Genomic DNA, 57,671 nt, shown 5'->3' with positions numbered 1-57,671 from the left:
CGCTCGATTCTGCATCAACAGGGAAGTTGGAGCAATGAGGTTGAATCGGCGAAAGGTGATGGCAGCAGTTTTTTGATGGAGCTAACCGTCGATGCAATCTATGACGATCTAGGTCAGTTGTCCCATTATGTCGGTGTCTTCTCCGATATCTCGAGGCGTAAACAACAAGAGGAGGAGCTGAGAAAGCTTACCAATAACGACTTACTGACTAACTTACCTAACCGCTCCAGCCTTATGGTGACCTTAGGTAACCTGGTCAAGCGTGACTCTCACCATACTTTGATGGTGTTGGACTTGGATAACTTCAAAAAGATCAATGACTCATTAGGCCATCAGGTCGGTGATGAGCTGTTAATTAAAGTCGCTAAACGTATCGAAGACACCGTGCCCTACCATACGAGTATCTATCGTCTAGGGGGAGATGAGTTTGCCATATTAGTCGATAACAATCCGGATATAGGCTCCAGCGCCGTTATCGCCAACAAGGTCATCGATGCTTTCGTGAGCCCGTTTGAACTGAGCTCGGATAAGGTGGTTGTAGGAATGAGTATAGGCATCGTGCTCTACCCTGAAGACGATCAAAACGAGCAAGCCTTACTGCGTAAGGCCGATATTGCCATGTACCACGCAAAATCTGGCGGCGGTAATCGCTATCAATTCTATTCCGAGTCGCTGAACCGCAACGCGATTCGACAGCTCGAAGTTGAAAACCTGATCCGCGAAGGCTTACGTGATGACCTGTTTGAAGTGTATTACCAGCCTAAAATTGACCTCAAGTCCGGAAAGATGGCGGGCATGGAAGCGTTAGTGCGCCTTAACCATCCGGAGCAAGGACTGATCCCCCCGAGTGACTTCATTCCTCTTGCGGAAGAGAACGGCTTAATCGTTGAAATTGGTGACTTAGTGATGAAGAAAGCTTGCTTCGCGGCACAAAAATGGCGGAGTCAAGGAATTTTCGATGGACGCGTTGCCGTCAATTTATCTTCACATCAATTCGCTCTTCCCGATCTTCAACAGCGAATAGAGTCAATTTTACGTCTAACACAGCTGCCTGCAGCCAATTTAGAGCTTGAAATTACCGAAGGGACCGTCATAAAACAGCCGGAGAAAGCCATCAAGGTGATGCAGCAACTCGCTAAGATGGGCGTAAGCCTGGCTTTAGATGATTTTGGTACCGGTTACTCTTCACTTTCTTACCTGAAACGCTTCCCTATCCATACGCTAAAGATAGATAAAGCTTTTGTCGATGATATCGATAAATCAGACAGAGATCTAAAGATGGTCGACTCGATCATCACTATCGCACACAACATGGGCCTGTCAGTTGTCGGTGAAGGAGTCGAAGACGCTTCGCAGTTGAGCATTTTAAAAGCATTGAAATGTGAGGAAATACAGGGCTTTATATTCAGCAAGGCTGTGACAGAGTCAAAGTTCACCGAGCTATTACATAAAGAATTTATCGAGCCAGAGTCAGTACAAAAAGAATCGAAAGCAATATAAGCCAAACATTCATTCAACAAAAACACCCAAGGAAACAAAAGCTGGCATAACAACTGCAACAACTCTCTCAAGTGTCAAGAAAAATGACATATCGACTAACTCGGAGCATCCAAGTGGATGTCCCAGAACTTGAGAGAAGAATAAAATGATTAAAGTATTAGCGACGACTATTGCACTTGTATTATCGACATCTACAGTTGCATCAGACCAACACGCAACGGACTCTAATTCACTACTTCTTTCAGCAGCACCACATATCAAGTTCAAACCTGTTGAGCTCGCTGCGGCACCACATATCAAATTTAAGCCTGTTGAACTCGCTGCTGCACCACATATCAAGTTCAAGCCTATTGAACTCGCTGCTGCACCACATATCAAGTTCAAGCCTGTTGAACTCGCTGCTGCACCACATATCAAGTTCAAACCTATTGAACTCGCTGCTGCACCACATATCAAGTTCAAACCTATTGAACTCGCTGCTGCACCACATATCAAGTTCAAGCCTATTGAACTCGCTGCTGCACCACATATCAAGTTCAAACCTGTTGAACTCGCTGCTGCACCACATATCAAGTTCAAACCTGTTGAACTAGCCGCTGCACCACATATTAAATTCATCAACTCTGAAATTGCTTAAGGTCTAAGGAGAATTATTATGTTTGATTCAATCAAGAAAGCACTAGGCCTAACTCAAAAGCCAGAGCGTAAGAAAGTTCAGTTACCTGAAGGGTTAGATCACCTGGAAGTCATTTCTGCGAAGGTTTGGTGGAACTAAGTTAGACCAAAAATATGCAGATCAAAAAGGAGCCCATTGGCTCCTTTTTAGTTTCTATCTGTTTTTATACGAGTATAAGCAAACAAGAACAGATGGCCTTATAGCCTAATCGTACTCGCTCTACTGCCAACGGCACGCTTCATAGCGAACCGCTTATGGGTATTAAATAATGGGTAGCCCACTGGGCCCAAGATAAGTCCTATCATAGTCCAGCGCTTCACTCCCAGGCCTGCCCGAAAAGCTAAGTTACCCATCACAATTCCAGAGGTAATCAATACACTTGCAACGACAAGAACGGCCACATTGACACTGAAAAATATCACTTATCTACAACCTCTTCTAAAACAGCAACTACAACATACAAATCACACGCAGCCAATAAACCATCGTAATACCGAGAGCCATTATCTAGAAAGGACCAGTCACAGGGATAGTATGCGAACCGCATTGTACAGAATCGTCAAATGAATGCGAACAAAAAACAGGCAGAGCATCTCCTTCCGGACAAAAAAATGCGGCATTATGTTGCCGCATTGTTGATGAGAGCGCTATCTATTCGAGCCTATCCTTTACTCGAAAAAGGACAGTCCTTTTTCAGCCATCTCCTTTAAACGATCGCAAGGTGTAAACCTATCGCCATATTTAGCTTGATAGGTTTCTAATACTGCCACCAGCTCAGCGGCTCCCATCGAATCGATATAATGGAACGGGCCTCCAAGAAACGGCGGGAAACCGATACCGAAGATGGCACCAATATCACCATCACGTGGCGAGGCGATAATCCCCTCTTCCAGACAACGAACCGCTTCATTAAGCATCTGCACGACACAACGCTGAGCAACATCTTGAGAGTCGTTATTGCTATCCGTTGATGAAGGCGTTAAACCAAGCACGGCATAGACAGACTCATCGACCAGCTTCGCCTTCTTCTTAAATCTCTGTTTAGCCTTGCTGCCATAAAGATAAAAACCTTTACCATTCTTACGACCTTTTCGGTCGTCTGCGAGCAGCTTATCGAAGGCGGCAGGAGCTTTAAAGCGTTCGCCGAGCTCTGACTCTAAGATGGGAGAAATTTTAGCCCCGACATCGATTCCAACTTCGTCGAGTAGCGTCATAGGCCCGACAGGGAAACCAAATTTAACCAGCGCCTTATCTAAGTGTTCAACACTCTGCCCTTCCAGCAGCAGTTGAGCAGCTTCATTCATATACAGGGCCAAGATACGGTTGACATAGAAACCAGCCCCATCTTGAACCACGATAGGCGTTTTCCCCTGCTTGCGGGCAAAGGCGACGGTTGTGGCTATCGTTTCGGCAGAGGTCTTCTCATGGGCGATGACCTCTACCAAAGGCATCTTCTCTACCGGAGAAAAATAGTGTAAGCCGATCACATTTTCAGGACGGCTGGCGGCCTCGGCTATCTGCGAAATAGGCAGTGATGAGGTGTTAGAGGCAAAAATGGTATTCTCACCACATTCACGTTCAACATCTTTAACCATCTGATGCTTTAATTTCAAATCTTCAAATACGGCTTCAACGACGATATCGGCATCTTTAATGCCTTTATATTCTGTCGTTGTCGTCATCAAAGACATTAAGTTATCTCTTACTGCAGGTGTCATATGGCGGCGCTTAACGCCTTTATCTAATAGCTTATAAGCATAAGAAAGCGCATTACTCAGCCCCTGTTCACTAATATCCTTTACCCGGGCTGGGATTTTCGCTTTGGTCGTCGTCACAGACGCGATACCGCCGCCCATAAGGCCGCCACCTAGCACCATAGCCTTATGCACTTCCCGTGGCTCAACATCACCGGCGCCAGTCTCTTTCTTCATCTCTGTGGTGCCAAAGAAGATGCTTCGCAGCGCTTCAGATTCTTTAGAGACGACCAGATCGGCAAAGTGGTTAGCCTCAACCTCCAAACCTTTGGTCAGCCCTCTGGCCATGCCTTGACGTACACAATCGATAATTTTTGCCGGGGCCGGATAGTTACCGTGAGTTTTCTTCTCAACTTGCTTACTGGCTTGGTCGAAGATAATGTTGCGACCGGGCGGGGTCCCCTCAAGCAGGCGAGTCACTAATGACTTTTTCACTTTTTTAGGGGCACGCTTCCCCTTCAGAGCCATCTCTACCGCTGTCTCAAGCAAAATAGACTCGGGAACAACATCGTCAACTAAGCCCATTTTAAGCGCTTGCTTGGGACGCAGTTGCTTACCCGTTAACATCATATCCAGAGCGGTGGTGATCCCCAGTAATCGTGGTAATCTCTGCGTTCCTCCACCACCGGGTAACAGTCCGAGTTGTACCTCAGGCACGCCCATCATGGTCTTACTGTTTAAGCTACATACCCGTTGGTGACACGCTAATGCCAATTCGAGTCCACCTCCGAGACACGCGCCATTGATGGCGGCAATGACCGGGATTTTCAAAGACTCCAGTTCATTAAATACCAGATGTCCCTGTTGAGATAACAGCTTCGCATCGGCAGCCGTTTTACAGGCATCCAGCATAGAGATATCGGCGCCGGCGACGAAAGAGTCTCTCTTTCCCGAAATAAGTATCAACCCTTTGATACTGTTATCGGCTTTTATCTCGGCTAATACTTGGTTAATTTCAGGGCCAAACTCGGCCCGCAAGGTGTTCATTGTCTCGCCGGGCACATCCATTGTCAGTATGGCGATACCATCTTCACGACGCGCTAAATTAAAGGTCTTTTCCATGACTATTACTCCACTTCAACTATCATTGCTGCGCCTAAACCGCCTGCTGCACAGGCCGTCGTTAGTCCAGTACCACCACCGCGGCGTTTAAGCTCACGACACACCTGGGTGATTAATCGGGTTCCTGTTGCCGCGAATGGATGTCCATAAGCGAGTGAGCCGCCCAGCACATTAAACTTGCTCATATCGATTTCACCAATCGCGCGATTACGACCTAACTTTTCGGCAGCAAATTTCTTCGAGCCAAACATCTGCATATTAGCCAGTGTTTGGGCAGCAAAGGCTTCATGCATTTCGATCAGAGTCAGATCCTCAAGTTCCATTCCGGCGCGCTTGAGTGCCAATGGCGTCGCATAAGATGGACCCATTAACATATCTTCCCAGACATCGATGGCGCTAAATGCGTAGCTTTTAATGTAACCGATAGGATCGTAACCTAATGCCTTAGCGCGGCTTTCACTCATCAATAATACTGCCGATGCACCATCGGTAAGTGGCGTACTCGTCGCCGCGGTCACAGTGCCGTGCTTACGGTCGAACGCGGGTCTCAATTTGGCGTAAGATTCTATCGTTGAATTTTCACGAATATTGTTATCGCGATCGATAAAGCTTTTATAAGGGGGAACATGTGCCGCCATCACCTCATCAGTCAGGTGACCGGCATTCCATGTCTCAGTGGCCAACGAGTGTGAGCGATGAGCCAACGCATCTTGGTCGGCGCGGCTGATGTTGTAGGTTTTTGCCATCTGCTCTGCGGTTTGTCCCATAGAGAGACCCGTGGAAAATTCGGCAACTGCCGGGGGCACGGGTAACAGATCTTTTAAGCCTAAACGGCGGATAATAGCCAGCTTTTGACCAAATGAGCGGGCTTTATTGAGATCGATCAAGGCATGAGCCAATTTCTTTGAAACGCCAATAGGGACAACTGAAGATGAATCGGCACCACCGGCAATACCAATTTCGATATTCCCCGTCATAATAGATTCTGCAACATTCACCGTCGATTGAAAACTGGTGGCACAGGCTCGGGTAACACTATAGGCGTCAGTCGCGACATCCATCCCGGTACCAAGTACAATCTCACGAGCAATATTAGGGGCGGCAGGCATCAGCACCACTTGACCATAAACTAATTGTTCAATCTGTTTTGGGTCCAGTTCAGAACGAGATAGCATTTCATTAACGACCATCTTGCCCATATCTAACGCCGATACACCATGAAATGCCGTAGCTTGTTTTGCAAAGGGGGTTCTTAATCCCGTTACAATGGCAATACGATCGCCTCTAGCATTCGTTACCTGTTGTCTATCACTCATTTGTCACCCTCTTATTATACGTCCCGCTTACTTTAGCGAGAGGCGATATTATTTCCTTACCGCATTGCTTATGTAGACACCTACTATTAATCAGTCCGACTGTACCTCTAATAACAGGTCTGACCATCAAAGTGTGATCTGATTCTAACTTCTTATAGTCAAGTTTTAAACAGTTGTTTGGTTTTTAGTCAAAATAAATCGGGAAAACCCTTTGTGAACAATGTTTCATGAAGAAAATTTTGATTTTATTATTGATAACTATGCATATTACCAGTCACAAATTAGCTATAACATTCAATAGAGAGCAGGATTAAGCATAATGAAAGGGCAATATTCTCACCAAAGATGAGAATTGGCACTAGCCAAACCCTATTGGAATTTTTTACCATATCTATGGTCTATACCCAAACGACCCTAAACTAACCCAAATTAACCGAGTAGCATCATGCCTTTGAGTCGATTTCACGCGTTACGCGAATACCTGAATAAGGTCATTTTAGGACAACCCGTCCTGACCGAAAACCTGCTAATAGCCTTGATTGCAGATGGACATCTGCTCGTAGAGGGACCACCAGGTCTAGCTAAAACTCGTGCAGTCAAAGCCCTGTGTGACGGTGTCGAAGGGGATTTTCACCGTATTCAATTTACTCCCGACCTATTGCCAGCCGATCTCACCGGTACCGATATCTATCGCGCACAAACTGGAACATTTGAATTTGAAGCGGGCCCGATTTTTCATAACCTGATCCTGGCGGATGAGATCAACCGAGCACCGGCAAAAGTACAATCGGCGCTGCTGGAAGCCATGGGCGAAGGCCAAGTTACCGTTGGCAAGAACAGTTATCCATTACCTGAGATGTTTCTCGTTATGGCAACCCAGAACCCATTAGAGAATGAGGGAACCTACCCCTTACCGGAAGCACAACTCGACAGATTCTTAATGCACTTAAATCTGGATTACCCTAGTGCTGAAACCGAGTTCGAAATCATGCGGATGTCACGCAAAGAAGCATTGAAACAAGCAGCACCTTCTGTCGAACCCATTATTCAAAAAGATATATTCGAAGCCCGCGAAGAGTCACTCGAGATCTACCTTGCTGAGCCTCTGGAAAAATATATCGTCGATATCGTGATGGCAACTCGTCAACCCGAACGATACAGCGATGACCTGGCAAAATGGCTCGAATATGGCGTGAGCCCGCGAGCAACATTGTCACTGGAACGTTGTGCCCGAGCACGCGCTTGGCTCAATGAGCGAGACTTTGTCTCACCCGAAGACATTCAGGCAGTGGCGCCTAACGTATTAAGACACAGATTACTGCTGAGCTATCAAGCCCAAGCCGAAGGCGTGAGTCGCGATCAGGTCATTAGTCATATCCTTTCTCAAGTAGCGGTACCATAAATGGCAGAAAAAGCGTTGCCTCTTTTTGCCGATGGGGTAAATCTCACTCAAAAAGAACTTTTAGCGTGCCAGAACCTAGCCAGAGCACTTCCCGAGAAGCGCTCCAAGGCGCGTGCAAGTCTCTCCGGTGACAGAGCTAGCCTGATAAAAGGTCGCGGAATGGAGTTTGCCGAGGTGCGTCACTATCAAGCCGGTGATGATGTCCGTACCATCGACTGGCGAGTGACCGCCAGAACGGGGAAGGCGCACACTAAGTTATTTGTAGAGGAGAGAGAGCGGCCGATTTTAATCCTGCTCGATCTCAGTCACAGCCTCTATTTTGGCTCAAGCTTACTGCTCCAGTCCGTTCAGGCGGCGCATTTAGCCACCACCTTAGGTTGGAGTGCCATTTTTCACGGTGACAGATTAGGTGCATTAATAGCGACAGAGCAAGAGCATCTTGAGTTAAAACCAAGAAGTCGTCAGCAAGGGATCTTACAGCTGATCTCTGGCATAGAATCCCTGCATAAAAAACAACTCAGTCAGATATCTGAGCACCAAAGTGAACCCGAACATATATTCAAGGCCTGTCAGCGGTTAAGGCGGATAGCGAAACCCGGCTCTCTGATCTGGATAATCAGTGATGGCAGTAATTTTAATGATGCTTGCCTCGCGCCATTATCGGATCTTAAACGTCATTGCGATATGGGGGCATTCTTAATCACAGACCCCCTCAGACAAGGTACACTGGCATTGCCAAAGCAATTCCAATTACCGGTCAAGGAAGGCAATAAAGAGCTAACACTCAATCGCGGCGGCTATGATGCCTGGCTAAAGAAACAACTCGATTCTCAACAGCAATTTACACAAATGATGCAAAAGCTGAATGTTCAAACCCGAGTCATAGAGGCGGGAGAGACACTAAATAATCAAATAGGGGCATTAAGGTGATGGAAGCAACAACAAACCCAGCCTTAGCGTCTCTGAAAGATATTCAGACACCTGAAGTCATCGCCTCATGGCCTATCGCTTATGGCTATTGGGTCACACTGGGTCTGATAATAATGGCGATTACTGTCATTTTCTATCTAGCCAAACGCCGACGTTTATACGCTGCACCCAAGCGTATCGTGATAGCTGAGCTCAAAGAGCTGGATCCAAACCATCGAGAGCTATCTTCACACGTTAATACCTTGATTAAACGGGCTGCTATGAGCTACCTCCCCCGTGAACAAGTTGCAGGACTCGAGGGAGAGACTTGGCATCGCTGGATGAATACTCAAGTTAAACAGCCTGATCCACAACTGCAGGTATTACTCGATAAACGTTATCAAAGAGAAGGTTTAGCCAGTGGAGAGGGCCCGGTTCTGAAGACCTTAGCTCACCAATGGCTTAAAGAAGCGTTACCCATCAAGATGAATCCGGTAAATAGCCCCCAAACAAATACCGAGGAGCACAAATGCTGACTCTCGCATGGGCATGGCTTTTACTACTTCTGCCACTACCGCTTATTTTTCGTAAAAAACAGCAAGAGGTGGAGGTCAGCGGACACCTGCATCTGCCGGGTATTGCTCAAAATGGCACCCAGCAGATAGAGCAACAAGCCAGATCACGTAAAATGCATTGGCTTATTTGGGTATTGCTAGTCATCGCCGTCGCCCGTCCTTTATGGATGGGGGAACCAATAGAGCTTCCAAGTAAAGGGCGCGATTTGATGATGGCGGTCGATCTCTCCGGCAGTATGCAAATTGAAGACATGGTGCTCGATGGAAAAACGGTCGATCGTTTCACTATGATCCAAGCCGTTGTCAGCGACTTTATTGAACGTCGTAAGGGTGACAAATTAGGCTTAATTCTTTTTGCCGATCACGCCTATCTGCAAGCGCCTCTCACTCAAGACCGGCGCTCCGTGGCCCAATTTTTAAAAGAGGCACAAATAGGGCTGGTCGGTAAACAGACCGCCATAGGTGAGGCTATCGCCTTAGCCGTAAAGCGATTCGATAGGGTCGATGAGAGTAACCGCATATTAGTATTACTGACCGATGGTTCAAACAACTCTGGCTCCATCTCGCCGGAACAGGCGGCGGCCATCGCAGCCAAGAGAGGGGTCAAAATATACTCCATCGGTGTCGGCGCTGAAGTGATGGAGAGACGCACCCTATTTGGCAAGGAGCGAGTCAATCCCTCGATGGATCTCGACGAAACCCAGCTCACCGCACTGGCACAAACCACCGGCGGTCTTTATTTTCGAGCCCGAAATGCACAAGAGCTGGAGTCGATATATCAAGAGATAGATAAGCTTGAACCTATCAGTCGGGATCAACTCAGTTACCGACCTCAATCGGAGCTTTTTTACCTCCCACTTGCTACGGCTCTACTTATCAGTTTTTTGATGGCCTTATCGCAACTCTCACTCTTTAAACGACTCAGCATCAGATGGGGTAAACGCTAAACATGTTACATTTCTTACGCCCGGAATGGTTCCTTGCCCTGCTTCCACTCGTGATAATCATGTGGCTTTTATGGCGAACCGAACAGGAAAACTCGACCTGGAATCGATATATATCTCCGCATTTGGCGGCATTACTGGTAACAAAAACAAAAGATGTTAAGCGTCCCTCACTCTCGTATCTGGCGGTTAGCTGGTTGATCGCGGTTTTTGCCCTTTCCGGACCCGCCTTTACTCAACAATCACTCCCTGTGTTTGAAGCCACTCAGGGGCGAGTGATCGTCATGGATATGTCACTGTCGATGTACGCGACGGATCAAGCGCCTAACCGACTGTCTCAAGCTAAGTTTAAGGCAACCGATCTTATCGGTGAGCTAACCGAGGGTGAAACCGGACTCCTCGCTTATGCGGGCGATGCCTACACCATCAGTCCGCTAACCCGTGACAGATCAACCTTGCTCAATCTCTTACCGACCCTCTCGCCGGATATTATGCCGTCGAGGGGCTCAAACCTCGTCGCTGCATTAGAGCAAAGCAAAAATCTGCTGGCTCAAGGTGGCCACATTGGCGGTGATATTCTACTGCTATCGGACGGTATACCTCCACGGCAGCTCAATGAAGCCAAGAAAGTCCTTAAAGGCACCCAATATCGACTCGGGATCTTAGCGTTTGGAAGCGAGCAAGGCTCTCCTATCCGGTTACCCGATGGCCAGTTACTTCGGGATAATGCTAATCAGGTGGTTGTCGCGAAAACAAACTATCTGCAGCTCAATGAACTCGCTCAAGAGACCGATGGCATACTGATCCCCTTTCGTACCGATGGTCAAGATCTACAGCAACTGCTTACCTGGCTTTCCACCACTGGCGAGACGAAAGCAACAGAGCTCGATGGTGAGATCTGGCAAGATGCCGGCCCCTTCATTGCGCTATTACTGCTTATTCCTGTTCTGCTAAGTTTCAGGCACGGATTAGTTGGCGTCGCACTCGTCTGCATTATCTATCAACCAACCCCAGCCATGGCATCAAGCTGGGACGATGTATGGCAAACTAAGAATCAACAGGGTATGGAGGCCTATCAGGCTCAGGAATATCAAGGTGCGTCAGAGAAGTTCAGTGACCCTCAATGGCAAGCCAGTGCGCGCTACAAGGCGGGCGATTATGATGAAGCCTTAGCCCTATTTGAACAAGATGAGAGTGCAACAGGCCTTTATAATCAAGGAAATAGCTTGATGCAACAGGGTAAATATGACGAAGCCATCAAACGATACGAGCGTGCCCTCAAAAAAAATCCTGAGCTTAAAGATGCACATGAGAACTTAGAGTTAGCTAAAAAGTTAGAAGAACAGAAGCAGAAGTCATCGGAACAGGATGAAGACTCCGGTCAGGGAGATCCCTCTGACAAAGATGAGAACTCAGACAAAGAGAAAGAGTCGAAACAGGAGAAAGGTTCTGATAAGGGGGATGGCTCTGAGCAGGAGAACGAATCCGGGCAAGATGAAAACTCAGAGCAAAGTAACGACGCTAATCAAGACGAGCAATCGGCTCAAGAGAAACAAGCTTCAGACCCCGCTTCGCAGGAAAAGAGTAATGAATCTGAAATGCAGGCCGATCCCGACAAGAAAGAGGCTGAAAAGCCCGAAGGTGAAGATGCTCAGCAATCATCTGACTCGGTAGAACAAAACGGTGAAAGTGCCGAAAAGGAACAATCTAAAGCTGCCCAAGCTGAAATGAACGAAGAAGCCCAAGAACCATCTACCGGTAAAACAACGGCAGCTCAACAGGCGCAAACTCAGGATGAACTTCCACCTGAGATGGAGCGTGCATTAAGAGCGTTAGCCGACGACCCCCAAGTTTTGCTTCGCAATAAAATGCAGCTTGAATATCAGAAACGTCGCAGACAAGGCATGGCTTCGCAGGAACAAGAACAATGGTAAAGATCTTCAACCAGCCATGTTTTGTAAAATTGGCAAATCAAAACGACTTTAAGCAAAATTATTCTTTAAAGGATCTCGAATCGTGTTAATACGACAACTCTTTATTGCGGCACTATTAACGCTGTCGTTCTCATTCCCAAGCTTTGCCATCAGCAAAATTGAAACCTCTGTGGATAGAAATCCTGCCGTAGAGGGGGAATATCTGGTTCTAACGATAAATGCCGATGACGACATCAGCACAGGAAAGCTCGATACCTCTGCACTACTCCATGATTTTATCGTGGGCAGAACCAGTGTGAGCCGCAGTACACAGATCGTCAATTTTGATACTCAGAGACTCACTCGCTGGCAAGTACTATTGGCCCCAAAGCGTTCCGGCAACATTCTCATTCCGCCCTTCACTATCGATGGGGTGAGCTCTGCGCCGATTAGTTTAACCGTAGTGCCCGTCGGCAGCCAAACACAACAGATGCAAAGCCTCTTTATTCGTACCAGTTTATCGACCGAGGAAGCCTATGTCGGCCAACTGATCACCTACAAGGTTAAGCTCTTTCTGGCGGTTGACCTTCAGCGCGGAGTACTGAGCGCACCGGCGATAGATGGCGCACAGATTAAGCAACTTGGCGAAGATACCGATACCACTGAAATCGTCAATGGACGGCGCTACAGAGTCATAGAGAGAACCTATGGCATTATCGCCGACCTGCCTGGTGAGTTAACCATTGAGGGAGCAAATTTCTCAGGTGACGTTGTCGTTCAATCATCGAGACGAGGCGGTATGTTTTCTTTCAATGAAAGTAAACCGATGCAAGCCAAAGCCACTAAATCAATCATCTTGATCAACCCGATCCCAATTGAATTTAATGGTAACTGGTTAGTCTCAGATCTTGTCGCATTAAACGAAGACTGGACACAAGAAGACAGCTACGAGCTCGGCTCTCCAATCACGCGTACCATTTCGCTTTTAGCGGTGAATACCGACGAAACAAGTCTGCCAGAACTCGATATAAAGGTACCAAGCGAACTTAAAACCTATCCGGAAAAGGCTCAAAGACAGTCTTTTGTTCGTGATAAAAAAATAGTCTCTCAACTGACACAGACCTTAGCAATAGTTCCGACGAAAGCCGGTAGTTACACACTGCCAGAGATTAGTGTGCCATGGTGGAACCCGCATACGAAAAAACAAGAGGTCGCTAAACTTCCTGCGAGGACCATCCTTATCACGGGAAGTGCTAATGTCGAAAATGAGTTACCGAGCCTCTCTGCCGAAACCCGTGGTTCGACAACCTCAGGTATATGGCCCTGGTTAACACTGTTTTTTGCGCTACTTTGGTTAGTAACACTCATACTTTGGCGCCGGGCCCTTTCCCACAATTCTCGTGCTGGTAATGAGCGTGTACAAGTTGCAGCAGTGCAACCTAAGCAATCGAGTAGCTATGAACGTATCAAACAGGCCTGTGAAGAGGAGAAAGCGGGTAAAGTACTCTCCGCTCTTCAAGCCTATTTTACCGAGCAATATGCCCAAACCATGACCTTAAATGAGATATCTCACTTATCCCCTGCGCTTCATACCGTGATTGCAGAGCTGCAAGCCAGCGCATTTAGCCGGGAAAACCCTAAAATAGATTATCGAACTGTCTTAGCCTCGGTAAAGTTGGCCCCCGCGGTATCGGCTAAACAGGAAAAATCGGCTTTGGTCGAACTCAATCCCCGATAATTTTTCTTTATCCAAGCATGGCAAGACGTTAACTAGTTATTAACTTCTTGCCATTCATCTCCAGCACGTTAAGCTAACGAGTATTGTTGGATCACAGATTTAAGAAATGTTTAGTCGCTCGCGAAATAAAAAGTCTAGTTCCACGGTCAATTCAGACATGCTTAGTAAACAAAGACGATACGATAGCCTTGTCAGGGCACTTCACGCCGACATATTCCGTTACGCCTACTGGCTTTGCGGCGATAAACATGTCGCTGAAGATATCACTCAAGAAACCTTCCTAAGGGCCTGGCGCTCGCTTGAATCTTTAAAAGATGATAAAGCGGCTAAAGCTTGGTTAATTACTATTCTGAGAAGAGAAAATGCACGTCGATTTGAGCGTAAACAGTTCAACTACTCAGATGTAGAGCAGGAGCACCTTGAAGATGTATTTTCCAGCAGTTCTGAAGATCAAGCTGAACAACACCTAATTCGTCGACAGATCGCCAAGTTAGAACTCGAGTATCGCGAACCTTTACTGCTGCAAGTTATTGGTGGTTTTAGTGGCGAGGAGATCGCAGGTATTTTAGACCTTAATCGAAATACCGTAATGACCAGACTCTTTCGCGCAAGAAATCAACTTAAAGATGTTATCGAACAACCCAAAGCAAGAGGTCAATCCAATGGATGAGCTTAAATTTAGACGACAGGCCTATGGAGAGCCAAACTGTCAAGATGAGGATTTTCTCACAGCGATGCACGATTCCCCGGAGCGTGAGTCCTTTCTCAATGACCTGAAAAAGCTCGATAGTAAACTTGAGCGGGCTTTAAAGGTCGATGTGCCTGAAGACCTGGCAGCAAAGTTACTATTAAATCAACAACTTCACCAGCATCAGGTTCAACGTCGTAAATCTGGTTTTACGCTTGCACTCGTCGCCTCTGTCGCATTTATTGCCGGGATCAGTTTCACTCTCTTAAGAATGGGTCCGGTTGATTTGGGCGAACATGCCCTTGCCCATGTCTATCATGAAGCGATGGCCCTTAAGGTAGATGATAATGTTGGCTTCGATGAAGTTAACTTCCAACTGGCTTCGATGGGGACGTTAGGTAACGCAAAATTCACCAAGCAGCCAGGTAAAGTTTATTACAGCACTGATTGTGATTTCCAGGGTGTGAAAAGCTTACATCTGGTGATGCAAGGCGAACATGGAAAAGTCACCCTGTTTATTGTTCCGCTGGAAGACCGCATGGTTTTAGATGAAGCATTTGCAGACAATAAATATATCGGCAAAGGCTTTGCCACCGATAAGGCCTATATGTTACTGGTTGGTGAAGATACCGCAGACCTGGGCTACGTAAAGGAAGAGATTAAGCAAACCTTCATTTAACTTACTACCCGTCGACATAAATATGTGATCATTTTCTTGTGCCGATTTGTTTTACACTCTGTGGCGATACCTGTCGCCGCAGAGTCAAACATCAGTCACACTCTCGAACAATATTGAGCTTCTTATCAAACATCTGCTAGCATAGACCCTCACAATTTTAGAAAAACCAAGAATGGCACAAGCATGAGCATTGAATTACCGATTTTAATTACTTTCATCGGCTACCTCACCCTAATGATGGGAATAGGACTCTGGGCCTATAAAGCAACCGACTCTGTAGACGACTACATCCTTGGTGGCAGAGGCATGGGGCCGGCAGTGACAGCCCTGAGTGTTGGCGCCTCTGACATGTCAGGCTGGTTGCTGCTAGGATTACCCGGTGCCGTTTATCTTGGTGGACTGGGTGAGGCCTGGATTGGCATAGGTTTGGTATTTGGAGCATGGTTAAACTGGCTCTTTGTCGCTAAACGCCTGCGAATTTATACAGAATTCACCGATAATGCCCTCACACTCCCTGACTTTTTCGAAAAGCGCTTCGAAGATAAAAAGGGGCTGTTAAAATTCGTATCGGCGGTGACTATCTTAGTCTTCTTCACCTTTTATGCCTCGTCAGGCATGGTTGGCGGCGCTATCTTGTTCGAGAAAGTATTCGGTTTAGATTACACTCTGGCCTTAGTGGTAGGTTCGACTATCATTGTTGCTTACACCTTTGTCGGTGGCTTCTTTGCCGTAAGTTGGACAGATTTTTTTCAAGGCTGTTTGATGTTAGTCGCACTACTTATCGTGCCGGTGGCTATCTTTAGTCAGCCTGAGACACACAATGGTATCGACACATTAGATCCTGCCATGCTCTCATTATTTCATGAAAACACGACTGTAATAGGTCTGGTGTCATTATTGGCCTGGGGACTTGGTTATTTCGGCCAGCCACATATTCTATCTCGTTTTATGGCTATCGGCAGTGCTGATGATATTCCGGTATCTCGTCGTATCGCGATGAGTTGGATGGTGGTAGCGCTGATAGGAGCCTTGGCAACGGGACTCGCCGGAACCCTGTATTTTGCCAATGAGCCATTAGCCAATCCTGAAACGGTATTTATTCACCTGGCCCACGCCGCTTTTAACCCTTGGATTGGTGGTCTGCTTATTGCGGCTATTCTTTCGGCCATCATGAGCACCATCGACTCACAACTTCTGGTCTGTTCCAGCGTTATCACAGAAGACTTTTATAAGAAATGGTTACGACCCGAGGCGACAAGCAAAGAGTTGATGCTAGTCGGCCGTATAGGCGTATTAGCCATTGCTGTTATCGCAGGTATTGTTGCCCTTAACCCTGAAAGTAGTGTACTTGGACTTGTCAGCTATGCCTGGGCCGGCTTTGGTGCCGCATTTGGTCCCGTAGTCTTATTATCCCTCTTCTGGAAAGCATATAGCCGTGACGGCGCCGTCGCAACGATTGTCGTTGGCGCATTAACCGTTGTCATTTGGAAGCAGTTATCCGGCGGAATTTTCGATCTGTATGAGATCTTACCTGGATTCGTTTTTGCGACACTTTCCGGTGTTATTGTTAGTAAATTATCGACACCATCTGAAGCGGTCAGAGAACAGTTTAGAGTATTTACTTCAAAACTATAAACAGTAAAAATAGGGGTTTCAGAGCGATGAAAACATAAATAGCGTACACGTGTACGCTATTTATTTGCCTCTTTTTATTTTTTATTTCGCGGGTGATTTTACATTACATTAACCTCACTCCTAATACCCTTAATCCCTTAATCTTCCTGTAGATAGGGGCTTGAGCCGCGCATTCAAATGCAGGCGCTCAATCCTAAATCCCCCTTCGCCTCCCATTAACATTTTCGCAACCAAAAACACCGTCTGGTCGGAGTTGTTGGCAGACAATTGCATCCCTAAGATGCACTGGTCTAATAAGTGGATCCTGCAGCTAACTCATTTCAGTTGGTCATAAAAAGCGGGACCGTAAAATAAAGAGAAGATAAAGATGAAGTACTTCAACAAGACAATTTTAGCCGTTGCTGTGACACTTGCGAGTTCACAAGCTATGGCAGCAGGATTCCAACTTAACAGTCAATCAGCAACTGGACTCGGCCGCGCGTTTGCCGGTGACGCCGTTATCGCAGATAACGCCTCTGTGCTGTCGCGTAACCCAGCAGCAATGGCACTTTTTGACGAAAAATCATTGTCCGTTGGTGTAGCATATGCCGATTTAGACGTGAACATCACTGACGTATCGACTCCAATGGGGAATTACGGTAGCGTAGAAGGCGCAGCTGAAAGCAAACTTATTCCTAACTTTTACTATATCCAACCGATTAACGACAAATGGGCATTTGGTGTCGCAGGATTTAGTAATTTTGGTACTGGTACAGATTTAACTAGCCTCGCCAACAGCAACCCAAAAGCAGCTGATGGTTCAATCGTGCCAGCACCAGCACCGGTTGATCTATTAGGTAATACTGAAATTATTACTATGAATTTCAACGCTAGCTTATCTTACCGTTTCAATGAGCATTTCAGTGTTGGTGCTGGAGTAGACATCATTTACGGTGAAGGTAACTTAAGCCGTGAAGGAAACCTTCCGCTCGGAGAAAATGGGAGCATGGTGCCAGTTTCTTTAGTTGATGTAGAAGCTGATGGTATTGCATTTGGCGGTATTCTTGGTGCCGTTTACGAATTTAATGCCGACCATCGTTTAGGCATGAGCTACCGCTTCAGTCCTGAATTTAAAGCCACAGGTGATGTCAACATGACTCAACCAGGTGTAGGAGCTATAGCATTTGATGAAATTAACATCCCAATGCCAGATATATTTCAAGTTGCCGGTTTTCACCAGCTCACTGAAAAATTTGCCCTACATTACACCGCTCAGCTAACGACATGGGGCGACTTCCATGAAATTACTGTTACTGATGGTCAGCTAGCAAATGGAACACCTGTCGGCGATGCAGTACTAAAGCAATACGCATGGGATGACTCTTGGCTATTCAGTGTCGGTGGTACATACACTATCAATGAAAAGTGGAAGGTGCGCGCAGGTTACATGCATGATCAGGGCGTTGTGGGCGATCTCAGTTCACTGTCTATTCCTGACTCAGACCGTAACTGGTACACAGCTGGTGTGAGTTATGATCTTAGCACGCAATCGACCATCGATATGGGCATCGCCTTTGTCCGTGGCGAAGATGTTCATGTTACCGAAGTTAGTTCAATTCTTGGTGATGTAACCGCATATACTCGTTCTGATGCCGTGTACTATTCAGTACAATATAGCTATCAGTTCTAAGTAATTGTAGCCAAAGATACCGAACCTAAAGCCGCACTTATGTGCGGCTTTTTTGTACTTTCCCAAAATGTTTCCTACAGTTAGAGTTACAACACATTAACTCTGAACCTTCATGGCAAAAGTCGTCGGATTGGGTGGCATCTTCTTTAAGAGTGATGATCCCAAAGCATTAGCAGATTGGTATAAAGAGCACCTTCAACTTCCGGTTGAACCCTGGGGCGGTGCTGCATTTTACTTAGATGACCTCTCATCCTTTTCCCGTAGCGGTTACAGTGTGTGGTCGCCGATCGAAAATGGTAACGATTACCTGTCCCCTTCTGATAAGAATTTCATGTTCAACCTCATTGTCGATGATCTCGATGGTGCCCTCAATCAAGTCCAACGAGGCGGCGCAGAGGTGATCAGTGTCACCGAAGACTCTGAGTTTGGCAGATTTGGATGGTTTATCGATCCGGACGGCAATAAAGTGGAGCTTTGGCAACCCCAAATAGCCTGATTGTACAGTTCGAAATAATCATAGATTCCAATGATAAAAAGCGTAATATATCGAGACTGTTCTGTTATCTCGGTGAATAACCATGCAAAAAAATTCTCAGGTCTCGGCTTTTATATTAGGTGGATTTCTCTGCCTGGGTCTCATTCTCCTTGGTAATAGCATAGGTCAAAGTCTGATCCAGATGAAATCCATGGAGCGTACCGTCACCGTAAAGGGGTTGGCAGAGCAGGAAGTTAAAGCCAACATCGCCATCTGGCCCATACGGTTTACCGAAGTCGATAATGATCTCAACTCTCTCTATAAGACGGTTCAAGATAAGACAGATAAAGTGGTACTCTTCCTGACCAAACAAGGGTTTACACCCGATGAAATTTCCACTTCCCTCCCCTCTATCGAAGACAGACAAGCTCAGGGCTATGTCAATCCAAATGTAAAATTTCGCTACGCCGCCAAGGTCACAATCTCTCTCTACACCAAGCGAGTGGATCTGTTCTTAACCAGCCGTAAGCATCTGCTTGATTTGGCCAAAGATGGAATTGCCATATCAAATCAAGACTACAACAGCCGAACCGAGTTTCTGTTTACCGAACTCAACCGGGTGAAACCTGAGATGGTACAAGCCGCGACTCAAAATGCCCGCAAAGTGGCTGACAAATTTGCCAAAGATTCCAATTCAACATTAGGCAAAATTAAGCGCGCTTCACAGGGTCAATTTAGTATCAGCGACCGAGACAGCAATACCCCGCACATAAAGAAAGTACGTGTGGTCTCGACATTAACCTACTACTTAGGCGACTAAACCCAGTAGCTCAAATAAGGAGTCATTGACTCCTTATCTATTTCTTAAACCTATCAATCGTATTTTCCTAATTTAACTGTTGCATCATAAAACACCATCCATTAGAATAATCTTATGGACTTTCATTGGTGAGCTTAATATGCGTATTCAACAGACTAATTTTTTTTTCCCTGCCCTTTTCCCTATCCTTTTCATTGCCCTCTCATTGATGAGTACTCACCTTTGTGCAGCGTCAATTGAAACCACCACCTTGATTGAGAGTAAGAAAACGAGATGGATAGAGTTGGATTCAAAACTCGAAGCAGTGAAAGCCGCAACGGTATCGGCACAAACTTCCGGCCGCATAATAAAGCTCAATTACGATGTTAATGATATTGTCACCGAGGGGGCCCCTTTACTGGAAATAACCAGTAAAGAACAGGGAGCAGAACTGGCTGCCGCCGAAGCCGATTATGCCAAAGCGATAGCCCAAAATAATGAGGCACAACAGCAAAGACGCCGATATGAAACCCTATTTCCTAAGGGAGCCATATCACAAGGCGCGATGGATGAGGCCATTGCCAATGCCAAGTCCACTCAAGAGGCAGTAAGAGCTTCAAAGGCCCGTATAATCCAAGCCACAGAATCACTTAAATATACGGTAGTTAATGCGCCATTTTCAGGCATTGTCACTAAAAGGCACGTGGAGCAAGGTGAAACAGTGAGTCCGGGACAGCCGCTCTTCTCCGGTTTTTCCACGTCACAGATGCGCGCCATCACCCACGTACCAGAGCGTTATATAGACGCTTTGAAACAGCTGCCGGAGTTTAAAGTTACCCTCAATGATGGTCGTCAATTTACGTCCAGTTCGCTCACTATTTTCTCATTTGCCGATCCCCAGAGTCACAGCTACAAAGTAAGAATTAACCTTCCCGAGAATGAACCCAATTTGATGCCGGGTATGTGGGCAAAAGCCAAATTCAGTGCAGGCACCCGTTCGACTATTCTAATCCCGACTTCAGCCTTGCTAAAACAGAACGAGCTCAGTGCCGTCTACCTCAAACAGGGGGATGACTTTGTACTCAATCAAGTCCGCTTAGGCCATTACCAAGATAAAGAGGTCGAAGTCTTGGCGGGATTGAGTCCCGGAGATGTGATCGCCAGCGACGCATACCAAGCACTTCAAAACCGTCAGGCAAAATAGAGAGGTCAAGATGAACGAACCCCAAAACACGACTCTGCCTGAACCCAACACACCCAACTCAAAATTAGGGATATCGGGTAGGATTGCGGCGGCTTTTCAGCTCAGTGCCATCACACCACTGCTGGCACTACTTGGTTTACTACTGGGTTTATTTGCCGTCATAGTGACGCCAAAAGAGGAAGAGCCTCAGATAGATGTGACGTTTGCTGATATATTTATCCCCTTCCCCGGTGCGACCCCGGCTCAGGTTGAAAGCTTAGTCACACTCCCGGCTGAACAGGTGATCTCCGAGATAAAGGGCATCGATACGCTCTACTCTTTCTCGCAACCTGACGGTGCACTTATCATCGCAATTTTTGAAGTTGGGATCCCACGTAACGAAGCGATTGTTAAGCTATATAATCAGATCTACTCGAACCTTGATAAACTCCCATCGGGTGCAGGGGTGGGTGAGCCACTCATCAAACCTCGTGGAATCGATGATGTCCCCATTGTTAGCTTAACCCTATGGTCCAAACAAGCGTCTGTTTCGGCAGAACAGCTGACCCATGTCGCTCACGGACTGGAAACTGAGCTCAAACGTATTCCCGGCACGCGTGAAGTCTCTAGCTTAGGCTCGCACGAACTCGTGCTTAATGTTCGAATCGATCCGATGAAAATGAACTATTACGGACTCACCTTTGATGCAATAGACCGGAGTCTGAGGTCAAACAATCATATCTCCATGCCTGCTTCTCTTGTGCAGGGCAATCAGGAGATAAAAGTTCAAGCCGGTCAATTTCTGCAGTCGGCTGATGATGTCAAACAACTCGTCATCTCGGTTTATCAAGACATCGACGGACAAAGCGCCCCCGTCTACCTCAGTGATGTTGCCCGGATAACATTAAAAGCCGATATTCCGGTAAAAAGTGTCTGGCATGGAGATAAAAATGATATCTATCCAGCAGTAACGCTGGCGATAGGAAAGCAACCTGGTGAAAATGCCGTTGATATCGCCGATCAGATCTTACAACGTATAGAACAGGTTCAAAATGTTCTGGTTCCCGACAATGTCGAGGTTACGGTATCGAGAAACTACGGTGAAACGGCTGGGAATAAAGCCAACACACTTATCTTCAAGTTGATATTTGCAACATCGGCTGTCGTGCTCTTAGTCTTTTTCACTATGGGTGGCAGAGAAGCGCTTGTAGTGGGTATAGCGATTATCATTACATTAGCATCGACACTGTTTGCATCTTGGGCCTGGGGCTTCACATTAAACAGAATATCCCTGTTTGCCCTCATCTTCTCTATCGGTATTTTGGTCGATGATGCCATTGTAGTGGTCGAAAACATTCACCGCCATATGGCGATGGGCAAACAATCTTTTAATGAGCTCATCCCCGTTGCCGTCGACGAAGTCGGAAGTCCTACTATTTTGGCGACCTTTACTGTTATCGCGGCACTATTACCTATGGCCTTTGTCTCTGGGTTAATGGGGCCTTATATGGCGCCGATCCCAATCAATGCAAGTATGGGAATGCTGATCTCCTTAGCCGTTGCATTCATCGTCACCCCCTGGCTCAGTCGGAAATTACTTAAACATCATAAACAAGGGAGCTCACCTTCTGGCACGATTGAAGACGCAGCTCTTAATGCCACAACTCATGCCTCAACAAAAGAGGAGACAAACGGTCAGCCAGAAAAAGACAACATGATGTTAAGGCTATTTACCAAACTTATTGGCCCCTTCGTTCTGGGCAAGCAGGCACGCAGGGCTCGAATTGGGCTCGCAGGCGCCATATTTGTCTTGATCGGCGTAGCCACGGCATTGCCACTAGGCCAACTCGTCATACTTAAAATGCTCCCTCTGGACAATAAATCTGAATTTCAGGTAATGGTGGATATGCCTGAAGGGACGCCGGTTGAACAGACACAACGTGTACTTCAAGCACTCGGGCGTTATTTGAGTACGATCGAAGAAGTTGAAAACTATCAGCTCTATGCGGGGACCAACGCCCCGATGAATTTCAATGGGTTAGTCAGACATTACTTCTTGAGAGAGACTCAAGAGCTTGGTGATATTCAAGTCAACCTTCTCGACAAGAAGCACAGAGACAGAGATAGCCATACCATTGCACAGTCAGTCCGAGCACCACTGCAAGCGATAGGTAAGCCGTTTAATGCCAACATCAAAGTGGTTGAAGTGCCGCCGGGACCACCGGTCTGGTCACCGATCCTTGCCGAAGTCTACGGCCCGAGCGAAGCCATACGTGAAAAAGCGGCTTACCAGTTACAGGCACTGTTTCATGAGACTGATGATGTCGTAGACATCGATATATTTCTGCCTGCGGCGCAGCAGAAATGGCAAGTGTTCATCGACAGAAGTAAAGCGAGTCTTTTGGGGGTTCCCTATCAAAATATTGTCAGCCTCATTTCCACCTCCGTCGGCGGACAGGATATGAGCTACCTGATTAAGGATAAACAGAAACGCCCCACACCAATCCGATTGCAGTTAAAGGAGTCAGCCAAACTCGATCTTGAGCAGGTATTAAACCTCAAATTACTGGGACAAGATGGTAATTCAGTCCCGGTATCTGAACTTGTGAATATCAAAAAGGGCAAGATAGATTCCCCCATTATCCATAAAAACATGATCCCTATGGTGATGGTGGTTGCTGATATGGCTGGAAAGTTCGACAGCCCCTTGTATGGCATGTTTGAAATGGCGGCCAAGATAGATGCTGAAGATGGGCTGGGTTTCGAGCAACACTTTATCAATCAACCTTCGGGCCTCGACGCTATCGCGGTGCTGTGGGATGGCGAATGGAAAATCACCTACGAAACATTCCGTGATATGGGGATAGCCTATGGCGTTGGTATGATAGCCATCTATCTGCTTGTCGTCGGACAGTTCCGCTCCTATACCGTCCCCCTCATCATCATGGCACCGATCCCCTTAACGGTCATAGGGGTGATGCCAGGACACGCACTACTTGGGGCACATTTTACCGCACCCTCCATGATAGGCATGATTGCGCTGGCCGGGATCATCGTCAGGAACTCTATCTTGTTGGTGGACTTCATCAACAAGGAAACCGCCGCGGGGGTTCCGTTCGAACAAGCCGTGATCCATTCAGGTGCCGTCAGAGCCAAGCCGATTATGCTGACTGCACTAGCGGCCATGATTGGTGCCCTGTTTATTATCGATGACCCTATCTTTAACGGGCTCGCCATCAGTTTAATCTTCGGCATCATGATCTCGACCCTACTGACCCTGGTCGTGATACCGGTTCTCTATTACGCAGTGATGAAAAAACATCACGCCTGATAACTAACACATTAGATAACGAACAATGTAGCAATTAACAAAACACGCGGAAATTGGTTCCGCTAAAGGAGATAACAATGTCTATAGAACGTGCAATCATGGCTTTTGCCGGAATGATGGTTTTAATCTCATTAGTATTAACGACCCTGGTTCATGCTAATTTTATCTGGCTGACGGTTTTCATTGGCGTAAATCTATTTCAAAGTGCATTTACCGGATTCTGTCCTGTCGCTATACTGATGAAAAAGCTAGGGGTAAAAACCGAGGCTGAACAGGCTCTAATCAAGGCCAATTGATCTTTCAAATTTGTAAACTCTTGCCCCTTAAAACATCCTGATAGGGCGCTCTGAGAGGAAAGGTAGACTGGCTCAAACTAAAACATAATAATAACGAAAGGAAATAGTGTGTTTAAACAAATACTAATATCAAAGCAGCACCTTCAACTGCGATACTTTATGATCTTTGCCGCTTTTCTATCTCTCACTGCCAGTCAACTATCCTGGGCCGCCGATAAAGATGCTCAAGTTGCTTGGGATATGATCGATGCGGGCGCTCTGGTTGTCGATGTACGAACGGCAGAGGAGTTTGAAGCGGGTCATCTTCCCAATGCAATTAACATCCCCTTTGAGACGATCGCGTCAGCTTTCAAAGAGAGAAAAATAGCCAAAGATAAATCAGTCGTACTCTACTGCAGAAGTGGGCGCAGAAGTGGAATCGCTTTCGATACCTTAGTATCTCAAGGTTATAGCAATAGCTACAATGGCGGTGGATATGAAATACTAAAAAGCGCTCACACAAAATAGCATATAGCCAAGCCACTTCTCGACATGCTGAAGCCTGCATTTCGAGGTCGTTTGCATACTCTTCTGGCTGGACATCAGTCCTGATGTCTAGCCCAGCTTTATAACTCCGTTGTCTAACTTAGATATCTAGAAAAGTGTTATAGGTCAGTTTTCTAGCTTAGTTGCTGAGTTTAGCTCGTCCAACTCATTCACTTAAATAATATTAGCAATACATTTTGCGATCGATCCCTTTGAAAAATGATCTCTACAAATCAATATTCAATTTCAGCTCCACTCATTTCCCCACGCCTTATTACTTTTAAATCTAAGTTATTCCCAAGTTCAAATTCTAACTATTTACCAATATATTCATTGCCTTAATTAGATTCCACTACAAACAGATTCGCCTATAAATATACAACACAAATAATATACAAAACATTTATCAATGAGTTAACTCGCATAATGATGCGATATAAATCCCGATTCATGCGCGTGAAATGCGTTTTAAACGACATATTTATTCAGTAAAGGATTTATTACTCAGAGACACACCTTTTCAACCCAATTAAATAACAAACTGTTTACAAGTGTTTCGCGCCCAGATACATTCGCTGTCGAGTAACCGGTTTTTTATATGTTCATCTGAAAAGCCACCTAATAATAATGATTAATTCTAATTAACATGGAAGACAATTATGACAGTAAGACAATTTACAACTTCAGCATTGAGCCTGTCAGTTTTAGCTATCGCTATTTCTGCCACTGTTCAAGCCGCTCCCACATTCACTCAAGGTTTCCAATCACTGAAATCTGAAAGAAAGCAATCATCGCCTTTGCCAAAGCGCTATATTGTTAAGTTTAAAAACAGTGAATTAAGCAGCATTCAATCTCAAGCAGATGAAATCAGTGGTCTCTCTTACCAACCCGCTCAAAATGAGGTGCTTTCTCAACATAAGGCGCTGAACAACGTTTTGGCTAAAGAGATGAAACGCATTGGTCGCAGTAACAGCTACACGGTGAAATTAGATAAAGCAGGCATCGACGCACTCAAAAAACGTGGAGACGTTGACTATGTCGAAGAGGATATGCAGCGACATTTTCTCAGCGAAACCACGCCCTGGGGACAAACCTACGTAGGTACGACGGTCCTCAGTGACTCTCAAGCCGGTAATCGAACAATCTGTATTATCGATTCAGGTTATGATCGTAGTCATAATGATTTAAGCGGAAATAACGTCACAGGAACAAATAACTCAGGTACGGGTAACTGGTTTGAGCCGGGCAACCATAATGCTCACGGTACTCATGTTGCCGGTACAATTGCGGCGATCGCCAACAACGAAGGTGTTGTCGGTGTCATGCCGAACCAGAATGCCAATATTCATGTGATCAAGGTATTTAATGAAGCGGGTTGGGGCTACTCTTCCTCGCTGGTTTCTGCTGTCGATACCTGTGTCAACAACGGCGCCAATGTTGTGACCATGAGTTTAGGTGGTAGCGCCTCAAGTACCACAGAAAAAAATGCCTTAACCGCTCATCAGAATAATGGCGTCTTACTTATCGCCGCAGCAGGTAATGACGGCAATAATACTCACAGTTATCCAGCCTCTTATGATGCTGTAATGTCAGTTGCGGCGGTCGATAACAACAAAGATCATGCGGCATTTTCTCAATACACTAACCAAGTTGAGATTGCAGGCCCGGGTGAGGCTATTCTTTCAACCGTCACCTTGGGTGAAGGTCGTCTTGCCGATATCACCATTGGCGGACAATCTTATTTTGATAACGGCGTTGTCCCCCATAACCGTTACGTAAAATCGGGTACCGATCATGTGGCAACACCGGTTAATGGCAGTGTTACGGGCGAGCTTGCCGAGTGTTCTGTGTCAGGCAGCACTTTTAACTGCACAGACATGAGCAACAAAGTTTGTCTGGTTGAACGTGTCGGTAACCAGGGCGCCAGTTATCCTGAGATCGACGCCGTCAGAGCCTGTAATAACGCTGGCGCAAGTGCCGTCATTGTCTATGGTAATACCGCACTGCCCGGTCTTCAGAACCCTTTTCTGGTCGATACCAACAACGAAGCAGCTATCGTATCTGTATCGATAGGCAGAGCAACGGGTCAGGCACTTCAAGCCCAAGTTGGTTCAATGGTGACTGTTGCTAATACCGCCAACGAAGATTATGAATATTATAACGGTACCTCTATGGCGACGCCTCATGTTTCAGGTGTGGCAACATTAGTTTGGAGTCATCACACAGAGTGTAGTGCAGCCCAAATACGTGCGGCACTAAACGCGACTGCAGAAGATCTTGAAACGGCGGGCCGTGATGATAAAACCGGTTACGGCTTAATCAACGCCGTGGCAGCCGACACCTATCTCGATGCCTCTTGTGACGGACCGGTCGATCCGGGTACAGGAACTGGAACCGGTGGAACTGAGTTACTAAATGGCGTTGTTAAAACTGACTTAGCCGGAGCGAAGAATGATGAACTTCACTTCTCTTTGGATGTGCCTGCTGGTGCCACCGATCTGAGTTTCACTATGAGTGGTGGAAGCGGAGATGCCGATCTGTATGTTCAATATGGTGCAGCCCCAAGCTCAAACAGCTATGACTGCCGTCCATGGAAAACAGGTAACGGTGAATCTTGCCCGATCACCACGGCTGAACCCGGAACTTACTATGTCATGGTTCAAGGTTATAGCGCATTTAGCGAAGTAAACCTGGTCGCTAACTATACGGAAGCAACGGGGGGTAACACTGGCGGAGCGGCGAGCTATACCAACACTAACAGCTACTCCATCCCGGACAATAAGGCTGCCGGGATCAGCAGTCCAATATCTGTGAGCCGAAGTGGTGATGCAGGCACGGTATCTGTGACAGTTAACATCACCCATACCTATATCGGTGATCTACAGGTTGAACTTCATACTCCAACGGGTGAAGTGGCCATTTTGCACGATAACACGGGGAGCAGCACAGATAACATAAACCAGACCTACACCGTCGATACTACAGGCATAGAGTCTGCCGGTGAGTGGAAATTAAAAGCGGTAGACAGCGGTCGACGCGATACAGGTAGCATAGAATCTTGGGAGCTAAGCTTCCAATAATCACTGGTTAACCTGGTTAACAAATAGAGAGAGGGCTCACGCCCTCTTTTTTCTTCATGGTTAACCATAGCGACCTCCTGTTAATTGCACCTCAATAGCTGATATAATCAACTTAATATCAATTGACACAATGAACTCATGACACAAGCAAACAATCCGCTTCACGGTATCAAGCTAAAAGATTTACTCACTGATCTGGTCGAGCATTATGGCTGGGAAGAGCTTGGGGACCGCATCGATGTGCGCTGCTTTAAACATGATCCTAGTATCAAGTCGAGTCTAAGATTTCTACGTAAAACCCTCTGGGCCAGAGAAAAAGTTGAATATCTTTACCTTAAGATGAATAAATTACCTTTGCCCGCAAGAAAACCAAGGGATGACGGCTATCAAGCCAGTGATAAAACGCTTCGCACTGCGAATAACAGAGCGACAGATAAACCGGGCAAAGACTCGAATGATGACACTCAGTTAAATGCCAACATCTGGGGCAAATAAACAGAAGTCACAGGAAAAAGGCTGAAAGTGAACACTTTCAGCCTTTTTTAATCTAATCTTGTTTAGCATTGGGCCTATCTGGCTAGACTCTTATGCCGCTTTCAACATGTAGTCAGATCCATCTTTTGCTGTAAACATCTGATCTTGCAGTGACCCATCGATCATACGCTTGGCATCGACATTGAGCAGGCTTATCCAATATCTGTGGCCTTCAATCTGAATGTCTTCCACATTGGCTCTGTCATAAGCGCCAACCTCACCACAACGATCGAATGTCAGCTCTACATGAGTGCCCTTATCTCTCAGCAAGATGGCCGAAGGCTCACTCTTATGACCATTTAAGGCGACAAACTGCTTCGGGTCTTTCAAACCGGTATGAGTACCGTCGGTGAAGAAGATCAGCAACTGCTGGTAGTAAACAACATAACTACTGACATCCTGATGCGACCCCTTAGCTAATGGAAATGTGCTGTCAAGAAACTGCTTAGCGTTGGTCACTGCAGTTTCACTTTGTGAAGTTTTGACAAGCTCCACATTCACAACTTCAGCATTGATAAGGTCATTAAAGTTCTGCTCACTTTGAATACTATTGCTTGTTGAAATGTCCATAGCCTTATCCTCTTCACTCGATCTTAAGTTAGATTTTCCATTACTTACAAAAGCATAGAAAAATATTTTTACATTTGTTGAATATCAAATTCTTATCCCGGCCTCGACATTCAACATAAATACTCTTCCCTGATTGCTTAATTTGTAGTCTAGCGAATTTTTGACTACAATTTCACAATTAAAATTTTACACTGTGAATTTTACAAAATGCGCAATAACCAAAGCTTGATGAGAAAATCACATTTTCTGGGAACTAAGATAAGAAACCTAAGAAAGCGTAATCATTTGACGATGGAGGATCTCTCTGCTCGATGTGTTCGAGTGGATGCCAATTCGGCTCCATCGGTCTCCTACCTTTCTATGATAGAAAGAGGAAAGCGGGTACCCAGCGCAGGCATGATGGCGGTCATCGCCGCCGTGTTTCAAAAAGAGGTCGATTGGTTCTTAGATGATGTCCCCGAAGAGCAAGCCATTACGCCTGAAAAAGGCAGGCGAGGCGGAATAAGTGGCATGGCATTAGAACCAAGCTTTCTCTTTTCAAAGGATATTTTGCAGATAGCCATACCTGAGATGTTATCTCAGACCGGTATTACAGGCCGTCAATTTGCCCATCTGCTTATCCGTGCTCATCAGGAGCACCATCAGAATCACTTTCCGGATCTCGAACGTGCAGCCGAAGAGATAGGCCTTAAGCGTATGCCGCTCGCCGTCGAAGATCTAATGGATATCGCGAAAGGTTTGGGGCTCTCAATAAAATGGATCAATGATACCCCTCACGATGTTGTTGATGAGATGGGCGTCACCTCCAGTCAACTCGTCACCTCATTCTTCGAGCCACCATCGACTATTTACGTCAATGAACAACTTAAGACGACACCCATCAGGCTTAAATACGATCTCGCCGTACACATAGGCCATTGCGTACTGCACAACAAAGATGGACTCAAATCTGTGTTAACCACAGGCCGAAGCCAGATCAGCGCAGAAGTGGATTCGGGAGTGCCACAATCTTCGACCGTTAATGCGCAAGATATTCTCCATGCCTGGCGTGACTTTGAATCGAGCTTTTTTGCCGGTGCCCTACTCTGTCCTAAGGTGCCATTCAGGCAGTTACTCGATCGCCACGGTTACGAGATAGACGTTCATAAACAGTTGGGGGTATCGGCCTCGGTCGCCATGCGCAGAATGACCGTGGTATCTCCCTACCCTCACTGGCACTACTTTGATGCTTATGCCCCGGGCAAATTGAAAGCGGTATATCGCGGTAACGGCATTCCACTGCCTTGGGGGAATATGAGACAGGTACAGGACCCCTGTCAGCATTGGGCGGTATTTAGGATGATCAACGAACCTACGGAGGGCACATCGGCGCAGATCTCGATACTCAATGTTGAAAATGAACCCAGGATCTATTGCTGTGAGTCGATAAAAGTCGAAGACCTTGCCGGTAATAATCATGTCCTTTGCGCAGGTATAGATCTTAACCCAGCCATCGAAGCACAAGGTGGTGATGCCCTGTCGATAGCATCGGAGCTGAAACAGGCATGTGTGGCTCACGGTGGCTCGGCATCGATACCTAAGGTTATCAAGAAGGAGCTGATGAGCGTGGCGAAAATTCTCAATATCAACTGGGTAGAGCGAGGCATTGAGACGGAGGCAAGAGTGATCTGCTCCAGAGGCGCTGTATGTCCACGAGATCCCAGCTGCTATCAATCGGGAAAGAGCCAATGTGATGGATAAGGTTATTTTTATAACCCATTGATAGATTTAGAAGAGTTAGGGCACACCTAACTCTTCTTTATCCGTTTTATATCATCTTGCCCTGAACCGGGAGCAAGGCACCGGACACATTAGCGCGTGATGCCCGGCTAAGATCGATCATCACTCCGGCTAACTGCTCCGGACTCTTGGTTAGAGATAGCCAATTAAGTGGGTTTTCTTCCGGCATCGCCTCTCGGTTAACCTTAATCACACTTGAGGATTAAGCCGTTAATGCAATTTTACCTACAGCTGCACCGGATTCTAATCGGGCATGGGCATCAGAAACCTGCCAGATGGTGAAATCGGAGTCATCCAGCAGAGGCTTAACCAAGCCAAGATCGACCAGCTCGGCGACTTTAGTTAAGATCTCACCATGAGCGCTGCGGTTAATCCCCTCAACCATAGGAATAAGCATCAGGACGCTGTGAAAACTCAGGCTTTTTAATGCCACTTGCAACACATTCTCAATAGGCAGGGTCGTCGCAACGCCGCCGTATAATCGAGCCGCCTCGAAACTGCGTTGAATATTCTCACCAGCCACAGTATCGAAAATGGCATCGAAGCCGGCGCCATCGGTATACTGCTCCACATACTCCTGCACGCTTTGCTGTGCCACATTCACTAAGTTATCAGCACCTATTGTCGCTGCAATTTCCATATTTTTAGGCATAGAGGTCGCTGTCACATTTGCGCCAAAGTATTTAGCTAACTGAATAGCGATGTGACCCACGCCCCCCGTCGCACCATGAATAAGCACCTTATCTCCCTTCTTTACAGCCAGCTTGTTTCGCAGTGCTTCCCAGGCGGTAATAGACACCAGAGGCATAGCCGCCGCCTCTTTCATGGTCAGGCTTTTTGGTTTATGTGCCATCAAATCCACATCAACCAACATAAATTCGGCCAGCGCACCATCGATACCCGCGATCCCACCGGCGCAGCCATAAACCTCATCGCCGACCCTGAAGCGGCTCACATCATCGGCAACCTCAGTCACTATGCCTGCCACATCCCCATGTAAAACCTCAGGTAAATTGGCAGACCAGGGGGTATCACTCGAACGCAGCATGGTATCTAATGGATTGACACTACTGGCTTTTACTTCCACCAGCATATGCCCGGCTTTCACAATAGGTGTCGCTTTATCTGCAAGCTCGAAAACGTCGCTCGAACCCAGTTGTTTAATTATCATTGCTTTCATGTTTGTGCCCTCAAATAGTTAGTGGGGCTATTCTATTGATTGCACTAAGAACCAACAACAACCCTAAAAACAAACCAGCTTTGCTTTTTAAGCAAAAGCGTTCTAGGCTATCTGCTGCGATTAACCAGCAGAAGAAAGTCAACATGAGTATGATCACAAGGCTACATTACTTTAATTGTGTCGTGGAAACGGGAAGCATCTCTGAGGCGAGCCGGGTATTCGATGTTCAGCCCTCGTCGATATCCCGTCAACTTATCGCGTTAGAGAAAGAGTTAGGAATAAGTCTGCTCAACCGTACGACCCGTAATATCGGGCTCACGGAGGCGGGGCTCACCTATTACCGATATTCTCAACGAATCGTCTCGGAGCTTGATGAAGCCCACAGAGCGGTAAACGACCTACAGCAAAACCCAAAAGGTTCCCTGAAAATCAGTATGACCGTCGGCTTCGGCGAGAGCTGTGTCCTTCCCTTGATCCCTGCTTTTATGAGCCAATTCCCTGACATTACAATAGAACTCGAGCTAACCGAACGTGTCATCGATCTGGTTGAAGACAATGTGGATATTGCTATTCGAAGTGGCCGCTTGCCAGACTCAAACCTTATCGCCCGAAAACTTGCCGACAACAATTTTATGCTTTGCTCTAGTCCCCAGTATCTGGCCCAACACGGCAGCCCTGAAACCCCCCAGGCATTAACGGATTTTGATTGTATTCGATACGGATACGCGGGATGGCGTGAGTGGTTTTTGATGGATGATAAACCTAAGAAATTATCGATTAGAGATGGGATCACGGTAAATTCAGTCAATGGCCAGAAACAGTTACTGCTGAGCCATGCAGGCCTGGCCCTGATACCGTTATGGGCGGTCCATGAAGAGCTTAAAAATGGCACTCTGACCCATGTTCTCAACCAGCATACATTCAGTCCTTATGAAAGTATGAGCTCAACCTATGCCATCTATTTAAGAAGAGAGCTAATCTCTCCAAAAATCAGGGTGTTTCTGGATTACCTGAAAGAACATTTAGATTAACTACCTCAACTAGGGTTAATGAATATCAGGTTAAATAGGAAACTCGAATATCAAACGCCAGGCCTGAATTCCATCGCCGGCCCTGACACTTAAACCCAGTCTATCTATGCCCATCCACTCCCAGAGAATGGGTTTCGAGAAAGCCAGGGTCGCACCAACCTCCAAACTATTGGAAACCAGAACATCATCACCAAACGGCGTGGCGATTCTAAGCTTATCGAAGTACCAGTAGCCCACGGCAAACACACGAGGCTCAACATCGACGCCCAACCAGTTCCATTGCCAGTGAATGTCGGTTCCAATATCAATCCCCGACTGAAGGGCGGAATAGGTCTCCTTTTGCTCACCATCGAAGCTTCTGTATCCGGCAAAATAGAGACGATTGACCCATCTGGGCCTGCTCTGTTTAAATTCCAGATCGAGCAGGCTGGAAACACCGGCCGACATGATCGCCACATCGGTGCCCGAAGTGAAATTCTTACCATAACCAAGATCGAAATAGCTTTGAAACTCATACCTTTCGGAGGTGCGGACCCGATACTCGATCCCCGGCGTAAAGGTCGCGGTCCCGACGCTCGAAGGCAAGTCCCCTTCAGGCACATCGCTCCACTTAAAGTTGAAGAAGCCCAGTGACACAGGTGCTCGTAGCATTAGTGTCTCTGTATCATTTTTTTGAAGTTCGAAACTGACAGGAAGGTTAACAACGGTCGCATTTTGCCCTGAGGTTCTATACAGGCCACTGCCTAAGTAGTTAGCAAACGCGTAATGGGTAAAGTCATCCTCGGCATAAACAGCAGAGGAGAAAAAGAGGATAGAGATAAAAATGGAACAGGTTTTGTTCAGAACCATAATATAAGATGCGATTTTTATAATTATGGTTCTGAATATAGCGAGAGGCAGACTGAAAATCTACAGTGAAGTTTACTCTTTCTCTTCACCGGTAAAATGATATTCGGACATCATATGCCCAAGCTCGGTAGACTTAGTCTTCAGATACGCTTCGTTATAGCGGTTTTTTCCCACTTGAAGTGGTATACGCTCAACGACCTCGATACCCAACTCTTTCATCGCCTTAACTTTGCGAGGATTATTGGTCATCAGCTTCACTTGCTTAATACCGATCTTCTCCATCATAGGTAAGATCATATCGTATTTTCGCATATCGGCCGGAAAACCTAATCTTTCATTAGCCTCGACGGTATTGGCACCGTGATCTTGTAACTCATAGGCACGGATCTTATTCAGCAGACCAATTCCACGCCCTTCCTGACGAAGATAAAGAATAAAACCTTGACCCGCTTCGGCAATATTCTGCATTGCGGTTTGAAGTTGGAATCCACAATCACAACGTAAACTGAACAGGGCATCACCGGTTAAACACTCGGAGTGAATGCGACCTAAAATCGGGGTATTTGCATCCAGCGTACCTAGCGTCAGCGCCACATGCTCTTTTCCTGTATCGGAATCTTCGAAACCATGCATGGTAAATACGCCCCATGGTGTGGGCAGCTTTGAAGAAGCGACATACTTAATCGACATGAAATAACCTTAACGACTCTCTTTCCCTGAGACGACGACAATCCAGAAAAACCAACGAGACCTATAGCCACAGACAAATGTCTTCAACAACTATTAATTCTGTCTCGTACTCAGGCGGAGTATTTTATGTGTTTTTATCTTTAAGTGAAATACCCTAGCGATTTAATCGGCTATTGATTCACCTGAAATGATAGTTGACTCACAACGCCAGCGTACGAAGGATACGCGTGGCGACAACAAAATAATTTGAAGTCGCTCACTAATGAATAATCGCGGTGGAGTAATTATTCAGTAATTAGAATTCTTTGGCCGCGAAGCCCGTCACTTGGGTGATCCCCATTTCACGGCCAAGTGCCGTCATAGGATGAACAACCACTAAGCCTTTGACTGACTTTTTAAGCTTACCCATATCGGCCTGCTCAGCTTTGGTCAGAACGCGCTTAAACTTCAAGCCAGCAACACTGCCACCTTGCTTACTCAGTTCACGAGTCTGCTGCGCCTTAACACTGGCAATACGCTTAGTTACCGTGTTTATCTCTTGTCTAAATTGCAACATGATCCCTTTGTCACCACGCTTTTCAGCGGCGGCGAATTTGCGGCGAAACTGCTCTAGCTTGTCGCTAAGTCCATGAAGCTCTTCTTTTAAATTCATGCTCGTGCCTTAAATAATTCTATAAAATGCAAAAACAGCCGGTTTATTACGGCTGTTTTTTTAAATTCTTGTTTGCTTGATTGGCTATTATAACGTATCTGTGCGAATACAGTTATCGCTTTTATGTCAGATAGTGAATAACCTGATTACTGCTGCCATGGAACACTAAACTGGGATCGGCCAGTTCCTGCTCAAATTTACCATCAACCACAACATCGATATACTCCATCACGGCTCGCTGGGCATCACCTAACTCCTTTAAAAGGTACCCGGTCCACAACCAAATATCTTTATCTGGACATTCAGATTTGACCCTTTTGACCAAAGCTAGTATCGATGCAACATTAGCAGGGTGAAGCGGATCCCCCCCCGACAGAGACAAACCTTTGCGTTTGATGCGGGTATCTTTTAGATCGCTCAGTACTCGCTCTTGCATCTCGATATCAAACTCATGTCCGCTGCAAGGCTTCCACGTCGACTGGTTATAACAGCCTCGACATTGATGCTCACAGCCAGAGACAAACAGGCTAGCCCGAGTACCCGGGCCATTGATGACATCTACGGGGAAGTATTGATGGTAATTCATTGCGACACCTTGCGAGTTAATTCTTTATTTTGTCTACAATTTCAAAGAAATTTTTAGGCTGGAAGCACTGCTCAAATAGCGAAAGTAAAATGACCAAAATAAAACGACAAAAGTAAAATGACGCAACTCACTCAAGTCAGTTGCGTCTATAAGTTGACATCTGTCGTTAAACTTGTGTCATTAAGCTGAAAACGAGTTAAAGATGTTTCACTCGTCGTTTAACTTCTTCCTGCTTACCATAGTTAAATGGTCGAGCATCGGGGCTTCCCAGATAGCCACAAACACGACGTGTCACAGAAACTCGGCTAGGCTCATGGTTACCACACTTAGGGCAGGTAAAGCCTTTACTGGTACACTCAAATTCACCGGTAAAGCCGCAATCGTAACACTCATCAATGGGCGTATTGGTTCCGTAGTAAGGAACACGACTGTAGCTGTAATCCCAAACATCCTCTAATGCTTCTAAATTGTTCTGCATGTTAGGGTATTCGCCGTAACAGATAAATCCACCGTTAGCGATAGCTGGGTAAGGTACCTCGAAGTCGAGTTTATCGTACGGGTTAACCGCTTTTTCAACATCGAGATGGAAGCTGTTAGTGTAATAGCCCTTCTGTGTCACTCCTTCTACCACACCAAATATTTTAGTGTCGAGCTTACAGAAACGACTACACAAGTTTTCACTCGGTGTGCTGTATAGGCTGAAACCATAACCGGTCTCATCTTTCCACTTAACCGTCGCCGCTTTCATATATTCAACGAGCGCGATCGCTTTTTCCCGCAATATTTCGCAGTCATAGACGTGCTTATCGGTGCCATGCAACGCATTAATCGTTTCATGCAGGCCGATATAACCTAAGGAGATTGATGCACGACCATTTTTGAAAATCGTAGAGATATCATCATCGGCGCGTAAACGTACACCACATGCGCCTTCCATATAAAGGATCGGAGCCACTCTGGCTTTTACACCTTCTAAACGTTCGATACGGGTATCTAAGGCTTTGCGGGCGATAAGCAGACGTTCATCCAGTATGCGGTAAAACTCAGCCTCATCACCCTTAGCTTCAAGCGCTACGCGAGGCAAGTTAAGACTCACCACACCTAAGTTGTTACGCCCTTCATGGACCAACTCACCATCTTCTTCGTAGGTACCAAGGAAGCTACGACAACCCATAGGTGTCTTGAATGAACCGGTCACCTTCTCTACCTGCTCGTAGTTAAGAATATCCGGGTACATGCGGGTACTGGCGCACTTAAGTGCCTGACGCTTGATATCATAGTTACAATCGCCTGCTTTATGGTTGATACCATCGCGAATGGCAAAAACAAGCTTAGGGAATACCGCGGTCTTACGATTCTTACCCAAGCCTGCAATACGGACCTTCAGCATAGAAGATTGAATTAAACGAGACTCCCAAGATGTCCCGAGTCCGAAGCCAAAGGTGACAAAAGGAGTTTGGCCGTTTGCAGTGTGCAGGGTGTTCACTTCATATTCCAGAGACTGGAACGCATCGTGACACTCTTTTTCGGTCTGAGTCGTCGCAAACGCTTTTGCATCTGTGATCCCCCAGGTCAGAGCAACCTGATAATGCTTGTCGTAACTCTTGGCTACAAATGGCGATAATACTTCATCGATGCGGTTGATCGTGGTTCCACCATAAATATGGCTGGCCACCTGAGCGATGATCTGTGCAGTTACTGCGGTCGCTGTCGAGATAGACTTAGGCGTCTCAATCTCGGCGTTGCCCATCTTAAAGCCGTTGGTCAACATACCGGCAAGATCGATCAACATACAGTTGAACATAGGGAAAAATGGCGCGTAATCCAGATCATGATAATGGATCTCACCAGACTCATGAGCTGCAACCACATCTTTAGGTAATATATGGCGAGTTGCATAATGCTTAGCAACAATACCGGCCAACAGATCACGTTGAGTCGGGATGACTTTCGAATCTTTATTGGCATTTTCATTCAGCAGTGCAGCATTACTCTGCTCAACCAAACCTTTAATCTCCAGATTCAATCGGCTGCTGGTCTCGCGATGAAGGTCTCTGTCGTGACGATACTCAATATAAACCCGGGCAAGAGATTTATAGGGTCCTTCCATCAATTGGTTTTCAACTATATCTTGCAGATCATGAATATCAATTTCTGGCATATCGGTGACACTCGCCGCCACTTTTTTGGCCACGAGAGTTGCATAGTCATTATCATCAATACCTGCCGAGTTTGCTGCAGCCGATACAGCATCTCTAATCCTTGTTTCGTCAAAAGGCGTGCGGTAACCATCCCGCTTAATAACCACTGGCATTGTTTAATATCTCCTCAAGTGACGCTGAATTTAACACCACATATAGTGTATTTAAAACTATTCAGCACAATATGTTGCGTATTAAGCTACAAACATCACCAGAGAACATTGATCTCGATCAACTAATTTTGGATGTGAGAAAAGAACAAAAGATAAGTGCCTATGAGGCCACTTATCTCTGATTTGACCCTTGACCCTGACTCAAAAGAGGGCTAGATAAAGGATAAGAATGGTAAAAATTGTGGATAAAAATTACTTATTCTTTTCAAAGAGGAAGATAGCTGCTGAGTTATGCTTTCCCAAGAGCAAGATAGCTGTTGAGTTGACCACTGGCTTGTTGATTATCACCCATAGAAGCAGCTAACTGCATGACAGATTTTAACCCCTGCCACTGCTCCCGGGAACTCTGGGTTAATTCAACATCCCCCCTGAGATAAACATTTAGTTGGGCGGAAACTCTCGAAGCTTTCTGGCTGGTTTCTGCACTTTGTGCATTCCCCATCCCATCGATAACACTCTCGGCATCATCGAGTAACTTAATGAGTACACTTTCTGCACCAGACTCGGCTCCTTTCCCCTTTTCGGCCAGAGCCGTTTCCAACTCACTTCGCTGCTCTTTAATAAAGGACTTAAGATCTTCAGGCTTAGTTGTGGGCTGAGGGATATCGAAGCCGCCGTCCGACAATCGGGTCAGTTGCGAGTCAGACAAAATGCCATCCTGATACAGGCGTTGCACCAGCTTTGGAATATCTGTGGTTGAGAAGTTACCCGAGCTAAAGAAATCTTTGGCCATACTTTCGATTTTTTGTGCTCTTTGCGCTCGGGGAGAGAGAGAGACGGACTCATCTTTAACTTGCTCTTTCGATGACGGGGCACGCGTCGATTGAGATTGACTTAACGTCACCTTGTCACTGCTTTTCCCCGCCTCAGTCTGCTGACTGTTAACGCCATAGGCATCGGCAACATTGGTGGCAGTGGAGAGCTGGGTTGCAGCACTGGTAGCATTAGTAATTGGATTCATTGTCAAAATATCGGCGTAAAGAGAACTGATGCAGTCAACAAGCAGGAATCATGCCGAAACTAATTCCGAAATTATAGCAAATCAAGACTTTATCTATTAATTTGAATTTAACCAGGGCAGAGGGGGATAGATTCAATATATGAGTTGAATCTGTGACAGATAAATCTGCTATCGCTGAATTCGCCACATTGAGAAAAAACAGCGATAGCTATGACCTACTATATGATTGGACTAACTAACCATGCTGACCAGAAGAGCGTTTAGAACCTTCCTGAATACAGGCTTTAAAGTTACCCATAGAGATCTCTTTCGCATGTAACTCTAACCCACCGGCATTTTTGTAAGTTGTATAATCTTTATTCGGCATCTCATTGGAAACATACCAGTCATTTAAATCGACATGATCGGCACATGAACCTTTAAATGTTAGTGTCCAGGTATTTCTCAGGAAACATTTCTTAGCTGTTTGTATATAGGTATCTTCAATCTTTACCGTGTCACCCTTTGAACCATAGATCTGAGTAACGGTAACCTCAGTTGAGGTTCCGTCGATCCCCCCCTTATGCTTATTAATAAAAAGATTCCAATTCCCTTGAAGCTGGCTATTTTCAAGAATAAAGCTGTCACACTTAGTTATTCCGTAGTCATGAAATGCCCCGACCAAAATTTGATCATCATCAGCAATTGCAAAATTGCTTAACAACACAGTACTCATTAGCGTACTTTTTAGAATTGTTTTAATTTTCATCAGTTTTTCCTTAAATGATGTGATGAGTAAAGCTTAATGTTCACAGCGGGAAAATTAACGTTGGCGATAGCTTGGACCATTTTCCGTTAATTTTGCTTCCCCCTTCCTCACCCAGCTCTCGGCATAACCCTAATTAACTGAGTAAAAAAAGAAAACACGAGTTTAAATGATTAACGAGACGGGAGAGGGATATAGGCTAACGGCGAAAATTCGTGCTCCCTTTAACGACTAAAAAACCAGTTATGTTAATCGGTAGTGGAGCCTACGCCATTTACATTTCATTAACAATAGGCAGTCAAATTGCCTGACTGTATTTTAAACTAAAGTGCCCCCCTATTTTCGGGGGAAGGGGGATGGAATGGTGTTTTGAAAGATACAACCGCCTCGTCAACAAGTCAGTAATCACAGAGAGGTCACCGCAGGGAAAGAGTTACCTTTATGGCTGCGAAGGTAATGTTGATATCTCAAAAATATAGCGATGCTGAGCTAAAAGTCAGCTCAAGGAAACTCTACAGCACGATTATTTTCTATTTAGATCTTCCGTCAGAGTTAAACACATGTCCCTCAAGGAGGTTATATCTGTCTCACCCAAGGTTACCTTATTAAGCAACTGCTCTTTTAGTACCAGCGCGTGCTGTTTGAGTTCCAGCCCGGCGTCAGTGGTTTCGATCACTTTTTTGCGCTCATCTTTTACATCGACACTACGACTCAATAATCCTTTCGCCTCCAGTCTTTTGACTATGGGGGTTAAGGTTCCTAAATCGAGACGCGTCGCTTGAGATAACCCAGTCAAACTTGCGCCATTGTCTAACCACAAAGCCTGCATAACCAAATACTGAGGATAGGTTAGACCGCACTCTTCGAGTAAGGGCCTGTATGCCCGGACCAACGCATTTGCCGCGGTATACAGCGCAAAACAAACATTATCAGACAGGCACTTTCCTTGCTCTTCAACCGGCAAGCCATTTTTATTTTCAACTTGGAACTCTTTCGTTTCACTCACTCTGTAGCACCTTACTCAGTTATCTCTTAATTGTCGCCATCATCTTGCCTGACTCCTCTAGCGAAGCAGTATTGTACTTCAAACCGATCCATACTTAAGTCAGCAATTCAGATTTCTACTCAAATAGCTGAAAAGGGAGATAGCGGTGGAGAACAACCAATAAATATACTTTGCGCGCAAAGTATTTGCCATCTCATCTATTTAAGAGTAAAGTTTAGCACAATTAATTAGCGCACAAAGTAAAAGGTTTTTTATGCAGGCTCAACAGATACTCTTAGATTCACGTCCCGAAGGGTTGCCAACAACAGCTAACTTCAAACTGGCTTCAACACTATTGGCAGGCATTAACGATGGTGAGTTTTTAGTAAAGAACTTATGGATGTCAGTCGACCCTTACATGCGCGGTCGTATGATAGACAGAAAGAGTTACATCGCCCCATTTGCCATTGGAGAAGTCCTGGAAGGTGGTGCGATAGGTGAAGTGATCGAGTCCCGTCATCCTGAGTTTCCTGTCGGTAGTAAAGTCAGCAGCATGTTGGGTTGGCGCAGCCACTATGTGACCGATGGTAGTGAGCATACTCGTCTACCGGACACCCCACTGAATGAATCACATTTCCTTGGCGTACTGGGTATGCCGGGAATGACAGCCTGGACGGGTCTCAATCGAATAGCCGAATTGAAAGAGGGAGAGACGATTTTTGTTTCAGCCGCTTCCGGTGCTGTCGGTAGTGTAGCCTGCCAATTGGGTAAGTTAATGGGAGCTAAGGTTGTCGCCTCTGTAGGCTCAGATGAAAAAGCGCAGCATCTATTATCTATTGGTGTCGATGCTGTGATTAATTACAAAACAACCCAAAATTTAAGTGCATCACTCAAAGCGGCGGCTCCTGAAGGAATCGATGTCTATTTTGAAAATGTCGGCGGCGAGCACCTGTCAGCTGCACTCGACAACATGAATGACCACGGCAGAATTGCTGTGTGTGGCATGATATCTCAATACAATGATACGGCGCCGACACCGGGTCCAAGCAATCTTGCGATGATCATCATAAAAAAACTAAAAATTGAAGGCTTTATCGTATTCGAGCACTGGGCTCATTACCCTGAGTTTGCCAAACAGATGGGACAGTGGCTAGCCACTGGCGCGGTAAAAGCGGAGCAAACAGTCTACGAAGGACTTGAACAGGCACCGGATGCATTTATCGGATTATTCGAAGGTAAAAACCGCGGCAAAATGGTGGTAAAACTCGCTTAAATTATTTTACATAAGCCAAAGCATATTTAGAAAACGAAAGGGCCTACGGGCCCTTTTGCTTACTATTAGATCACGACAAGGGGCCCAATACGGCTTCTATCTGATGTTTTGCCTGCCTCACCGCCTCCTCTCCGGCCGCAATAGCTTCCTCGGCACGATGAAATTCCATTGTACCAATTTCGCCAACATCCGGGACTAAGCAAATATCGGGCGGATCGCCCATCAAACGTGCACGTTTATGGCGCTGCTCCAGAATATCCATCGATTGGGACATCACGGCCAACATGCTTGGATCGGAGCGATTACCCATGGTGAACTTATCCGATAAGCTGGTCACATAATCCCGTCCACGAGCTAACAGATCCATAAAGCCGGTATCTTGATGTGCTTGCGCTATCTCCTTGTCCTCTAGCGAAGGTGTATTACTGGTCATGTCCACTGGCAAGACCTGTAACCGCTCCCTTCCCTGACCATTGAGATCGACGGCAATCACCACATCGACCCCCATAGCCCGACTCACAGATACGGGGACAGGGTTTACTACGGCACCATCGACAAGCCAGCGCTCTCCGACTTTCACTGGTGGTAAAATTCCAGGCATAGAACACGATGCGCGAATAGCATGACGAAGATCGCCCTCCTTAAACCAGATCTCTTGCCCGGAATAGAGATCCGTCGCGACGGCGATTAATGGCCGCCGTAAGCCCTCGAACTGTAGGTCGCCAATTCTATTTTGAATGACATCGAAGACTTTATCTCCCCCAATTAAGCCCCCCTTTCGCCAGCTCACATCCATTAACCCCAACACATCCCAACTGGAGAAGCCTCTCACCCAATCTTCAAGCTCCTCGAGTTGATCGTTTGCATAGGCAGCCCCCACGAGAGCCCCTATCGAGCAACCCGAGATTTTGTCGGGCTTTATTCCCATGTCTGCGAGCCCTTTGAGTACACCTATGTGTGCCCAGCCTTTTGCGGCGCCACTACCTAATGCAATGCCAATTGTAGCCATAATACAAATCCTATTAAATATGTGATCGTTCAGCGGGAATTCAAAGCGCTGTAGGCAAGACAGATGCTTGAAGCTAATAGTTATTCTATTTCGAGAGCATCTAACGAAGCATAAGGTGCTTTGAAACCCGTCCTGCGGAAGTCCCTCAGGCATTCCACTTCTGTGTTGCATTGACTTAAAAGGGAGTAACCATTTCTGCATCAATGCGTCTGGAATTGAAAAGCCTGAGTGACTCTGAATTGACCAGATATTTAATGAGATTGGTATAATATGTCCCCACAAAACGAAATTAAAGGGTGAAAAACAAGCCCGATTCATCTTATCTGTTATTTATCAAGGATTCACTAATAGATTATCGAGTACCACACACAGCCCAGCCCGCTCACAGAACCGATATTCAACACTCTGTTAGCGCTTTATTCTAAAGTATTCAGCCCAGCAAGTGCTTTAAAATGAATCTGACTTTCTCTATGGATGAATCACCACGAGTTAGGTTATAATGGTCAGTCGAATCAATTTTGGAGTACACCTTTGCAATTTACCGATTTTTCACTGGATACGCGTCTGTTAAAGACATTGGATCATATGGGCATAGAAAAGCCTACGGAGATCCAAGAGCAGGCGATACCAGTAGGCCTGTCAGGCAAAGATCTGATGGCATCATCAAAAACAGGCTCGGGTAAAACCTTAGCGTTTTTGTTACCGGCAATGCAGAGGATTATTTCCACAAGGCCATTAAGTAAGCGAGACCCAAGGGTATTGATCTTATTGCCAACGCGCGAACTCGCCAACCAGGTATACAGCCAGTTACGCTTGTTAGTCGCCAACACACAATATAAAGCGGTCAAAATCTTAGGTGGTGAAAACTTTAATGATCAGGCTAAATCATTAGAGAGAGATCCTCACTTCGTCGTGGCGACACCCGGAAGACTTGCCGACCACTTAGCTCAGCATCACCTGCACCTTAATGGACTCGAGCTATTAATTTTAGATGAAGCCGACCGCATGCTCGATCTGGGCTTTGTCGATCAGTTAAAAGCGATTAATGCAGCCGCTGACCATAAGCGTCGCCAAACATTGATGTTTTCAGCAACCTTAGATCACAATAAGATCAACGAGATTGCCGCCGAGCTGTTAAAAGATCCTATGCATGTTTCTATTGGCGCGGGCAATATTGAAAATCTGGATATCACTCAAAGAATTTACCTCAGTGATCACCTGGATCATAAAGAAGCATTGCTGAACCACATTTTAACGAATGAGAAGAACAAGCAGGTCATCATTTTTACTGCGACTCGCCAAGATACCGACAGGTTAGCGACTAAGCTTGCTGAAGCCGGATTTAATACCGCATCCCTCAGTGGCGACCTAAAGCAAAATGCCCGTAACCAGATCATGGATCAGTTCAGTAGAGGTTTACAGGATATCTTAGTCACTACCGATGTGGCTTCACGTGGTCTGGATCTGCTGAATGTATCTTTGGTTATCAATTTCGATATGCCTAAATTTGCCGAAGAATATGTTCACCGTATCGGCCGTACGGGTCGTGCCGGTGCAAAGGGCGATGCGATATCTCTCGTCGGCCCTAAAGATTGGGTCAACTTCAAACAGGTACAAGTTTTCCTTCGTAAAACATTCGAGATAAGTACAATCGATGGCTTAAAAGCTAAATTTTCAGGGCTGAAAGATAAGCCTAAGGCCAAGAATAAGCCTAAGGCTAATGCGAAGAAATCGACGACAACGGCTGCTAAGGGTAAAACTAAGGCTAAGGCTAAAGGAAGTAGAGACAAGCGCTTTATTACAGGCATCGATGTTGGTGATGCCCCTATGCTTAGAAAGCCAAAATCTAAACTTCAGGATACACCTGAATAACCAGTTTAAGATATCGGTAATAATATAAGACGTATTACCTATATCTGTTCATTGATATTTTTTCGGTTTTCTCTAGCCAGTTATAGAGCCGCTAGTAACAAAACCAATAACAATTTTAAGGTATAACATGAGAGTTTGTGGCGTTGAATTAAAAGGTGGCGAAGCCATCATCTGTCTATTGAGTTACGAAGGCGAGACTTTTAACGTGCCCGATTGTCGCCAGCAATCATTCGTCATTTCGCATTCAGAGTCTACCGAGTCTATTCGTGATTTTCATTTTGCGTTCAGCAAACTGATGGAAGATTACAAAGTAGATAAAGTGGTTATCGTCTCTCGCGAACAAAAAGGTAAGTTGGCAGGTAGCGCGACCAGCTTTAAAGCCGAAGCCGCCATTCAGCTTCTTGAACTGCCGGTGATATTAATGTCTCCGGTCACAGTTAAAGAGCGTTTAAAGCGTAACCCTCCTTTGGTCGACTTTGAAGGTTTAGGCCTGAAGCGCTTCCAAAACCTGGCTTTCGATGCCGCTTACGCTTACCACAACCAACACATTTTCAATGTTTGGGATAGCGAGTAATAGCTAGAGCCTAGAGCTAAAGATGAAGGATATGACCAACATATTCCTTATCATAAAAACAGGGTGCAATTTGCACCCTTTTCTTTACCCCATTTTTTATGTGACGCTCATGAATACACTCAAATACTTAGCTGGTTATCAACAGCCAATACAAGATCAGGTATCCGAACTACTCGCCAATGGCAAGCTCAAAGCGGTACTGCTTAGCAGGCACCCGGATATTCATGCTATCCGTACAGACAGAGCCTTGTATGACTATACGATGGAGATCAAAAACCAGTATTTGCGCAAGTCCCAACCCCTGTCGAAGATCCAATACGATGATAAGATCAGCTTAAGCCATCAGGCTCTGGGTCTTCACTCATTCGTCTCCAGAGTACAAGGTCGAAAGACGAAAGCTAAAAACGAGATCCGCATATCGTCACGCTTAAAAAAAGTGCCGGAGCCGTTATTGCGTATGGTGGTCGTCCATGAACTCGCTCATCTAAAAGAGAAAGATCACAACAAAGCCTTCTATCAACTCTGTTGCCATATGGAAGCTGATTACCACCAGCTGGAGTTTGACTTAAGGTTACTGCTAACCTTGATCGATGCTGACGTTAAGGTTTACTGATAATTAAGACTCATTTGCAGAATCAAACCTTGATTGATAAGTATTATCATTTACAATTGAGGCCTGTTTTCATTTCGGTCTAATCAATGTATCAAGTCAGTCGCAGTGAGTTGGATAAACAGCAGGTAAAATATTCGAAGAAGCTAGAGAAAGCGGAAGCTAAGCTGCTAAAAAATCAACATAAACTCATTCATGATATCGATAATATAGATCTCGTTTCAAAACGGCTCAACAAACAGGTCAAATATCGAGCTAAAATTCAAAAATACCGATTAAAGCTGGCCAGCCAAGTAAACAATGAGCTGACAGAAATAGCGGTATCGACTGACGATGATGCCAATTCGGCTCGATATGACCTCCCAATATCATCTGCAACCCATTCAATGGCTGCATTGGGTCCCACTGGGCTAACTCAGACGATAGAGCTCTCTCGTCCTTTTAAGATTAAACCATGTCAGTCCTGCCCGGCACTGAAGCTGGGACTCTGCCGATGCGCAATAAAGGCAAACAAGCGAACTAATTGAACCTGAAATCCGTCTCAGGCACAGACTCAGGAGCACTCTGCTCGGTACTAAGCAGAGCCGAGCCCAGATATCGTTCAAATATCTGTAGATATTCCTGACTTTTTATAAACAGCTGCAGTTCCCGGTTAAATTCGTCCCTTAATTTTTCATCGTGAAAAGCACTACTGGCAGGAGCTGGCGGGATCAATTGATGTTCAGTAAAAATAGAGACATCGCGCTGCTTATCATTCAGGCGGTAATAATAATAAAAAATGTATTTATCTAATACCGCATACTCATAACGACCTTTAGTTAACAGTTCTGCGATCGCCCCCATATCGGTCAACTCCTGATATGAGTCTCCCCGGGCTACCTGTTTAAACGATTCGCCGAAGTATCCCGGCGCCCCCTGAAAGGTCAGCAGACTGTGGCCCTGTAGATCAGATATTGTCTCGGGCTTAAGGCCACTGGCTTTAAGTGAAAAGACCATTGGCTGATAAAGGACTATCGAGGATGAGATATAGCTGCCTTCACCGTCCGCTTGCATGAAAACAGGTGCCGTCACATCCACCCTTCCTAATTTCAGCTCACGATGCGCTCGTTTAAGCCCCATAAAATCATAGGAGACATCATGGCCGAGACGCCTGAGTACCGCTTCGACAATATCGAGATCGATACCATGATGATTGTCGTTGATCATATGGGGTGGCCCTTCGCTCGATGCGATGGTGAGCGTTCTGGCATTAGCTGAACTCAACAGGGTCAATGACAAGATAAAAAACACAATGAGCTGCAATTGTCCCCTCCTCATTTGATAACTAAAAAACATTTTATGTCGGCGCAACGAATCGAGCTCAACAACCAGCCAAAACTGAACACAGTGACGCTGTTATTTAATTATACTAGGTGAGCGAATTTGCCGAATAAAAAAGCTGCAATCATAGAAAGAGGTTGATAGAGATAGCGGAGATAAAAACGCCAGCAACAAGGCTGGCGTATTGGACATTTCAATGAACTTAAATGGTTAACTCTGGCCCATCATCATTTGACGAACCTGTACCAGTTGCTCGAAAGAGTTCATCTGCTTACGTGACAGCTGACTCGCCATTGGGATATTAGCCTTCATCGGGTTGACCGGTCTGCCATTTACATGAAACTCATAATGAAGGTGCGGCCCGGTAATACGGCCGGTATTGCCGGATAATGCGATAACCTGGCCACGGGAGACCCTCTGTCCCTTATGCACTAATGCCTTAGAGAGATGCAAGTAACGTGTGCGGTATTTATTGCCGTGTTCTATCACCACATACTTACCCGCAAACCTATGGTCGGTCACCAAAGAGACGATACCGTCACCCGGCGCGATAACCTTAGTGCCAATTGGCGTGGCAAAGTCGGTACCATTATGAGGAGAGGTGCGCCCCGTTACCGGGTGGTGACGATGAGGATTGAAGTTCGAACTGATACGATAATTTCTTTGAAGGGGAATACGCTGAAAAGCCCGCGCTAGACTCTGCCCTTTTTCATCATAGAAGTTACCATCACTGTTTTGATAGGCATTAATATGACTTCGGCCACGCTGAATGCTGACCCCCAAAATATCGCTTGCGCCTGTCACTGATCCATCGATATATTGATCGCTCATCAGTACAGAAAAACTGTCACCCGCCCTCAGATCCCGGGCAAAATTTAATTTTTCCTTCAACAAAGACTCTATTCGCTGGATCTCGCCTGAATCTAACCCCATTCGCTTAGCCGACAGATAAAATGACCCCTGGATATCGCCCGTTACGGCACGATTCTGCCAAATACCCTCAATATTGATCTCTTCGACATTATAGGAGCCATCATCGAAACGGCTGAAGACCACCTGCCTGGCAGCCGAAAAGTATAGCTTGAGCTTCTCAAGCTCTCCCTTATCATCCAGCCAGAACTTTATCTTGTTCCCCGGCTTAAGCGTATCGAGCGCCAGAATGTTCAAGTCGGCCTCTAAGACCCGGTACATGGTTTGCTGATCGACACCGGCCTGAACAAATAGTCCACTTAAGGTATCGCCGCTGATAATACGCTTATCAAAACCAGGTTTTACAACTGACACTGCAGCAGTGGTTGCAGTGGAACTTATCTGACTAACCAGTGCATCGATATCTAAGTCGATAGGGATACGCTGAGGCAACACCTGATGATTTTTTGGCCACAATAGGGCCGCACCGATAAGCAGACCCGCACCTAATAATACTTTTTTATGGATGCTCGACTCTTGTAGAAACGAGAGCACCTGAGTATTTATCTGAGACATTTTTAAAAAAGAAAATTTACCTGTTTGCAAACTTGGCCCCATCTTCACATTATTATTCTTTTGTATGACTTTTATTGTCTTATTTAAGAAACTGCTATCAAAGCGTCATAAATCGAGTCTACTTATGGAGACTATGGCTAAGGGCCTGTTATCGCTTTGATGCAGTATTTTAAAATTGGTGTTCTTACCTGTCGCGGTAAGAAAACTAGCATATTTATACCAAAAAAAAGTGGAACTACAAACAGGAGATGTGAATATATGAGTGACATTAAGAATAATTATTCTTAATGTCACAAGAGTAGAAAATAAGATTGCAAATGAGGTTAGCTTCTGGATTAGCTATCAATCATCGGATCTACCTGCGCATTACGGCAAGACCAATCTAGTCTCACTGCCCATTGATGACTTAATGATATCGACACGGGTACCTATCTGCTCTTTCATCTCTGAGACATGGGAGATGACCCCGATCATGCGTCCGGTGGATTGCAGATCCATCAAGGTACGAATGGCTAAGTCCAGTGAGTCTTGATCCAGACTACCAAATCCTTCATCGATAAACAGGGTATCGAGCTTAATGCCCCCCGCGTAGGCCTGTACTACATCCGATAAGCCCAGTGCCATCGATAGGGCTGCCATAAAGCTTTCACCACCACTGAGGGTCGCGACGGGACGCACCTTGGAGGTATAGGCATCTTCGACCTCGAGTTCCAGCCCTGACGCTTTATTCCCCTTAGCCCTGTCCTCTTTACGCAGTAATCGATAACGCCCCTTGCTCATCAGCTGAAGGCGGTGGCTCGCTTCAAGCAAGACATCATCGAGTAGCACACTGAGAACGAAACGCTGCAGGCTTATCTTGTTGCCGGTATTGCCATTGGCCACATCGGCTAAGGTGCCGATAACGGCATACTCCTCCTCCAGCTTCTTGGCTTGATTGTCAGCCTCATGTAACTGCTTTTGAGTCTGAGTCAATTGCGTCACTCGGCCCTGCAATGTCTGCCAGCTATGTTCAGCCTCTTGTTGCTCAGTCTGAGTACTTGCTACACGCCCCTCAAATTCGGCTAATTGAGGTTTAACTTGCTCGGCTAACTTCTCCGTCAATTGTGCTAATGTCGTCTGGTTCGCGATGCAATCCTGCCGATATTTGGCAATCTCATCGGCGATCTGCTTTAACGCTTCACTCGATAACAGCGCCTGTGTTAACGCCTGCTTATTCTCGAAACCAGAAGCGGCCAATTGCCCATTGAGATCGACTTGAGCCTCATCACTTTTCTGCGTTGCTCGGATTGAATTCGACTGAGCCGCCGCCAATGCTTCTGTTTGAGCGGCATCTTGCTCACGCGCTTGAGTGTGAGCCTGACGGATCCCATCTATCGTTTGCTGTAAACCGTTAAGCAAGACCTGCGCTTGATTTATCGCGGTATTCAGCGCGTCTAAACTACGATATTGATCGGGTATTGCCGCTAATGCCTGATCAAGCTGACCTTGAAGGGAGGCCACGCGAGTCTGTACGCCTTGATAGAGTTCACGCTCAGCATCAAGAGAGGAGCGAAGTTCCTGCTCTTTTGCCTGCCAAGTCTGTAGTTGGCCTCTTAACTGAGTCAATTGCTGTGCGGCGGTATTGGCTTGATTGACCTGTTGTTGTAGTCGCTGAAAATGAGATTGCAACTCTTCAAGGGGTTGTAAGGCACTATCACCGATCTTTTGCTGGTGTTCACTTAAATGCTTTAGCTGCTCTTGATGCTTAGTATTTAAACCTGAATACTCGGCTCTGGCTTGGTTTAATGCTTCATTTGCCAGCTCTTCATTGCGTAGCGCGCCTTGTAGCTCCTCCTCAGTGGGAAGAGCCTGCTCACTTTGTGCAGGATGCGGGTGCTCAGCACTACCGCACACGGGGCAAGGCTCGCCAGGATTTAGCTGCAAAGCCAAACTCGCGGCCTGTCCTCGATGCCAAACTAACTGTAATTGTCGATGATAGGTTTGACTCTCTGTAAAACTGAGGCGTAACTGTTGACCTTTATCTTTTGCCTGCTTCAACGCCCGCTCGGTGATATCCGCATTACAGCTGGCTGTTTGCCACAGTTTATAACGTTCAATCAACTCACTTTGCGCCGTAAGTGCTTGCTGGGCACTAACCTGCTCACCGGCCACGAGCTCTAACTGAGGAACTTGTTGCTCGGCGGCTTTCTTATCTGATAACAATCCATCTAAGGAGGCTTTAGCCTTAATGCCCTTTTCTTTAGCTTGAGTAAGCTCGTTAGTTGCCGTGTGCAGCTCTTTTTGTAAACTATCGAGTCCCTGAAGCTGCGGGACTAGCGAATTTAAGTGCTGCTCATCACTCTGGGCCTGCTTTAATTTCTGCTCCAGCTCGGCCAAGGTGTCAAACTTTGCCTGGCTGATAGTGAGCGCCTGTTCAGTCTGTTGCTTGGCAAACTGAGCTTGGGTAATACCAGCTTGCGCCTGAGCCACTTCTGACTCACGTGCCACCAGCACATCTAAAACAGGTTTTAGCTGCAACGCTTTTTGCCCATTTTCTAATCGAGATTGACGTAAATCGAACGCACTCTTTTGCTTAGTTAATAATTCGGCCGTCTGTTTCAGCTTATCCTGAGAGTCAAAATCATTGAGTAACAGCTTGGCTGAATCAAGTTGTTTATTGATCTCAATCAGTGCCGATGTCGCCTTCTCTTTACTCTCCAGGGCTGCCGCTAGTCTTAGCGTAACCTCAGCAAGTTCGGCATTCAAGGCCTCATCTGAGTCCAGTGAAACGCTGTGCAGCATGCCATCACGCTTATTGCGATGATCTCTCACATCATTGCGTATCTTTGACGCTTGCAGTTTTAATTTGTCTTCAATCTTGCGATAAATCTGAGTCTGAAATAGCTGACTGAAGATCTTCTCTCTGTCTTTCGAGTCCGCCATCAAGAGTTCACGAAACTTACCCTGAGGCAATACCATCACCTGACGAAATTGGTCGGCATCGAGTCCGGTCAGTTGCTCTATCTCGGCCGTTGCCTCGGATACCTTGCTGGCAACGAGCAGATGCTCACTGCCATCGCTATCGACTCGATACAGCTGAGCCTCCGGCTTTTGTACCGTGTAACCATCGCCACTTTTCTTGGCTCGCTGCTGCTCCGGTACGCGTCTTATTCTGTATTGCTTCTCACCCAGCGCAAAACTAAAGGTAACCTCAGTCAACAGAGTATCGACGGATAAATCACAGCGCATCTGGCTGCCTTCGCGCTCATCGCCGGTGGTCTTGCCATATAACGCAAAACAGATGGCATCGAGGATCGTGGTTTTACCCGCGCCGGTAGGTCCGTTGATTAAAAAAAGCGGATTGCTGCCCAGCGCCGAAAAATCGGTGACTTGGGTCGAGGCAAAGGGGCCAAAGGCCGACATTGAGAGTGAAAGTGGTCTCATGACGATTGTTCTCCCTTATGCAGTTCATCGATAGCCTGTACCATGGCTTGCTGCTGCGCTTCATTCATAGACTCGCCCGATACCTGAGAGAAGAACTCAGTAAACATATCCAGCTCCCCCTTCTTGATATGATCCCGGCGGATCTCCAGCTGACCGTTATCACTCATCAATCCGGTTCGCTCCAGATGTAACACGTTAGGGTAAACCGAGCGTAACTTGCCCATAGCATCTAAGATTGCATGCTTATCTAATAATCTGACCATCAGGTAGTCATCTCGATTGGGATCTGTCTTGCCTGCCTCTAACAAGGCAGATAACTCGCCTTCGACAATCCGGACATCGCGTTTAGCTGCCAGAGGCAGTAGCTCTATCTGCGCCTTACCCTGGCTGTCGAAATCGACTAAAGTGACCGACTTTTTCTGGTGCTGCTCACTAAATGAGTACTTCAGGATGGAGCCTGAATATCTAACCTGCTCCTCCCCTTTGTACTGCGGACCATGAAGATGACCAAGAGCGGTATAATTAAACGGGGTGAACAGTGTTGGCGATATTTTATCTGCCCCACCGATACTCAGTGGTCGCTCCGACTCAGATTCGCTACCACCATCGAGAAAACAGTGACCAATCACGACCTTTGGAAGACCTTGACTGTCATGTTCATGGACCTGTTCCAGCAATACCCCCATGGCCTGTTCATGGCTGCTGACCTCACAGTCAAACACATGACGAACCGTTGCGGGATCGGCGTAGGGCAAGCCATAAAACACCGCGCTGCCGGACTTTCCCTTCAGGGTTATCGGCAACAGTTCTTTATGTAGCGGACCGATAATATGCAAGCCGCTGTCAGACATCTGCCGAGAAGCGAAACCAAGTCGCTCATGACCATCGTGGTTTCCCGCAATCATAATCACAGGGAGCTTCATCTCATTGACCAGACGATTGACCACATCATCGAGCAAGGCAACGGCATTGGCTGGCGGGATGGAGCGGTCGTAAATATCACCGGCAATAATCACGGCATCGACCTCATGCTCTTCGGCAAGCGCAAGTATTTGAACCAATATATGGCGCTGGTCATCGATTAAGCTTTGATTATGAAGCTGGCGGCCAATGTGCCAATCGGAAGTGTGGATAAATTTCATTAATGTCTCGTAAAACAGCGGAAATACGGAGTATTTTAGTGTCGCTATAGTAAGAAAAGTTAACCCAATAGGCAATGTTTAGCGTCCACCCTTCAAGTTCCCGCTCCCGGGTTAAAGTAGTACACACTAAGAGGTAGCTTAGCGTGAGTGCCAGATAGTTCTCACTTAACTTCTGCCTCTGCTCAATCGATAAACATAAAAAGGGGTTTTTGTCATAATTTTCAGCAGTAACCCGCCCTGAACCCCTGTTTGTTCTACTATTAACAATAGGCAGCAATACCTTATTTAAAGACTGCGGAAGGGAAGATGGAGACCAGTATCTATCAACTGTTATTATTGGGTTCTGCACTGGCCATCGGACTACTGGTGGGGGTAGAGCGCGGTTGGAGTAACCGCAATATTGCCGAAGGTAAACGTGTGGCGGGACTGCGAACCTTTGGCCTTATTGGCCTTCTCGGCGGTATCACCGGTTTGCTGACATCTCAACTTGGGGCCCTCATCCTCGCCGTGGCCTTTGCTTGCATTACGGCAATGGCAGTCGCCGCTTACCTGATCAGCAGCCGCGAGACTTCGGATATTGGCATGACCAGCAATATGGCCATGGTGATAACCTTTCTGCTCGGTGCGCTGGCCGGGCTGGATCAGATCGTTATCGCAGCGGTTTGCGGGGTAGTCACCACCTTGCTGCTGCGCTCGAAACATTTCCTGCACAAGTTGCTGATGCAACTGTCACAAGCCGAGCTGAACGCCGGACTCAACCTGCTTATCATCTCCGTGGTGCTGTTACCCGTATTGCCTGACCAAGGCTATGGTCCCTGGCAAGCGATCAATCCCTATGAAACCTGGTTAATGGTGGTACTGATCGCACTGATATCCTTCGTCGGATATTTTATGATCCGCATGTTGGGGGCTCAGCGAGGCATCTTGATGACAGGTTTTGCCGGAGGCTTGCTTTCATCGACAGCGCTGACACTGCAGCTATCACGCCTCTCCCGCGATCACCCCTCCCTGCAACAGCTTTGTTCGGTAGGCGTTCTTGTGGCCTGCGGTGTGATGTTTCCGCGCATGATATTGGTCGTGGCGTTAATTAAACCGGCGTTAGTGGATGCGCTTTTCATGCCCCTGATATTGATGCTCGCAGTCGCCTTCGGCTGTGCGGCACTGATATATCGTCACAATGGCAATCAACTGGTACTGGATGATGTGCAACCAAAAAACCCGCTGAAACTGGCATCGGCCATGTTATTCGGGCTTCTGTTAGTCACGGTGGCACTGGTTGGTCGGGCGATTGTGGAATGGTTAGGGGAATCCGGCGTGTTCTTGATAGCACTGGTGTCGGGTGTCGCCGATGTCGATGCCATTAACCTGACTCTCTCCAGAATGGCCGGCGAAGATATCTCACCAAATATGGCGGTGCTTGGTATCGTGTTAGCGAGTATTTCCAATACCCTATTCAAAGGCTGTCTGGCAGTGTTTGTCGGAGGCGCTGGGATGATACGCTGGGTAATGCTGCCTTTGGCGCTGACTGCAACGATTGGCCTGTTGACAATATGGTTGCTGTGACCCAAGCGTTGCGGCTATCTGCCCCTAACACTTTACTCACCGAACCGAACCGAACAAGTATCGACCCTATTCTCAGAAAGAATAACCCTATCCGACCTCAACAAATCCACATATGTCATGCCCGCCCCTCATTTTAAGCCCCTAATCTCTTACCAGGCCCGATTAAACAAACGAGCTAATAGTTCGCTATTTTTTGCCAAAACTTTGATGAAATCCATATTAGTCACTAATAATTGAAATAATGAGTGCGTTTCTCGCTGAATATTGATACTACAGGCATTCTTAAGCCATTTCGGTATTTTCAAGTGTAGGTGTCATGCAGTTTTCTAAGTTTGGTGAAAAGTTTAATCGTTATTCCGGTATCAACCGTTTGATGGATGATCTCAACAAGGGGCTGCGCACGCCGGGAGCCATCATGTTGGGCGGCGGCAATCCGGCAACGATTCCGGCGATGCAGGATTATTTTCATCAGGCAACCAGCGAGATGCTGGCAAATGGCGATCTGGTCGCGGCACTGGGGAACTATGACGGTCCGCAGGGTAAAAACACCTTCTTAAAGGCCTTAGCAGATCTATTGCGTGAGACCTACGGCTGGGATATCAGCGAGAAAAATATCAGCCTGACCAACGGCAGCCAGAGTGCATTTTTCTATCTGTTTAACCTGCTGGCGGGAAAACAGCTCGATGGCAGTCACAAGAAGATACTCCTGCCTCTGGCACCCGAGTATATCGGCTACAGTGATGCGGGCTTAGATGATGATATCTTCGTCTCCTATAGGCCGGAGATCGAGCAGTTAGATAACCGCATGTTTAAATACCATGTGGATTTTGAACAGTTAGAGGTAGATGACTCGGTAGCAGCCATCTGTGTTTCCCGGCCGACCAATCCCACGGGTAATGTGCTGACCGACGCAGAGGTCGCTGAATTAGACAGATTAGCTCAGGCTAATGATATTCCGCTTATTATCGATAACGCCTACGGTACCCCCTTTCCGAATATCATCTTCGAAGAGGTCACCCCCTTCTGGAACAGCAACACCATACTCTGTATGAGCCTGTCCAAACTTGGCCTGCCGGGCGTACGATGCGGTATCGTGATTGCCAATGAAGAGACCACTCAAGCACTGACGAACCTTAATGGCATCATCAGCCTGGCCCCCGGCGGTTTCGGCCCCGCAATTGCTAAGCATATGATTGAATCGGGTGACCTGCTGCGCCTGAGCGAAACGGTCATCAAGCCTTTCTATAAAGAGAGAGCTGAGTTCGCCGTATCCCTGCTGCAACAATCGATCACCGATACCAGATTCAAGATCCATAAACCCGAAGGCGCGATGTTCCTCTGGCTATGGTTTGATGAGTTACCTATTACCACCATGGAGCTGTACGATAGATTAAAGGCCCGAGGCGTATTAATTGTACCGGGAGAGTACTTCTTCTTTGGGCAGAAAGAGGATTGGACTCATGCCCACCAATGCCTGCGAATGAACTATGTGCAGGATGAAGCCAAGATGCGCGCCGGAATCGCCATCATCGCCGAAGAGGTGATTAAGGCTTATACCCAAGGGTAATTGACTTGCCCGCTAGCAAGTTTCAAATAGATTTAAGTGGGTTCATTGGGCGGGGTTTGTACTTGGTTTAGTAGCCAAATACCATAGCTTCATTGCTGTTTTTTGCTTGCAGCAGGTGCTGTATAGGACATACGAATGTCGTGAAGGCAGGATGCCTATGAACGACCTAAAGTGCGAGCACTTCTGTGACACGCCGCCCTCTCTATTAACGGAAAGGTTCCCTATCGTCTCGGCCGTGACATCTGATGTGAATGGATTCACAAATGCCGTGATGACATGGATGCCATAGAACGGCCTTGTCACGGTCACACCTGAGTGTTTATCTCTTCTGCTTTGGGTGGCGGGTAATCTGTAACTCATTTGTGGACAAAAACTTGTTTACTTGTCCGATAACAAGTTTCAAATATCTTTCATTTATTCTTCTGACTTAGTGGGTATTTAGTTCGTTATTGAATGGCATGGCTTCAAATTAATTTATAGCCTGCGGCTCGCTGAATGTGCAGATACTTCTTCGGCACACTACCAGTACATCCATGTAAGCTCGATGGTGGCATCCATGCCACCAACGTCCTCAGCCGCATCTACACTTGAGTGTTTATTTCTTCGACATAAGCTTTACTTTGTGATTACCGAGGGAGCCTGACGGAATAAAAGCCAAGCGACTTTGTCGTTCACTATATAGTCTAGCCTATCATGCTAGATTTCCTTATTTAGGGATGCAGCTCGTTTAACTCGCAGTGCTCTGGTA

The 57,671-nt window shown here is 46.3% G+C and carries 47 protein-coding genes (1 of these 47 running past the window's edge); 29 read left to right on the top strand and 18 right to left on the bottom strand.

The annotated features are described in order from the left end of the window. Together EKG38_RS22095 and EKG38_RS22090 are read left to right on the top strand one after the other, a co-directional pair. Nucleotides 1-1,500 carry the 3' end of an EAL domain-containing protein gene (locus EKG38_RS22095; protein WP_246033245.1) on the top strand. Its footprint begins 2,790 nt before the window's first position, so only the last 1,500 of its 4,290 coding nucleotides appear in the window; its start codon lies off the left edge, out of view; the stop codon is at nt 1,498-1,500. A gap of 145 nt (nt 1,501-1,645) precedes the next feature. After that, nucleotides 1,646-2,137, top strand: coding sequence for a hypothetical protein (locus tag EKG38_RS22090; protein WP_126523153.1), 492 nt, complete (start codon nt 1,646-1,648; stop codon nt 2,135-2,137). A gap of 707 nt (nt 2,138-2,844) precedes the next feature. Here the strand turns inward: EKG38_RS22090 and fadJ are convergent. Both fadJ and fadI read right to left on the bottom strand, forming a co-directional pair. After that, nucleotides 2,845-4,992 (bottom strand): fatty acid oxidation complex subunit alpha FadJ, encoded by a 2,148-nt coding sequence (gene fadJ, locus EKG38_RS22080; protein ID WP_126523151.1) that lies wholly within the window; start codon nt 4,990-4,992, stop codon nt 2,845-2,847. A 5-nt stretch (nt 4,993-4,997) separates the two neighbouring features. Continuing rightward, complete coding sequence (fadI, locus tag EKG38_RS22075; protein WP_012141975.1) at nt 4,998-6,308, bottom strand: acetyl-CoA C-acyltransferase FadI; 1,311 nt, start codon at nt 6,306-6,308, stop codon at nt 4,998-5,000. 445 nt (nt 6,309-6,753) lie between these two features. On the opposite strand from fadI, the gene EKG38_RS22070 reads away from it, so the two are divergent. From EKG38_RS22070 to EKG38_RS21985, 18 genes are all read left to right on the top strand, one after another. Beyond that, on the top strand, nt 6,754-7,710 hold the full coding sequence (locus EKG38_RS22070; protein WP_126523150.1) for an AAA family ATPase: 957 nt from the start codon (nt 6,754-6,756) through the stop codon (nt 7,708-7,710). Then, on the top strand, nt 7,711-8,640 hold the full coding sequence (locus EKG38_RS22065) for a DUF58 domain-containing protein (protein ID WP_126523149.1): 930 nt from the start codon (nt 7,711-7,713) through the stop codon (nt 8,638-8,640). It abuts the gene before it with no gap. Further along, nucleotides 8,640-9,155: a DUF4381 domain-containing protein gene (locus EKG38_RS22060; protein WP_126523148.1), complete on the top strand. Its 516-nt coding sequence runs from the start codon at nt 8,640-8,642 to the stop codon at nt 9,153-9,155. The genes EKG38_RS22065 and EKG38_RS22060 overlap by 1 nt, the downstream gene beginning before the upstream one ends. Beyond that, complete coding sequence (locus EKG38_RS22055; protein WP_126523147.1) at nt 9,149-10,141, top strand: vWA domain-containing protein; 993 nt, start codon at nt 9,149-9,151, stop codon at nt 10,139-10,141. Before EKG38_RS22060 ends, EKG38_RS22055 begins: the two co-directional genes overlap by 7 nt. A gap of 2 nt (nt 10,142-10,143) precedes the next feature. Then, nucleotides 10,144-12,072, top strand: a complete 1,929-nt coding sequence (locus tag EKG38_RS22050; protein WP_126523146.1) for a vWA domain-containing protein — start codon at nt 10,144-10,146, stop codon at nt 12,070-12,072. 82 nt (nt 12,073-12,154) lie between these two features. Beyond that, on the top strand, nt 12,155-13,789 hold the full coding sequence (locus EKG38_RS22045; protein ID WP_126523145.1) for a BatD family protein: 1,635 nt from the start codon (nt 12,155-12,157) through the stop codon (nt 13,787-13,789). Nucleotides 13,790-13,895: 106 nt separating this feature from the next. Continuing rightward, nucleotides 13,896-14,459 carry a sigma-70 family RNA polymerase sigma factor gene (locus EKG38_RS22040; protein WP_126523144.1) on the top strand — a complete coding sequence of 188 codons (564 nt, stop codon included), beginning with the start codon at nt 13,896-13,898 and terminating at the stop codon, nt 14,457-14,459. After that, a complete protein-coding gene (locus EKG38_RS22035) occupies nt 14,452-15,156 on the top strand; it encodes a DUF3379 domain-containing protein (RefSeq protein ID WP_126523143.1) in 705 nt (234 codons plus the stop codon). The genes EKG38_RS22040 and EKG38_RS22035 overlap by 8 nt, the downstream gene beginning before the upstream one ends. A gap of 183 nt (nt 15,157-15,339) precedes the next feature. Next, nucleotides 15,340-16,791, top strand: a complete 1,452-nt coding sequence (putP, locus tag EKG38_RS22030) for a sodium/proline symporter PutP (protein ID WP_126523142.1) — start codon at nt 15,340-15,342, stop codon at nt 16,789-16,791. 367 nt (nt 16,792-17,158) lie between these two features. Then, nucleotides 17,159-18,460, top strand: coding sequence for an OmpP1/FadL family transporter (locus EKG38_RS22025; RefSeq protein ID WP_126523141.1), 1,302 nt, complete (start codon nt 17,159-17,161; stop codon nt 18,458-18,460). A gap of 112 nt (nt 18,461-18,572) precedes the next feature. Then, entirely contained in the window at nt 18,573-18,956 is a 384-nt protein-coding gene (locus EKG38_RS22020) for a VOC family protein (protein ID WP_126523140.1), read from the top strand. Between the two features lie 82 nt (nt 18,957-19,038). Continuing rightward, nucleotides 19,039-19,755, top strand: coding sequence for an SIMPL domain-containing protein (locus tag EKG38_RS22015; RefSeq protein ID WP_126523139.1), 717 nt, complete (start codon nt 19,039-19,041; stop codon nt 19,753-19,755). Nucleotides 19,756-19,894: 139 nt separating this feature from the next. After that, on the top strand, nt 19,895-20,938 hold the full coding sequence (locus tag EKG38_RS22010; protein WP_126523138.1) for an efflux RND transporter periplasmic adaptor subunit: 1,044 nt from the start codon (nt 19,895-19,897) through the stop codon (nt 20,936-20,938). 10 nt (nt 20,939-20,948) lie between these two features. Next, complete coding sequence (locus EKG38_RS22005; protein ID WP_126523137.1) at nt 20,949-24,248, top strand: efflux RND transporter permease subunit; 3,300 nt, start codon at nt 20,949-20,951, stop codon at nt 24,246-24,248. Nucleotides 24,249-24,325: 77 nt separating this feature from the next. Then, nucleotides 24,326-24,544 carry a YgaP family membrane protein gene (locus EKG38_RS22000; RefSeq protein WP_126523136.1) on the top strand — a complete coding sequence of 73 codons (219 nt, stop codon included), beginning with the start codon at nt 24,326-24,328 and terminating at the stop codon, nt 24,542-24,544. Between the two features lie 108 nt (nt 24,545-24,652). Then, entirely contained in the window at nt 24,653-25,051 is a 399-nt protein-coding gene (locus tag EKG38_RS21995; RefSeq protein ID WP_126523135.1) for a rhodanese-like domain-containing protein, read from the top strand. A gap of 677 nt (nt 25,052-25,728) precedes the next feature. Then, on the top strand, nt 25,729-28,149 hold the full coding sequence (locus EKG38_RS21990) for a S8 family serine peptidase (protein WP_126523134.1): 2,421 nt from the start codon (nt 25,729-25,731) through the stop codon (nt 28,147-28,149). Between the two features lie 138 nt (nt 28,150-28,287). Continuing rightward, on the top strand, nt 28,288-28,644 hold the full coding sequence (locus EKG38_RS21985; RefSeq protein WP_126523133.1) for a VF530 family protein: 357 nt from the start codon (nt 28,288-28,290) through the stop codon (nt 28,642-28,644). A gap of 90 nt (nt 28,645-28,734) precedes the next feature. On the opposite strand, the gene EKG38_RS21980 is transcribed toward EKG38_RS21985, so the two are convergent. Continuing rightward, the gene (locus EKG38_RS21980) at nt 28,735-29,253 is read right to left on the bottom strand and encodes an aldolase/citrate lyase/malate synthase family protein (RefSeq protein WP_126523132.1); all 519 of its coding nucleotides are present in this window, start codon (nt 29,251-29,253) and stop codon (nt 28,735-28,737) included. A gap of 207 nt (nt 29,254-29,460) precedes the next feature. On the opposite strand from EKG38_RS21980, the gene EKG38_RS21975 reads away from it, so the two are divergent. After that, nucleotides 29,461-30,993, top strand: coding sequence for a DUF3612 domain-containing protein (locus EKG38_RS21975; protein ID WP_126523131.1), 1,533 nt, complete (start codon nt 29,461-29,463; stop codon nt 30,991-30,993). 67 nt (nt 30,994-31,060) lie between these two features. Here EKG38_RS21975 and EKG38_RS21970 read toward each other — a convergent pair whose 3' ends face one another. Together EKG38_RS21970 and EKG38_RS21965 are read right to left on the bottom strand one after the other, a co-directional pair. Then, nucleotides 31,061-31,201: a hypothetical protein gene (locus EKG38_RS21970; protein ID WP_185826933.1), complete on the bottom strand. Its 141-nt coding sequence runs from the start codon at nt 31,199-31,201 to the stop codon at nt 31,061-31,063. Nucleotides 31,202-31,234: 33 nt separating this feature from the next. After that, a complete protein-coding gene (locus EKG38_RS21965) occupies nt 31,235-32,212 on the bottom strand; it encodes a zinc-dependent alcohol dehydrogenase family protein (protein ID WP_126523130.1) in 978 nt (325 codons plus the stop codon). Nucleotides 32,213-32,355: 143 nt separating this feature from the next. Here EKG38_RS21965 and EKG38_RS21960 point away from each other — a divergent pair, with 143 nt between their 5' ends. Beyond that, a complete protein-coding gene (locus EKG38_RS21960) occupies nt 32,356-33,243 on the top strand; it encodes a LysR family transcriptional regulator (protein WP_126523129.1) in 888 nt (295 codons plus the stop codon). Between the two features lie 30 nt (nt 33,244-33,273). On the opposite strand, the gene EKG38_RS21955 is transcribed toward EKG38_RS21960, so the two are convergent. From EKG38_RS21955 to EKG38_RS21920, 8 genes are all read right to left on the bottom strand, one after another. After that, nucleotides 33,274-34,092 (bottom strand): hypothetical protein, encoded by an 819-nt coding sequence (locus EKG38_RS21955; protein WP_126523128.1) that lies wholly within the window; start codon nt 34,090-34,092, stop codon nt 33,274-33,276. Nucleotides 34,093-34,164: 72 nt separating this feature from the next. Next, the gene (gene ribA / locus EKG38_RS21950) at nt 34,165-34,782 is read right to left on the bottom strand and encodes a GTP cyclohydrolase II (protein ID WP_126523127.1); all 618 of its coding nucleotides are present in this window, start codon (nt 34,780-34,782) and stop codon (nt 34,165-34,167) included. A 295-nt stretch (nt 34,783-35,077) separates the two neighbouring features. Further along, the gene (locus tag EKG38_RS21945) at nt 35,078-35,434 is read right to left on the bottom strand and encodes a YibL family ribosome-associated protein (protein ID WP_126523126.1); all 357 of its coding nucleotides are present in this window, start codon (nt 35,432-35,434) and stop codon (nt 35,078-35,080) included. 121 nt (nt 35,435-35,555) lie between these two features. Beyond that, a complete protein-coding gene (gene nrdG / locus EKG38_RS21940; protein WP_126523125.1) occupies nt 35,556-36,020 on the bottom strand; it encodes an anaerobic ribonucleoside-triphosphate reductase-activating protein in 465 nt (154 codons plus the stop codon). 196 nt (nt 36,021-36,216) lie between these two features. After that, nucleotides 36,217-38,334, bottom strand: coding sequence for an anaerobic ribonucleoside-triphosphate reductase (gene nrdD, locus EKG38_RS21935; protein WP_126523124.1), 2,118 nt, complete (start codon nt 38,332-38,334; stop codon nt 36,217-36,219). A gap of 289 nt (nt 38,335-38,623) precedes the next feature. Continuing rightward, nucleotides 38,624-39,355 (bottom strand): hypothetical protein, encoded by a 732-nt coding sequence (locus EKG38_RS21930; protein ID WP_126523123.1) that lies wholly within the window; start codon nt 39,353-39,355, stop codon nt 38,624-38,626. 235 nt (nt 39,356-39,590) lie between these two features. Beyond that, the gene (locus EKG38_RS21925) at nt 39,591-40,103 is read right to left on the bottom strand and encodes a hypothetical protein (RefSeq protein ID WP_126523122.1); all 513 of its coding nucleotides are present in this window, start codon (nt 40,101-40,103) and stop codon (nt 39,591-39,593) included. A 520-nt stretch (nt 40,104-40,623) separates the two neighbouring features. Then, nucleotides 40,624-41,106 carry a MarR family winged helix-turn-helix transcriptional regulator gene (locus EKG38_RS21920; protein ID WP_439332676.1) on the bottom strand — a complete coding sequence of 161 codons (483 nt, stop codon included), beginning with the start codon at nt 41,104-41,106 and terminating at the stop codon, nt 40,624-40,626. A gap of 253 nt (nt 41,107-41,359) precedes the next feature. On the opposite strand from EKG38_RS21920, the gene EKG38_RS21915 reads away from it, so the two are divergent. Further along, nucleotides 41,360-42,358 (top strand): NADP-dependent oxidoreductase, encoded by a 999-nt coding sequence (locus tag EKG38_RS21915; RefSeq protein ID WP_126523121.1) that lies wholly within the window; start codon nt 41,360-41,362, stop codon nt 42,356-42,358. Between the two features lie 70 nt (nt 42,359-42,428). Here the strand turns inward: EKG38_RS21915 and rssA are convergent, their stop codons facing one another. Continuing rightward, nucleotides 42,429-43,367, bottom strand: coding sequence for a patatin-like phospholipase RssA (gene rssA, locus EKG38_RS21910; RefSeq protein ID WP_126523120.1), 939 nt, complete (start codon nt 43,365-43,367; stop codon nt 42,429-42,431). A 531-nt stretch (nt 43,368-43,898) separates the two neighbouring features. Between rssA and EKG38_RS21905 the strand changes: the two genes are divergently transcribed. The 4 genes from EKG38_RS21905 (at nt 43,899) to EKG38_RS21890 (ending at nt 46,950) form a co-directional block, all read left to right on the top strand. Then, nucleotides 43,899-45,239: a DEAD/DEAH box helicase gene (locus EKG38_RS21905; protein ID WP_126523119.1), complete on the top strand. Its 1,341-nt coding sequence runs from the start codon at nt 43,899-43,901 to the stop codon at nt 45,237-45,239. Between the two features lie 127 nt (nt 45,240-45,366). Beyond that, complete coding sequence (locus EKG38_RS21900) at nt 45,367-45,813, top strand: DUF3010 family protein (RefSeq protein ID WP_126523118.1); 447 nt, start codon at nt 45,367-45,369, stop codon at nt 45,811-45,813. Between the two features lie 109 nt (nt 45,814-45,922). Continuing rightward, nucleotides 45,923-46,426 carry a M48 metallopeptidase family protein gene (locus EKG38_RS21895; protein ID WP_126523117.1) on the top strand — a complete coding sequence of 168 codons (504 nt, stop codon included), beginning with the start codon at nt 45,923-45,925 and terminating at the stop codon, nt 46,424-46,426. 86 nt (nt 46,427-46,512) lie between these two features. Continuing rightward, nucleotides 46,513-46,950 (top strand): hypothetical protein, encoded by a 438-nt coding sequence (locus tag EKG38_RS21890; RefSeq protein ID WP_126523116.1) that lies wholly within the window; start codon nt 46,513-46,515, stop codon nt 46,948-46,950. Here the strand turns inward: EKG38_RS21890 and EKG38_RS21885 are convergent. The 4 genes from EKG38_RS21885 to EKG38_RS21870 all read right to left on the bottom strand — a co-directional run bounded on the left by EKG38_RS21885 (nt 46,943) and on the right by EKG38_RS21870 (nt 53,793). Further along, nucleotides 46,943-47,725: a substrate-binding periplasmic protein gene (locus EKG38_RS21885; RefSeq protein WP_246033244.1), complete on the bottom strand. Its 783-nt coding sequence runs from the start codon at nt 47,723-47,725 to the stop codon at nt 46,943-46,945. The genes EKG38_RS21890 and EKG38_RS21885 overlap by 8 nt on opposite strands. A gap of 228 nt (nt 47,726-47,953) precedes the next feature. Then, on the bottom strand, nt 47,954-49,258 hold the full coding sequence (locus EKG38_RS21880) for a peptidoglycan DD-metalloendopeptidase family protein (protein ID WP_439332675.1): 1,305 nt from the start codon (nt 49,256-49,258) through the stop codon (nt 47,954-47,956). A gap of 336 nt (nt 49,259-49,594) precedes the next feature. After that, nucleotides 49,595-52,651, bottom strand: coding sequence for an AAA family ATPase (locus tag EKG38_RS21875; RefSeq protein WP_126523115.1), 3,057 nt, complete (start codon nt 52,649-52,651; stop codon nt 49,595-49,597). Then, entirely contained in the window at nt 52,648-53,793 is a 1,146-nt protein-coding gene (locus tag EKG38_RS21870; protein WP_126523114.1) for an exonuclease SbcCD subunit D, read from the bottom strand. Before EKG38_RS21870 ends, EKG38_RS21875 begins: the two co-directional genes overlap by 4 nt. 306 nt (nt 53,794-54,099) lie before the next feature. Here EKG38_RS21870 and EKG38_RS21865 point away from each other — a divergent pair, with 306 nt between their 5' ends. Together EKG38_RS21865 and EKG38_RS21860 are read left to right on the top strand one after the other, a co-directional pair. After that, nucleotides 54,100-55,356 carry an MgtC/SapB family protein gene (locus tag EKG38_RS21865; RefSeq protein WP_126523113.1) on the top strand — a complete coding sequence of 419 codons (1,257 nt, stop codon included), beginning with the start codon at nt 54,100-54,102 and terminating at the stop codon, nt 55,354-55,356. Between the two features lie 316 nt (nt 55,357-55,672). Further along, complete coding sequence (locus tag EKG38_RS21860; protein ID WP_126523112.1) at nt 55,673-56,923, top strand: valine--pyruvate transaminase; 1,251 nt, start codon at nt 55,673-55,675, stop codon at nt 56,921-56,923. Nucleotides 56,924-57,671 lie beyond the last annotated feature (748 nt).

The organism is Shewanella canadensis, from assembly GCF_003966225.1.
GTDB lineage: Bacteria > Pseudomonadota > Gammaproteobacteria > Enterobacterales > Shewanellaceae > Shewanella > Shewanella canadensis.
This window is presented reverse-complemented; position numbering and strand designations above follow the sequence as displayed.

Excerpts from the sequence above, each read along its gene's own strand:
- EKG38_RS22090 (WP_126523153.1), top strand. The coding sequence starts at position 1,646 with ATGATTAAAGTATTAGCGACGACTATTGCACTTGTATTATCGACATCT.
- EKG38_RS22040 (WP_126523144.1), top strand. The coding sequence starts at position 13,896 with ATGTTTAGTCGCTCGCGAAATAAAAAGTCTAGTTCCACGGTCAATTCA.
- EKG38_RS21960 (WP_126523129.1), top strand. The coding sequence starts at position 32,356 with ATGAGTATGATCACAAGGCTACATTACTTTAATTGTGTCGTGGAAACG.
- EKG38_RS22020 (WP_126523140.1), top strand. The coding sequence starts at position 18,573 with ATGGCAAAAGTCGTCGGATTGGGTGGCATCTTCTTTAAGAGTGATGAT.
- EKG38_RS21865 (WP_126523113.1), top strand. The coding sequence starts at position 54,100 with ATGGAGACCAGTATCTATCAACTGTTATTATTGGGTTCTGCACTGGCC.
- EKG38_RS21945 (WP_126523126.1), bottom strand. The coding sequence starts at position 35,434 with ATGAATTTAAAAGAAGAGCTTCATGGACTTAGCGACAAGCTAGAGCAG.
- EKG38_RS21895 (WP_126523117.1), top strand. The coding sequence starts at position 45,923 with ATGAATACACTCAAATACTTAGCTGGTTATCAACAGCCAATACAAGAT.
- EKG38_RS21900 (WP_126523118.1), top strand. The coding sequence starts at position 45,367 with ATGAGAGTTTGTGGCGTTGAATTAAAAGGTGGCGAAGCCATCATCTGT.
- EKG38_RS21925 (WP_126523122.1), bottom strand. The coding sequence starts at position 40,103 with ATGAAAATTAAAACAATTCTAAAAAGTACGCTAATGAGTACTGTGTTG.
- EKG38_RS22025 (WP_126523141.1), top strand. The coding sequence starts at position 17,159 with ATGAAGTACTTCAACAAGACAATTTTAGCCGTTGCTGTGACACTTGCG.
- EKG38_RS22055 (WP_126523147.1), top strand. The coding sequence starts at position 9,149 with ATGCTGACTCTCGCATGGGCATGGCTTTTACTACTTCTGCCACTACCG.
- fadJ (WP_126523151.1), bottom strand. The coding sequence starts at position 4,992 with ATGGAAAAGACCTTTAATTTAGCGCGTCGTGAAGATGGTATCGCCATA.
- EKG38_RS21915 (WP_126523121.1), top strand. The coding sequence starts at position 41,360 with ATGCAGGCTCAACAGATACTCTTAGATTCACGTCCCGAAGGGTTGCCA.
- EKG38_RS21970 (WP_185826933.1), bottom strand. The coding sequence starts at position 31,201 with ATGCCGGAAGAAAACCCACTTAATTGGCTATCTCTAACCAAGAGTCCG.
- putP (WP_126523142.1), top strand. The coding sequence starts at position 15,340 with ATGAGCATTGAATTACCGATTTTAATTACTTTCATCGGCTACCTCACC.
- EKG38_RS21875 (WP_126523115.1), bottom strand. The coding sequence starts at position 52,651 with ATGAGACCACTTTCACTCTCAATGTCGGCCTTTGGCCCCTTTGCCTCG.
- rssA (WP_126523120.1), bottom strand. The coding sequence starts at position 43,367 with ATGGCTACAATTGGCATTGCATTAGGTAGTGGCGCCGCAAAAGGCTGG.
- EKG38_RS22065 (WP_126523149.1), top strand. The coding sequence starts at position 7,711 with ATGGCAGAAAAAGCGTTGCCTCTTTTTGCCGATGGGGTAAATCTCACT.
- fadI (WP_012141975.1), bottom strand. The coding sequence starts at position 6,308 with ATGAGTGATAGACAACAGGTAACGAATGCTAGAGGCGATCGTATTGCC.
- EKG38_RS21890 (WP_126523116.1), top strand. The coding sequence starts at position 46,513 with ATGTATCAAGTCAGTCGCAGTGAGTTGGATAAACAGCAGGTAAAATAT.
- EKG38_RS22035 (WP_126523143.1), top strand. The coding sequence starts at position 14,452 with ATGGATGAGCTTAAATTTAGACGACAGGCCTATGGAGAGCCAAACTGT.
- EKG38_RS21990 (WP_126523134.1), top strand. The coding sequence starts at position 25,729 with ATGACAGTAAGACAATTTACAACTTCAGCATTGAGCCTGTCAGTTTTA.
- EKG38_RS22070 (WP_126523150.1), top strand. The coding sequence starts at position 6,754 with ATGCCTTTGAGTCGATTTCACGCGTTACGCGAATACCTGAATAAGGTC.
- EKG38_RS21870 (WP_126523114.1), bottom strand. The coding sequence starts at position 53,793 with ATGAAATTTATCCACACTTCCGATTGGCACATTGGCCGCCAGCTTCAT.
- EKG38_RS22005 (WP_126523137.1), top strand. The coding sequence starts at position 20,949 with ATGAACGAACCCCAAAACACGACTCTGCCTGAACCCAACACACCCAAC.
- nrdD (WP_126523124.1), bottom strand. The coding sequence starts at position 38,334 with ATGCCAGTGGTTATTAAGCGGGATGGTTACCGCACGCCTTTTGACGAA.
- nrdG (WP_126523125.1), bottom strand. The coding sequence starts at position 36,020 with ATGAATTACCATCAATACTTCCCCGTAGATGTCATCAATGGCCCGGGT.
- EKG38_RS21860 (WP_126523112.1), top strand. The coding sequence starts at position 55,673 with ATGCAGTTTTCTAAGTTTGGTGAAAAGTTTAATCGTTATTCCGGTATC.
- EKG38_RS22010 (WP_126523138.1), top strand. The coding sequence starts at position 19,895 with ATGCGTATTCAACAGACTAATTTTTTTTTCCCTGCCCTTTTCCCTATC.
- ribA (WP_126523127.1), bottom strand. The coding sequence starts at position 34,782 with ATGTCGATTAAGTATGTCGCTTCTTCAAAGCTGCCCACACCATGGGGC.
- EKG38_RS22015 (WP_126523139.1), top strand. The coding sequence starts at position 19,039 with ATGCAAAAAAATTCTCAGGTCTCGGCTTTTATATTAGGTGGATTTCTC.
- EKG38_RS22060 (WP_126523148.1), top strand. The coding sequence starts at position 8,640 with ATGGAAGCAACAACAAACCCAGCCTTAGCGTCTCTGAAAGATATTCAG.
- EKG38_RS21975 (WP_126523131.1), top strand. The coding sequence starts at position 29,461 with ATGCGCAATAACCAAAGCTTGATGAGAAAATCACATTTTCTGGGAACT.
- EKG38_RS21930 (WP_126523123.1), bottom strand. The coding sequence starts at position 39,355 with ATGAATCCAATTACTAATGCTACCAGTGCTGCAACCCAGCTCTCCACT.
- EKG38_RS21980 (WP_126523132.1), bottom strand. The coding sequence starts at position 29,253 with ATGGACATTTCAACAAGCAATAGTATTCAAAGTGAGCAGAACTTTAAT.
- EKG38_RS21965 (WP_126523130.1), bottom strand. The coding sequence starts at position 32,212 with ATGAAAGCAATGATAATTAAACAACTGGGTTCGAGCGACGTTTTCGAG.
- EKG38_RS21985 (WP_126523133.1), top strand. The coding sequence starts at position 28,288 with ATGACACAAGCAAACAATCCGCTTCACGGTATCAAGCTAAAAGATTTA.
- EKG38_RS22050 (WP_126523146.1), top strand. The coding sequence starts at position 10,144 with ATGTTACATTTCTTACGCCCGGAATGGTTCCTTGCCCTGCTTCCACTC.
- EKG38_RS22000 (WP_126523136.1), top strand. The coding sequence starts at position 24,326 with ATGTCTATAGAACGTGCAATCATGGCTTTTGCCGGAATGATGGTTTTA.
- EKG38_RS21955 (WP_126523128.1), bottom strand. The coding sequence starts at position 34,092 with ATGGTTCTGAACAAAACCTGTTCCATTTTTATCTCTATCCTCTTTTTC.